Source organism: Aminobacter sp. MET-1, from assembly GCF_026521175.1.
In the GTDB taxonomy this organism is placed as follows: Bacteria; Pseudomonadota; Alphaproteobacteria; order Rhizobiales; family Rhizobiaceae; genus Aminobacter.
Genome location: NZ_JAMSHL010000007.1, coordinates 115100 through 170132 on the forward strand (window position 1 = coordinate 115100; position 55033 = coordinate 170132).

Annotated in this window: 61 protein-coding genes (2 of these 61 cut by a window edge); 16 read left to right on the plus strand and 45 right to left on the minus strand. The window is 64.1% G+C overall.

Annotation, left to right across the window (positions count from 1 at the left end; translation table 11 throughout):
• Positions 1-438: the 3' portion of a GNAT family N-acetyltransferase gene (locus tag NDO48_RS12400; protein ID WP_267321550.1), read on the plus strand. It extends 129 nt beyond the left edge of the window; the window shows 438 of its 567 coding nt (coding positions 130-567); the start codon falls outside the window, past its left edge; it ends in the stop codon at positions 436-438.
• 16 nt (positions 439-454) lie between these two features.
• On the opposite strand, the gene NDO48_RS12405 is transcribed toward NDO48_RS12400, so the two are convergent.
• From NDO48_RS12405 to flhA, 8 genes are all read right to left on the minus strand, one after another.
• Entirely contained in the window at positions 455-922 is a 468-nt protein-coding gene (locus NDO48_RS12405; RefSeq protein ID WP_267321551.1) for a hypothetical protein, read from the minus strand.
• A 684-nt stretch (positions 923-1606) separates the two neighbouring features.
• Positions 1607-1891 (minus strand): SCP2 sterol-binding domain-containing protein, encoded by a 285-nt coding sequence (locus tag NDO48_RS12410; RefSeq protein WP_018429297.1) that lies wholly within the window; start codon positions 1889-1891, stop codon positions 1607-1609.
• Positions 1892-2179: 288 nt separating this feature from the next.
• Positions 2180-2731, minus strand: coding sequence for a hypothetical protein (locus NDO48_RS12415; protein ID WP_040456924.1), 552 nt, complete (start codon positions 2729-2731; stop codon positions 2180-2182).
• Complete coding sequence (locus tag NDO48_RS12420; protein WP_018429295.1) at positions 2728-3141, minus strand: hypothetical protein; 414 nt, start codon at positions 3139-3141, stop codon at positions 2728-2730. The genes NDO48_RS12415 and NDO48_RS12420 overlap by 4 nt, the downstream gene beginning before the upstream one ends.
• A gap of 3 nt (positions 3142-3144) precedes the next feature.
• Positions 3145-3699, minus strand: coding sequence for a rod-binding protein (locus NDO48_RS12425; protein WP_267321552.1), 555 nt, complete (start codon positions 3697-3699; stop codon positions 3145-3147).
• 170 nt (positions 3700-3869) lie between these two features.
• Positions 3870-4250 (minus strand): hypothetical protein, encoded by a 381-nt coding sequence (locus tag NDO48_RS12430; protein ID WP_018429293.1) that lies wholly within the window; start codon positions 4248-4250, stop codon positions 3870-3872.
• Between the two features lie 2 nt (positions 4251-4252).
• Positions 4253-5005: a flagellar biosynthetic protein FliR gene (gene fliR / locus NDO48_RS12435; protein ID WP_018429292.1), complete on the minus strand. Its 753-nt coding sequence runs from the start codon at positions 5003-5005 to the stop codon at positions 4253-4255.
• Complete coding sequence (gene flhA, locus NDO48_RS12440) at positions 5002-7092, minus strand: flagellar biosynthesis protein FlhA (RefSeq protein WP_018429291.1); 2091 nt, start codon at positions 7090-7092, stop codon at positions 5002-5004. Before flhA ends, fliR begins: the two co-directional genes overlap by 4 nt.
• A gap of 258 nt (positions 7093-7350) precedes the next feature.
• On the opposite strand from flhA, the gene NDO48_RS12445 reads away from it, so the two are divergent.
• Together NDO48_RS12445 and NDO48_RS12450 are read left to right on the plus strand one after the other, a co-directional pair.
• Positions 7351-8139: a DUF899 domain-containing protein gene (locus NDO48_RS12445; RefSeq protein ID WP_026227468.1), complete on the plus strand. Its 789-nt coding sequence runs from the start codon at positions 7351-7353 to the stop codon at positions 8137-8139.
• On the plus strand, positions 8136-8411 hold the full coding sequence (locus NDO48_RS12450; RefSeq protein WP_018429289.1) for a hypothetical protein: 276 nt from the start codon (positions 8136-8138) through the stop codon (positions 8409-8411). Before NDO48_RS12445 ends, NDO48_RS12450 begins: the two co-directional genes overlap by 4 nt.
• Before the next feature lie 15 nt (positions 8412-8426).
• Here NDO48_RS12450 and NDO48_RS12455 read toward each other — a convergent pair whose 3' ends face one another.
• From NDO48_RS12455 to NDO48_RS12615, 33 genes are all read right to left on the minus strand, one after another.
• On the minus strand, positions 8427-10067 hold the full coding sequence (locus NDO48_RS12455) for an MFS transporter (RefSeq protein ID WP_018429288.1): 1641 nt from the start codon (positions 10065-10067) through the stop codon (positions 8427-8429).
• 164 nt (positions 10068-10231) lie between these two features.
• Positions 10232-10498, minus strand: a complete 267-nt coding sequence (gene fliQ / locus NDO48_RS12460) for a flagellar biosynthesis protein FliQ (protein WP_020565944.1) — start codon at positions 10496-10498, stop codon at positions 10232-10234.
• Entirely contained in the window at positions 10495-10920 is a 426-nt protein-coding gene (gene flgD / locus NDO48_RS12465; RefSeq protein ID WP_018429286.1) for a flagellar hook assembly protein FlgD, read from the minus strand. The genes fliQ and flgD overlap by 4 nt, the downstream gene beginning before the upstream one ends.
• Positions 10920-11357, minus strand: coding sequence for a flagellar biosynthesis repressor FlbT (gene flbT / locus NDO48_RS12470; RefSeq protein ID WP_018429285.1), 438 nt, complete (start codon positions 11355-11357; stop codon positions 10920-10922). The genes flgD and flbT overlap by 1 nt, the downstream gene beginning before the upstream one ends.
• Positions 11354-11701 carry a flagellar biosynthesis regulator FlaF gene (flaF, locus tag NDO48_RS12475; RefSeq protein WP_018429284.1) on the minus strand — a complete coding sequence of 116 codons (348 nt, stop codon included), beginning with the start codon at positions 11699-11701 and terminating at the stop codon, positions 11354-11356. The genes flbT and flaF overlap by 4 nt, the downstream gene beginning before the upstream one ends.
• A gap of 22 nt (positions 11702-11723) precedes the next feature.
• Positions 11724-12776 carry a flagellar hook-associated family protein gene (locus NDO48_RS12480; RefSeq protein ID WP_018429283.1) on the minus strand — a complete coding sequence of 351 codons (1053 nt, stop codon included), beginning with the start codon at positions 12774-12776 and terminating at the stop codon, positions 11724-11726.
• Between the two features lie 3 nt (positions 12777-12779).
• Positions 12780-14234, minus strand: coding sequence for a flagellar hook-associated protein FlgK (gene flgK, locus NDO48_RS12485; protein WP_018429282.1), 1455 nt, complete (start codon positions 14232-14234; stop codon positions 12780-12782).
• Positions 14235-14313: 79 nt separating this feature from the next.
• On the minus strand, positions 14314-15567 hold the full coding sequence (locus NDO48_RS12490; protein WP_026227467.1) for a flagellar hook protein FlgE: 1254 nt from the start codon (positions 15565-15567) through the stop codon (positions 14314-14316).
• Positions 15568-15631: 64 nt separating this feature from the next.
• Positions 15632-16300: a response regulator transcription factor gene (locus NDO48_RS12495; RefSeq protein WP_018429280.1), complete on the minus strand. Its 669-nt coding sequence runs from the start codon at positions 16298-16300 to the stop codon at positions 15632-15634.
• Between the two features lie 216 nt (positions 16301-16516).
• Positions 16517-17065 (minus strand): transglycosylase SLT domain-containing protein, encoded by a 549-nt coding sequence (locus NDO48_RS12500; protein ID WP_018429279.1) that lies wholly within the window; start codon positions 17063-17065, stop codon positions 16517-16519.
• The gene (locus tag NDO48_RS12505; RefSeq protein WP_267321553.1) at positions 17037-18338 is read right to left on the minus strand and encodes a flagellar hook-length control protein FliK; all 1302 of its coding nucleotides are present in this window, start codon (positions 18336-18338) and stop codon (positions 17037-17039) included. The genes NDO48_RS12500 and NDO48_RS12505 overlap by 29 nt, the downstream gene beginning before the upstream one ends.
• Positions 18335-19783, minus strand: coding sequence for a chemotaxis protein MotC (locus tag NDO48_RS12510; RefSeq protein WP_267321554.1), 1449 nt, complete (start codon positions 19781-19783; stop codon positions 18335-18337). Before NDO48_RS12510 ends, NDO48_RS12505 begins: the two co-directional genes overlap by 4 nt.
• Positions 19780-21126: a MotB family protein gene (locus NDO48_RS12515; protein WP_267321555.1), complete on the minus strand. Its 1347-nt coding sequence runs from the start codon at positions 21124-21126 to the stop codon at positions 19780-19782. Before NDO48_RS12515 ends, NDO48_RS12510 begins: the two co-directional genes overlap by 4 nt.
• Positions 21123-21743 carry a hypothetical protein gene (locus NDO48_RS12520; protein ID WP_026227466.1) on the minus strand — a complete coding sequence of 207 codons (621 nt, stop codon included), beginning with the start codon at positions 21741-21743 and terminating at the stop codon, positions 21123-21125. The genes NDO48_RS12515 and NDO48_RS12520 overlap by 4 nt, the downstream gene beginning before the upstream one ends.
• Complete coding sequence (fliF, locus tag NDO48_RS12525; protein WP_018429274.1) at positions 21743-23389, minus strand: flagellar basal-body MS-ring/collar protein FliF; 1647 nt, start codon at positions 23387-23389, stop codon at positions 21743-21745. The genes NDO48_RS12520 and fliF overlap by 1 nt, the downstream gene beginning before the upstream one ends.
• Positions 23390-23510: 121 nt before the next feature.
• Positions 23511-24383 carry a flagellin gene (locus NDO48_RS12530; RefSeq protein WP_018429273.1) on the minus strand — a complete coding sequence of 291 codons (873 nt, stop codon included), beginning with the start codon at positions 24381-24383 and terminating at the stop codon, positions 23511-23513.
• Positions 24384-24755: 372 nt separating this feature from the next.
• Positions 24756-25538 (minus strand): flagellin, encoded by a 783-nt coding sequence (locus NDO48_RS12535; protein WP_026227465.1) that lies wholly within the window; start codon positions 25536-25538, stop codon positions 24756-24758.
• Positions 25539-26001: 463 nt separating this feature from the next.
• Entirely contained in the window at positions 26002-26787 is a 786-nt protein-coding gene (locus NDO48_RS12540; RefSeq protein WP_267321556.1) for a flagellin, read from the minus strand.
• A gap of 395 nt (positions 26788-27182) precedes the next feature.
• Positions 27183-27965: a flagellin gene (locus tag NDO48_RS12545; RefSeq protein ID WP_267321557.1), complete on the minus strand. Its 783-nt coding sequence runs from the start codon at positions 27963-27965 to the stop codon at positions 27183-27185.
• Between the two features lie 265 nt (positions 27966-28230).
• Positions 28231-28962, minus strand: a complete 732-nt coding sequence (gene fliP / locus NDO48_RS12550; protein WP_018429269.1) for a flagellar type III secretion system pore protein FliP — start codon at positions 28960-28962, stop codon at positions 28231-28233.
• Positions 28959-29459, minus strand: coding sequence for a flagellar basal body-associated FliL family protein (locus tag NDO48_RS12555; RefSeq protein WP_267321558.1), 501 nt, complete (start codon positions 29457-29459; stop codon positions 28959-28961). The genes fliP and NDO48_RS12555 overlap by 4 nt, the downstream gene beginning before the upstream one ends.
• An 8-nt stretch (positions 29460-29467) precedes the next feature.
• Positions 29468-30172, minus strand: coding sequence for a flagellar basal body L-ring protein FlgH (gene flgH / locus NDO48_RS12560; RefSeq protein WP_018429267.1), 705 nt, complete (start codon positions 30170-30172; stop codon positions 29468-29470).
• A complete protein-coding gene (locus NDO48_RS12565; protein WP_018429266.1) occupies positions 30169-30765 on the minus strand; it encodes a MotE family protein in 597 nt (198 codons plus the stop codon). The genes flgH and NDO48_RS12565 overlap by 4 nt, the downstream gene beginning before the upstream one ends.
• Positions 30766-30768: 3 nt before the next feature.
• A complete protein-coding gene (locus NDO48_RS12570; RefSeq protein WP_267321559.1) occupies positions 30769-32025 on the minus strand; it encodes a flagellar basal body P-ring protein FlgI in 1257 nt (418 codons plus the stop codon).
• A complete protein-coding gene (gene flgA, locus NDO48_RS12575; RefSeq protein WP_040456922.1) occupies positions 32022-32495 on the minus strand; it encodes a flagellar basal body P-ring formation chaperone FlgA in 474 nt (157 codons plus the stop codon). The genes NDO48_RS12570 and flgA overlap by 4 nt, the downstream gene beginning before the upstream one ends.
• A 5-nt stretch (positions 32496-32500) precedes the next feature.
• Positions 32501-33289: a flagellar basal-body rod protein FlgG gene (gene flgG, locus NDO48_RS12580; RefSeq protein WP_018429263.1), complete on the minus strand. Its 789-nt coding sequence runs from the start codon at positions 33287-33289 to the stop codon at positions 32501-32503.
• A gap of 11 nt (positions 33290-33300) precedes the next feature.
• Positions 33301-33609 carry a flagellar hook-basal body complex protein FliE gene (locus tag NDO48_RS12585; protein WP_018429262.1) on the minus strand — a complete coding sequence of 103 codons (309 nt, stop codon included), beginning with the start codon at positions 33607-33609 and terminating at the stop codon, positions 33301-33303.
• The gene (flgC, locus tag NDO48_RS12590) at positions 33609-34025 is read right to left on the minus strand and encodes a flagellar basal body rod protein FlgC (RefSeq protein WP_018429261.1); all 417 of its coding nucleotides are present in this window, start codon (positions 34023-34025) and stop codon (positions 33609-33611) included. Before flgC ends, NDO48_RS12585 begins: the two co-directional genes overlap by 1 nt.
• A gap of 5 nt (positions 34026-34030) precedes the next feature.
• Positions 34031-34411 carry a flagellar basal body rod protein FlgB gene (flgB, locus tag NDO48_RS12595; protein ID WP_018429260.1) on the minus strand — a complete coding sequence of 127 codons (381 nt, stop codon included), beginning with the start codon at positions 34409-34411 and terminating at the stop codon, positions 34031-34033.
• Positions 34412-34493: 82 nt separating this feature from the next.
• Positions 34494-35123, minus strand: a complete 630-nt coding sequence (locus NDO48_RS12600; protein WP_018429259.1) for a hypothetical protein — start codon at positions 35121-35123, stop codon at positions 34494-34496.
• On the minus strand, positions 35107-36465 hold the full coding sequence (gene fliI / locus NDO48_RS12605; protein WP_267321609.1) for a flagellar protein export ATPase FliI: 1359 nt from the start codon (positions 36463-36465) through the stop codon (positions 35107-35109). The genes NDO48_RS12600 and fliI overlap by 17 nt, the downstream gene beginning before the upstream one ends.
• 50 nt (positions 36466-36515) lie before the next feature.
• Positions 36516-37238, minus strand: a complete 723-nt coding sequence (gene flgF, locus NDO48_RS12610; protein ID WP_267321560.1) for a flagellar basal-body rod protein FlgF — start codon at positions 37236-37238, stop codon at positions 36516-36518.
• Positions 37239-37245: 7 nt separating this feature from the next.
• Positions 37246-38367, minus strand: a complete 1122-nt coding sequence (locus NDO48_RS12615; RefSeq protein WP_026227461.1) for a DUF1217 domain-containing protein — start codon at positions 38365-38367, stop codon at positions 37246-37248.
• Positions 38368-38518: 151 nt separating this feature from the next.
• Between NDO48_RS12615 and motA the strand changes: the two genes are divergently transcribed.
• The 6 genes from motA to NDO48_RS12645 are packed head-to-tail and all read left to right on the plus strand — an operon-like array spanning position 38519 to position 43409.
• Positions 38519-39394, plus strand: a complete 876-nt coding sequence (gene motA / locus NDO48_RS12620; RefSeq protein WP_026227460.1) for a flagellar motor stator protein MotA — start codon at positions 38519-38521, stop codon at positions 39392-39394.
• A 36-nt stretch (positions 39395-39430) separates the two neighbouring features.
• Entirely contained in the window at positions 39431-40363 is a 933-nt protein-coding gene (locus NDO48_RS12625) for a FliM/FliN family flagellar motor switch protein (protein ID WP_018429254.1), read from the plus strand.
• A gap of 54 nt (positions 40364-40417) precedes the next feature.
• Positions 40418-40816 (plus strand): flagellar motor switch protein FliN, encoded by a 399-nt coding sequence (gene fliN, locus NDO48_RS12630; protein WP_018429253.1) that lies wholly within the window; start codon positions 40418-40420, stop codon positions 40814-40816.
• 44 nt (positions 40817-40860) lie between these two features.
• Complete coding sequence (locus tag NDO48_RS12635; protein WP_018429252.1) at positions 40861-41871, plus strand: flagellar motor switch protein FliG; 1011 nt, start codon at positions 40861-40863, stop codon at positions 41869-41871.
• Positions 41872-41892: 21 nt separating this feature from the next.
• Positions 41893-42972, plus strand: coding sequence for a flagellar biosynthesis protein FlhB (flhB, locus tag NDO48_RS12640; protein ID WP_267321561.1), 1080 nt, complete (start codon positions 41893-41895; stop codon positions 42970-42972).
• The gene (locus NDO48_RS12645; RefSeq protein ID WP_026227459.1) at positions 42969-43409 is read left to right on the plus strand and encodes a hypothetical protein; all 441 of its coding nucleotides are present in this window, start codon (positions 42969-42971) and stop codon (positions 43407-43409) included. The genes flhB and NDO48_RS12645 overlap by 4 nt, the downstream gene beginning before the upstream one ends.
• 72 nt (positions 43410-43481) lie before the next feature.
• Here NDO48_RS12645 and NDO48_RS12650 read toward each other — a convergent pair whose 3' ends face one another.
• Positions 43482-44234: a helix-turn-helix transcriptional regulator gene (locus NDO48_RS12650; RefSeq protein ID WP_267321562.1), complete on the minus strand. Its 753-nt coding sequence runs from the start codon at positions 44232-44234 to the stop codon at positions 43482-43484.
• On the minus strand, positions 44231-44932 hold the full coding sequence (locus NDO48_RS12655) for a helix-turn-helix transcriptional regulator (protein ID WP_018429248.1): 702 nt from the start codon (positions 44930-44932) through the stop codon (positions 44231-44233). The genes NDO48_RS12650 and NDO48_RS12655 overlap by 4 nt, the downstream gene beginning before the upstream one ends.
• Positions 44933-45324: 392 nt before the next feature.
• On the opposite strand from NDO48_RS12655, the gene NDO48_RS12660 reads away from it, so the two are divergent.
• Entirely contained in the window at positions 45325-46509 is a 1185-nt protein-coding gene (locus NDO48_RS12660) for a TMEM43 family protein (RefSeq protein ID WP_267321563.1), read from the plus strand.
• A gap of 108 nt (positions 46510-46617) precedes the next feature.
• On the opposite strand, the gene NDO48_RS12665 is transcribed toward NDO48_RS12660, so the two are convergent.
• Positions 46618-47649 (minus strand): histone deacetylase family protein, encoded by a 1032-nt coding sequence (locus NDO48_RS12665; protein ID WP_267321564.1) that lies wholly within the window; start codon positions 47647-47649, stop codon positions 46618-46620.
• A complete protein-coding gene (locus tag NDO48_RS12670; protein WP_267321565.1) occupies positions 47646-48320 on the minus strand; it encodes a TetR/AcrR family transcriptional regulator in 675 nt (224 codons plus the stop codon). The genes NDO48_RS12665 and NDO48_RS12670 overlap by 4 nt, the downstream gene beginning before the upstream one ends.
• Positions 48321-48582: 262 nt before the next feature.
• Here NDO48_RS12670 and NDO48_RS12675 point away from each other — a divergent pair, with 262 nt between their 5' ends.
• The 6 genes from NDO48_RS12675 to NDO48_RS12700 form a co-directional block, all read left to right on the plus strand.
• Positions 48583-50259: an amidohydrolase gene (locus NDO48_RS12675; RefSeq protein ID WP_026227458.1), complete on the plus strand. Its 1677-nt coding sequence runs from the start codon at positions 48583-48585 to the stop codon at positions 50257-50259.
• A gap of 126 nt (positions 50260-50385) precedes the next feature.
• Positions 50386-51480, plus strand: coding sequence for an ABC transporter ATP-binding protein (locus NDO48_RS12680; protein WP_026227457.1), 1095 nt, complete (start codon positions 50386-50388; stop codon positions 51478-51480).
• Between the two features lie 3 nt (positions 51481-51483).
• Positions 51484-52404: an ABC transporter permease gene (locus NDO48_RS12685; protein WP_267321566.1), complete on the plus strand. Its 921-nt coding sequence runs from the start codon at positions 51484-51486 to the stop codon at positions 52402-52404.
• Positions 52397-53197, plus strand: a complete 801-nt coding sequence (locus NDO48_RS12690) for an ABC transporter permease (RefSeq protein ID WP_267321567.1) — start codon at positions 52397-52399, stop codon at positions 53195-53197. The genes NDO48_RS12685 and NDO48_RS12690 overlap by 8 nt, the downstream gene beginning before the upstream one ends.
• A gap of 17 nt (positions 53198-53214) precedes the next feature.
• Positions 53215-54249, plus strand: coding sequence for an extracellular solute-binding protein (locus NDO48_RS12695; protein ID WP_018429240.1), 1035 nt, complete (start codon positions 53215-53217; stop codon positions 54247-54249).
• A 115-nt stretch (positions 54250-54364) separates the two neighbouring features.
• Positions 54365-55033, plus strand: the 5' portion of a protein-coding gene (locus NDO48_RS12700; RefSeq protein ID WP_018429239.1) for an extracellular solute-binding protein. The gene runs 354 nt beyond the window's last position; 669 of the gene's 1023 nt are visible here — the first part of the coding sequence; its start codon is at positions 54365-54367; the stop codon falls past the right edge of the window.

Here is a 55033-nt window from a genome sequence, read left to right on the forward strand (position 1 = left end):
GAGAAGCTGCGGCGTGGCCGTCGACCGTCCGAGGGCCTTGCCTTCGTCGCACGCGTCGAGGCGGGTGCCGTGATCGGCACCGTGCGCCTGTGGGACGTGCGCCTGGGCGAGGGCGGTAAGGCGGCGCTGCTGCTCGGCCCGCTGGCGGTCGATCCCATGGTCAAGAGCGCCGGCATCGGCTCGGCCTTGATGCGCCATGCGGTTGCCGAGGCCGCGCGGCTTGGCCATCATGCAGTGCTGCTGGTCGGCGATGCGCCCTATTATGCCCGCTTCGGCTTCACCGCCGACAAGACCGGCTCGCTCGCGATGCCGGGGCCCTACGAGCGCGAGCGCTTCCTGGCGCTCGAACTCATCGCAGGGACGCTCGACGATGCGAGAGGCGTCCTCAAGGCGGCCGGTCGCAAGGTCAAATCCGAGCGGACCCGCCTCGCTGCCTGAGCGGCAGCGCTAACCTCTATTCCAGGATCGGCTGCGCGTCGGAACGTCCGCCGCGCGGCCTTGGCCTGTCGATGCAGTCGGGCGAAGGTGTCGTCGCCGGGCCGCCGCGACAATCCAGCGGTTCGGGAAAGGTCGGGCGCGAGGGGCGGGGTTCGCTGCGCGGGTAGTCGATGCAGTCGGGCGATGGCGTTGTTGCCGGACCGCCCCGGCAATCTATCGGACCGGGATAGGTAGGGCGTGAAGGGCGAGGCTCGCCGCGCGGCCATTTGCGCGGAGGATCGCGCCAGTCGCGCGGGTGGTTGCGTGGATAGTCGCGCCAGTCGCGCGGTGAATCCCATGGTCTCGGCGTATGCCTTGGTCCGTCCCAGCCGCGCGGGCTGTGCCGCGGCCCGTCCCAGTCGCGAGGGCCGTAGCGGTCTTCGACGCAGCCGGCCAGCAAGGCCGCGCATGTCATCGCCGCGGCCACCATTGTCTTGCGCTTCATCGTCATCTTCCAGATCGGTCCCTTCAGGCCAAGGTCTGGCGCAATTTGATTGCGGGTGCATTGCGACGGATCGGTGGAAGCAATAGGCCCGGACGCCAGGTCACTGGTTGGATGCGCCGCTGCCGGGTGCAGATGGTGCTGGAACTCTCAGCGCCGAAGCGGCATCGCTTGCCCAGTGGTTCCTCGGGGCCGGTGGAAAGCAGGTCGGTCCGGGAGCCCGGTTGGGGGCCTTGGCACAGTCCTGCGAGCCGGCGACCGGCTGGTCCGCATTGCCGAGACGGATCTGGGGCTGAGCAGCCTCTTCATCTTCGGACCGCCCGATCCAGCTGGCGCAACCGCTTGATGCGGTGATTGAGATCAGCAGTGTCGCAAGCAGCACACGGCGACGGCCTGTTCCACGGCAAAGGCCGGTGGAGCGCTCATTCGCCATGTTCGATGAATGTGAAAGGCATTTCCCGTTCATATGCGTCTCCGGCTCAACTCTGTCGAGCGGGGAGTGGACGCAAACGGTTATGCGGACATTACAGCGTTGCTGCCGGTGTCGGGAAATTCCGGCATGACCCTGATGTCAGGCCGAAGCGTGGCCGGTATGGCCTCAGCAGCTTCGGGGTGCTGCCGGGCAGGCGTTCTTATCTGCTGCCCCGCGGACAGGTGTCGCGGGGCAGGGATCCAGGCGGATGCCTGTCAGCCGAGCAGCTTGCTCAGGCCCATGGCGACAGTCATGTCGCCCTCGACCTTGATCTTGCCGGTCATGAACGCCATCGTCGGGTTCAGGTCGCCCGAAATCAGCGACTCGAGATTGTCGAGCGACAGCTTGATGGTGCAGTCGGCCGGGCCGTCAGTGGTCGACAGCGTGCCGCCGTCGATGACGATGACGCCGTCGGAACCGGTGTCGAACTTGACCGAGCGGTCGAAGCCCGAGCTTTCCACCTTCGACTTGATCTGGTCTGCGACTGCCTGAATGCTCATGGAACTCTCCTGATTTCCTGAAATGGCGCTCGCGCGCCTTGCGGCGCGGCGCGTCCGCGAAACGCTCTATCTCCTGAGGCAATTCCTGACGGAAAGGCGTTTTGCGCCTTTTTCCCGCAATTGCTTCACCTCCCCGGACAAACCCGGACAGGCCGGCCGCGTCACAGGACTGGATAAACCTATAGCGTTCGATTGACGTTTACGTCAACGTAGTTTTGACGATGAAAGCATCGACCCGTCCTCGACACAGCTGTCGAGGACGGGTCGCAAAAAAAGGCCGACTTGATATCAGTGGGCAGGTGCGGGGGCTGCTTCGCCGTGGCCCGACGGTGCTGCCGCTTCGGCGGACTTGGCGGCCTCCGCGGCTGCAGAGCGCTTGCGCACTGCGTTGTCGCGAACGTCGTCGGGGGTCAGGAAATCGATCTGCTCGACCAGCACTTCCTGCACCATCTTGTCGCCAATGCGCTGGTTGATGCTGTCGCGTATGCCATTGCGGAAAGCGTCGAGATCGATCTTGTCGTACTGGGTGAAGTCGATCTGCGGGTTGCCGTAGAGATAGCTGTAGACTTGGTCGGTCAGGAGCGATGCCACCGGAATGGACATCTTGGCGACCTGCTTGGGCTCGACCGTGTAGACGAGCCGCGTCAGGAAATATCCCTCGACGCGCTCGCCCTTCAGAAGCGGCACCGAAATCACGTCGGTCTTGACGTAGTCGAGGCCGCCCAGCATCGGCTTCTTGTCCTCGGCCGGGGGCAGGCTGGCTGCCGCCTGGAAGGAATAGAAGACCGCGCCGAGCGTCGCGGCGACGATCCAGAGCGCCGCAACGATGAATTTGATCACCGCGCCCACCCGAATTCATTGGCCGAGTAGGTACCGTCAGCTTCGGAACGCTGGATGGCGTCCTTGAGCAGGCCGGCGACTTCGCTTACGGCACTGAGATGGGCGAGGATGGCGCGTTCGTTGGCCACCAGCTTGTCGCGCAGGCGTTCGACGCCGGTCCTCAGCTCGATCGGGAATTCGCCCTCGACGACGCCCTTGGTGGCGCGGGTGAGCTCATAGAGATAGCGGCTCTTGCGTGCGTTGGACGCCTTGATGTCGAAGCGCACGTCGGTGCGGATCGCAGCGGTCTCTTCCTCGACGGCATCTTCGATGCGGCTGAGGATGACGCTGATGTTGCCGGGCCGGACCGCCGCTTCGGCGACGTCGGTGTTTGCAGGCATGCTTGCCCTGTAGTCGGCGAAATCCGTCATTTGTTACCCTCTACGATCTGTGTCAGTTGCGGAGCCGGCCTCGCCGCCTCCGAGCGACTGGACCATCTTCCGTTGCATTTCCTGGAGCATGGCGGTCGTCTGGCTCGCCTGCTGATCGAGCGCGGTCTGGTCGGGACCACCGGTCACGACGCCGACGGAAACCGCCTTGTCGTTCTTCATATAGTGGTCACGCATGAGCGACCTGGCGATGCCGATGCCACCGGCGTCGGCGGTGGCATTGGCCATCTGCTCGGCCATCATCGACTTCCACATGTCGCCAGCCATGCCCTTGCCGTAAACACTCTCGGTGTTCTTCGGCATCATGTTCTCGATGAAGGTCTGAAGCACCATCGCTTCGAAACGCTTCATGCCGGCATCAGGAGCTGCCTTGTCCGGCTGGCGCGAGGCGCCCGCGCCGAAAGCCGCCTCGCCGAGCGAGAAGGCGCCAGCGACGTTGTTGGTACGGTTGACCAAAGCGGCGCGCGCGGCCTGGACGCCCGACGGCTCTACGGCCTTGGCAACGTCCAGAACAATGTCGCTTGGGGGGGAGATGGCCAAAGCTGGCTCGCCTTTCCGGTTTCGTTACTGTTGATTGTGGAGGGTCAAGCTTGCCGCAACCTTACTTGCCGTCACCACGGCGACGTGGGGCTATCCATGTGCGCAGGGGACGCCGTAAGGCGTTGAAACCGTGAACAATCTCTTCCGAAAACCGGTTCCGATCCTCGGGGTCATTCGCTCGACTTTCTCTCGATGATTTCAAGGCGTTCGCGGTCGGCGCTGTCGCGTTCGTCCTGGCGGCGGACGTCGCGATAGGCACGTTCGACCATGTTGGTGCGGGCGGTCGCTGTGGCGACCTTGCCGGCCTCGTGGCTCGCCAGGCCGAGATTGATCTGCTTGCGGGCAAGCGCTGCCGAAATGCGCCGATGATAGAGATCGGGGAACAGCTCGGCCATGTCCTGGGCGTTGCCGAAGCTTTCGGTCAACGCCTGGGCTTCGGCCTCGGCCGCCACCGCCTGGGCGACATAGCCGGCGTGGCGCGTCTCATGCAGTGCCTTCAGCTGTTCCTGCACCACCACCAGCTTCTTCAGCCTGTCCTTGCGCGAGGTCATGGCTATCTCCCCAGGGTGATGTCGCCGAAGCCGTCGGCGAACAGGCTGAGCATGGTGCCGATGCCGAAATAGACCAGGATCAGGCCGCCGGTGACGACGAAGGGCAGCGAGATGAAGTAGACCGGGATCTGCGGCGTCAGCTTGTTGACGAAGCCGATCGTCAGGTTGATCAGGATGGCATAGGCGATGAACGGACTGCCGAGCCTGAGCACCACCATGAAGCTTTCCGACAGCGTGTCGGTGACGTCGACGAGGGCCGCCTGCGGATTGAAGAACAGGTTGATCGGGGCGACCTTGTAGGAGGCGACGAGCGCCCGGATGATCTCGTGGTGGAAATTGAGGGTGAACAGCAGCAGCAGCGCCGCGATCGAGATGATCGAGGCGAGCGGTCCTTGCGGCTCGTTTTCCTCGATGGCGTGGCCACCGACGCTGTTGAAGCCGATCAGCATGGCGACGCCGTTTCCCATGAACATCAGCGCCAGGATGTAGAGCCTGGCCATCAGGCCGATCAGCCCGCCGATCAGGAGCTCGGAAGCGATCATCGGCATCAGGATGCCGGGACGGGCGTCGACGAAGGGAAAGATCTGGTCCCACAGATGCACCAAAAGGCCGCCGGTCGCGGCAACCGCGACGAACAGCCTGATGTGGGTGGGCACGCGCACGCTCGACAGGCCGGGCATCAGCATGAAGCAGGCGCCGATGCGGCAGAAGGCGAGGAAGGCCGCAAGGACGAGCCCTTGCGCTGACGCATTCATGAGATGGTTCCGAGCACGCGCAGTTCGACGCCCTTGGCGATCTCGACATGGCTGAGCACCGGAAGGGTGGGGAACAGGCGCTCGATGATCATGCGGACGTAAGGACGCGCGTCGGGCGCGGTGACGAGGACGAAGCGTTCGCCCGCCTCGAGATGGGTGCGGATCGCCTTCGAGGCGTCCTGGCCAAACTCCTCGAGCTGGCGCGGGTCGATGTCGAACTCGCGCACCTCGCCCTTGGCGTCGCGCTTGAGGCTCTGGTGGAAGGCGAGGTCCCAGCGGTTGCCGAGACGCAGCACCTTGAGCGCGCCGCCTTCGCTGAGGTCGCCGCAGATCTGCTGGGCCATGCGGATGCGGACATGTTCGACGATCTGCTCGGTGCGGCGCACATGCGGCGAGATTTCGGCGATCGCCTCGATGATGAGGTGGAGGTTGCGGATCGAGACGCGCTCGGCGAGCAGCAGCTTGAGCACCGCCTGGAGCCCCGGATAGGTGATGTGCGATGAGCAGATCTCGTCGGCGAGCTTGCGGTATTCGGGATCCTGGCGCTCGAGCAGCGCCTTCATGTCCTTGTAGGACAACAGCTGCGGCAGGTTGTTGCGGATCACCTCGGACAGGTGAGTGAGCAGCACCGACATGTTGTCGGCGAAGGTGAACTGTTCGCGCTTGAGATCCTCGGAGAAGGAGTCGAGCACCGAGAACGCGCGCATGCCGAAAGCCGGCTCGCGCACTTCCTCGCCCGGAATGTCGGGCAAGTCGCGTGAACCGAGCAGCACCATGATCTCGCCGACGCGCATCTGGTATTCGGCGACGACGGTGCCGTGGATCTTGATCTGATAGCTCTTGGGCGGGATCGAGAAGTCGTCGGTAAGGCGCACCTCCGGCACGACGAAGCCGTATTGGGTGGCGAACTTCTTGCGCATCTTGGCCATGCGGAAGGCGAGTTCCTGGTGGGTGGCGAGCAGGCGCGTCGACAGCTGCTTGCCGATCAGGAGCTCGATCTCGGCGGTGGCGAGCGATGCCTTCACCGAATTCTTCTCTTCCTCGACTTTCTCGGCCTCGACCATCTGCTTTTCGGCCTCGGCCTCGGCCAGGCGGCGCTTGTGCTGCATCGGGATGACGTAGGCCAGTGCCGCCATGCAACCGGCGAGCGTGATGAAGGGAAACATCGGCAGGCCGGGCATCAGGGCCAGCATGACCAGCAGGAAGGCCGCGACATACAGGGCGCGGGGATAGGCGCCGAGCTGACCGAACACAGCCTGGTCGGCCGAGCCGCGGGTGCCGCCCTTGGAGACGAGCAGGCCGGCGGCGAGCGAGACGATGAGGGCCGGGATCTGGGTGACGAGACCGTCGCCGACCGACAGCTTGATGAACACGTCAGCGGCTTCGCCCATGCCCATGTCGTGACGGAAGTAGCCGATGGCGATGCCGCCGACGATGTTGATGGCGGTGATCATCAGGCCGGCGATGGCGTCGCCGCGGACGAATTTCGAGGCACCGTCCATGGAGCCGAAGAAGGAGCTTTCCTCCTCGAGTTCGCGGCGGCGCAGCTGCGCCGTCTTGTCGTCGATCATGCCGGCCGACAGGTCGGCGTCGATCGACATCTGCTTGCCGGGGATGGCGTCGAGGGTGAAGCGCGCGCCGACTTCGGCGATACGCGTCGCACCCTTGGTGATGACGATGAAGTTCACCACGATGAGGATCAGGAAGACGATCAGACCGATGACGAAGTCGCCGGACATCACCAGGTTGGAGAAACCCGAGATGACGTAGCCGGCGGCGTGGGTGCCCTCGTTGCCGTGCGACAGGATCATGCGCGTGGTGGCGATGTTGAGCGACAGGCGCAGCATCGTCGCGATCAGCAGGACAGTCGGGAACGACGAGAAGTCGAGTGGTCGCTGGATCCACAGCGCCACCATCAGGATCAGGACCGAGATGGCGATGGAGAAGGCGAGGCCGATATCGATCAGGAAGGCCGGGATTGGCAGGAACAGCACCGCCAGGATGACGATGATGCCAAGGGCGAAGAAGACGTCGCGACCGCTCTTGGTCGCGCTGCCAGTGCCCGAGATGGTTTCGCTGATCGCCATGCTTTACCCGATCGAATCCTGCCGCGAGCCAATGCCACGGCTGGCTGACCTTATTGCGTCAAGCTTGCGCGAGGGTGGGAGGCCGGGAGGTGGCTGTTGGCTTGGCGCCAAACCTCACCGCCACGCTCGTTTTCGCGCCGGGAGAATGCCGTCACACTTGTTACTCTCCGCTGCCGATTTCCGGTGCCAAGGTTGGCCAGCATCCAACAGCGGCGGCACGCGAGGCGGAAAGCTGCGCAACCAGGGAGTTTCAGAACCATGAGCACATCAGGGAACGGCCAGAATGGCGCACGAAGCGGGATGGCCAAGCCGTCAATCGTGTCGCGCGAGGCATGGGAAGACGCGCGCAAGCAGTTGCTGGTGAAGGAAAAGCTGCATACCCGCGCGGGCGATGCGCTTGCCGCCGAGCGCCGGCGGATGCCGTGGATGGCTGTCGAGAAAAACTACACCTTCGAAGCGCCGGGCGGAAAGGTCAGCCTGCTCGACCTTTTCGCCGGCCGGCGCCAGCTGATCGTCTACCGCGCCTTCTACGAACCCGGCGTCTATGGCTGGCCCGACCATGCCTGCCGTGGCTGCTCGATGGTGGCCGACCAGATCGCCCATGTCGCCCACCTGAATGCCCGCGACACCACGCTGGTCCTGGCCTCGCGCGCGCCGCAGGCCGACATTGCGGGGCTCAAGGCACGCATGGGCTGGAAGATGCCGTGGGTGACGATCACCGACGGCTTCGACGCGGATTTCGGCGTCGACGAGTGGCACGGCACCAACGTCTTCTACCGCGATGAGGACGGCCGGATATTCCGCACCTACTTCCTCAACAACCGTGGCGACGAACAGATGGGCGGGACCTGGAGCTATCTCGACGTCACCCCGCTCGGGCGGCAGGAGCTGTGGGAGGACTCGCCCGAAGGTTATCCGCAGACGCCGACCTACAAATGGTGGAACTGGCACGACAGCTATGTCGCCGATGCGGCGCCCGACCAGAGATGGGTCGAGATTTCGGATGCCGGAGAGGCGGCCTTTCGCGAGCAGAGCGCCAAGTCATGAGCCGGGCTTGCTGCGACAGGTTCGGCGAGCAGCCGGCCAGCAAGGACGTCGCCCCTCTCGGGGCGGCGGACTGGCTGGCGCTGGCGGCGTCGCCGGTTTTCGCCGCGATGGCGCTGGTGAGCGCTGTGATGGACGGTGGTCCGGCCGGGATGATCTGCTCTTCCGGGATGTCGCCGATCGGCGGCATGGCCGCGATGTACCTGCTGATGAGCGTCTTCCACGTGACCCCTTGGCTGCGGCTGATTTCCGCGCGCAGCCAAAGGTCGGCATGAAGCGGTTGCCGTCCCTCAATGCAGGTCGATGGGCCCCTTGGGGGTGACGAGGGTCGCTGCAAGGCTGGTCGGGCGTTCGATGGTGCGGCGGACGCGTGGCGGCTGGGCGCCGCTGTGGAGCGCCCGCAGCGTGTCGCCGATCTCGGCGTCGGCATGAGTGGCGCGATGATTGTGCCGGACATATTCGAGCCAGGTCGGGGTGTGGTAGGTCTCGATCCAGATTTCCGGATTTTCCAGGTCGCGTGACAATGTCCAGTGGCGAGCGCCGTCGCGGCGACGGACGCGGCGGCGCTCGGCCATCGCCTGCAGGAAGGCCGGAACATCCTCTTCGCGGATGATGAACTCGATAGTGATGGTGACGGGGCCGCTGCGCGGCTGGACGTCAAGCGCCAGATGCGGCTCGCGGAAGCGGTTGAGCGGGTCGAGATTGAGTACGGTGTGCTCGGGCAGCGGCAGGAGGAAGCCGATGGCCGCACCGATGAGCATGGTCAGGCCGGCAATGACCAGCGCCGTCGATGCACCATGGCCGTCGGCGATGACACCCCAGACCCAGGCGCCGAAGGCCATGCCGCCGAAGGTCGCCATCTGGTAGATCGACAGCGCCCGGCCGACGACCCAGCGTGGCGTCGACATCTGTACCGAGATGTTGAAATGCGACAGCGCCAGAACCCAGCAGGCGCCGCCGATGAGCAGGCCGGCGCTGGTGAGCCAGGCATAGGTGCTCCAGGCGGCGATCCAGCTCGACAAGGCGAAGCCGAGGAAGGCGGAGCGCACGATCGCCTCGCTGCTCATGCTGCGACGGATGCGGCCGCTGATGAGCGCGCCGCCGACGGCGCCGATGCCGAAGGCGCCGAGCATGATGCCGTAGGTCAGTGGCCCGCCGGCGACGAGGTCGCGGGCAACGAGCGGCAGCAGCGCCTGGATGGCGACGGCTGTGAAGCCGAAGGTGAAGCTCCGCAGCAGCACCTTGCCGATGTTCGGCGACATGATGACATAGCGCAGCCCGGCGCCCATCGCCTGGCCGAGGGTTTCGCGCGGCAGCGTGCTCTTGGGGTACTGCGGACGCCAGCGGAACAGGACGAAGATGAGGGCGAAGTAGCTCAGCGTGTTGACGGCGAAGGCCGCCGCCGCACCGGCCGTTGCGACGATGATGCCGCCGATGGCCGGGCCGACGCTGCGCGTCATGTTGAAGCCCATCGAGTTGAGTGCCACCGCCGCCGGCATGACCGGGCGGGGCACCATGTCGCCGACGGATGCCTGCCAGGAGGGGTTGTTGAGGGCGGTGCCGCAGCCGATGAGGAAGGTGAAGCCGAGCAGCAGCCACGGGGTGATCAGGCCGAGATAGGCAACCAAGGTCAGCAGCGCCGAAACGGCAAGCATGAAGCACTGGGCCGTCAGCATGACGCGGCGCCGGTCGTAGCTGTCGGCGAGCGCTCCTGAGACGAGCGAAAACATCATGATCGGCAAGGTGATCGATGCCTGGACCAGCGCCACCATGTCGGAGGAGCTGGAAATCGAGGTCATCAGCCAGGCAGCACCCACCGACTGGATGAGGCCGCCGAAATTCGAGGCGAGGCTTGCAAACCAGACCGAGCGGAAGATGCCGTGCTTGAATGGCTCGAGGGCCGAACCCTGCTCGATCTTGTGGTCGTCCATGCGCCGCGGCCGGTGGAGCCGGCTGTCCTGGTGAATCGTCTGCGGCGACTAGACCACGATCAGGGGACGGGGTGAACCCATTTGTCGGGCGCCGGTATGGGCCAGCTTCGGCGCGGCGGCGGGCCAGAGCCGAATGCTGGCGAAACGAGACAAGTCGCGACGGGTCAGAAGCCCGTCTGGATGCGCTCGAAGATGACGTTGGTGAATGAGGAGATCTGGGCGCCGATGAAGGGACCGGTCACGGCCGTCACCAAAAGGATGGCGACGATCTTGGGCACGAAGGTCAGCGTGATTTCCTGGATCTGGGTCAGCGCCTGGATGAGGGCGATGCCGACGCCGATCAGCATCGCGGCGGCCACCGCAGGGCCGGACGCGGTCAGCACCGTCCAGATGGCATACTGGACCAGATCGAGGGCATCGGCCTCGTTCACGCCGGCGTGTCCTTGATGGTGACGCCGGGATTGATGACGATCTGCTTGCCGTCCTTGAGCACGGCGACGATGCCGTCCTTGTAAAGCTTGACCTCGGCGACCACGCCAGTCGTCTTGCCGTCGGGCGACGTCACGGTCTTGCCAATGATGGCGTCGGCCTGGGCGAGGGCGGAACCCTGCAGGATCTGGTCGAGGCGCGAGTTCATCTGCACCGACTGCTCGACCTGGGAGAAGGTGGCGAGCTGGGCGACATACTCGGTCGAGTCCATCGGCTTGGTCGGGTCCTGGTTCTTCATCTGCGCGACGAGCAGTTTGAGGAACGAGTTGTAGTCGACCTGGTTCTTGGTCGCGGCCGTCTTGGTGTCCGTGGCGGTCTTGGTGTTGGTGCCGACAGGAAGGGTGGTGGTGTAGTCGATGGCCATCAGAAGGTGCCTCCGGCGATGGCGCGTGACGGCTCCGGCTGGTCATTGCCCGCCATGACGCGCTTTTCGATTGGGTAGAGCGAACGGATGGTCTTGAGCGCCTCGTAGACGTGGTCTTCGGCGACGAGGCGGTCGACCTGCTTGAGGTTCGCGAGGATCTCGGGATCCTCGAAGGTGGCGAGCAGCAGCGGCAGCGAGCGTCGGAACATTTCGCGCGCATCTGCAGCGCCGATCGGATCCATCAGCATGATCTGCAAGATGAAGTAGAGCTGGCGCAGCGGCGTCGAGGCCTGCTCGGGCTGGATGACGTGGCTTTCGAGCAGGAACTGCACGTCGTTGAGCAATTCGAGCGAGACCTTGCGGTCGGCCCGGATGACTGCGCCGTTCAGGTAGATCTTCTCGTTGGCCTTCAAGGAAATCTTCAGCGTGTTTTTCATTGGATGCCGTCGCGAATGATCTGCGAAACCTCGATCAGGCCTTCGAAACTTTCAGTGCGGCCCTGGCGCAGGTCTTCGGCCTCGCGCAGGATCCACAGGCCGATCGAGATGAGGTTGGCGCGCAGCTCCTTGGGGAGCGCATTGTCGGGATTGCCCAGATCGTCGAGCAGCGAGGTCCAGACGCGGTTGGTGAAGTTGAGCGCCTCGATGGCGTCCATGGAATTGACGCCGCCGGCACTTGCCCGGGTCAGCAGATCGATCGAGCGGCTGAGCAACTGGCGTTCGCGGTCCTTCGCATCGGCGACGGAGTCGGTCTGAATATCGGCATAGGAAAATTGATACATATGCGTCCCGTTTGATTGCCGTTCAGAGGAATTTCATGAGGCTCAGTTGCTGGATGCGGGCGGTGATAGCGTAGGACTTCTCGATCTGGGAGAGAAGGTCCGTAACGCGGGTCGATGCCTTGTAGGGATCAACGCCCTCGGTGTTCAGGATGTGCCTTTCAAACAGGTCAATCTGCGTCTTGATGCGGTCGGTGGCGTTGGTGATCCGCTGCTCGATGATGCCGGTCTGCGCCTCGAGCTGGCCGATGTCGGAGATGGCAACGCCGATCGTCTGCACGCCCTTGGTCACCAGCGCCTTGCGGGCCGCGTCGCTGACATTGCTGCCCAGCAGGTCGCTCAGCACGGCAGCCGTCATGGCGATCTTGCGCAGGCCCTGGTTGTTGGCGCTGATCGAGCTCTCCGAGGTCTCATTGAGCGTGATGCGGCTGGTGATGCCCTGGTCGGTGGCGTTCGACCATGGGCTGCCGGGGGCCGACCAGCCGGCGCCGAGGAATGTCGGCTCGACGACCGTCGTCATGAAGCTGTCCATCTGGGCAGCCGTGATGCCCTGGGCGGCAGGGTCATTCTGGGAGAAGCCGAAGAAGCCGGCAAATGCCGCGTCGAAGGCTACCTTGGTCGGCGAGCCGGCGCTGAAGTCGTTGATCGGCTTGACGTCGGTGTTGGTGCCGGCGAACAGATATTCGCCGTTCAGGCTCGTGTTGAGCACCGAGGTCAGCGTGTCGAGCGTGCTGCGCGCGCTCTTCTGGGTGAGCGCGTAGGCGGCATCGCCCGACGATGAACTGGTGAGGCTCGACAGGAAGGACTGAGCGGCGTCGCCGATCTGGTTCAGGCCCTTTTGGGTGGCCGACAGCCGCGACGTGATCAGCCCGTTGGAATCGACGATCCCCGACAGACGCTCGAGGTCGCGGTTGAGGGTGACCGACTGGGCGGTGCGCGCGCCGAGCGCCAGACCGCGGTCGGCGACGAAGCCCGATGTCGCTTCCTTCTGCGCCTTGGTCAGCTCGGCCTGCTGGCGCAGGATCGAATAGCGCAGGGCGTTGGAAACTGCGGAGGAGGAGACAAAGGTGGTTTTCATCGACTACCTCACCGCCGCGAGCAGCGACTGTAGCATCTCGTCGACCGCCTTTATGAGGCGCGCCGAGGCCTGGTAGGCGTGCTCGAGATCGAGCAGCAGCGACATCTCGACGTCGACATTGACAGATGTTTCGTTGGACAGCGCCTCGCCGGTGCGGACCGCGAGCGCTTCCTTGGTTTCGGTCGCCGTTGCCGCCTGCTTGCGCATGCCTTCGAACCAGCCGATCGAGTTGGTGGTGAAGGAGCTCAGGCTGGAGGTCGCGGTGATGCCGGCCGCCGGATCGAAGGCCATGTTTTCGTCGATGCGATTGCCATAGGCGATCAGCAGGTCGGCGTAGGAAGCGTTGTTGGCCGGGTTCTTGTCGTAGGCCGCGCCGTTCATGCCGCCGTCGCGCAGCAGCGTCGGGTCGCCGCCGACGAGCGGATCGGCGGCCGGGTTCAGGCGGATCGAGCGGGCGAGGCCGTTGATCAGCGTGCCTGCCGGAGGCACGCCGGGACCGCCGGACCAGGTGAACAGGCCAGCCTGGTCGGCCAGAGCAGGCGCCGTCTCGCGGAAGGCGGTGATGAGGCCGCGCGCCGTTTCATCCAGCTGGGACTGCATGGTGTTTGCGACGCTGTCGCGCAGCTGGACAAGGCCGGCGAGTTTGCCCGCGGCATCGGTGTTGGCGCCGGTGCCTGCCTTGAGCGGCACGCCGTCGATGAAGATCTTGTTGCCGGGGACGCCGGCGGCATAGCCGGACGAGGGCTGGAAGCTGACGGTGCGCGGTTCGGTCTCGAACAGCGTGACGCCGTCGGCCGTGGTGAGCACCATGTCGTTGTCGCCGCGCTTCATGATCGAGACGGGCACGATCTCGGCGATCTTCTTCAGGATGGCGTCGCGCTGATCGAGCGCGTCGTTGACGTCGCGTCCGGAGCGTGTGCCCTGAATGATCGTCTTGTTGGCTATTTCGAAGTCACCCAGCAGCCGGTTCAGGTCGTCGACTGCGGTGGCAATCTCGCCGTCGGCTTGGGTTCGGATGCTCTGGATGGCCTCGCTGCCGTCGTTGAGCGTGCGCACGACCTGGCGGGCGGCGTCGATTGCTGCGACGCCGAGGTTCTTGTTGGAGGGCGCTGCCGAATAGAGCTGGAGCGCTTCCTGGAACTTGCCGAGCGCGGTGGCCGGCGAGTTCGCATTGTCCGAGCCGTTGACGTCGAGCGCGAGCTTCTGCAGACCCTCGAAAAGAGTGCTCTGCCCGGAGAAGGAAGCGAGCGACGACAGGTTCTGCCGGAACAGAAGCTCGTTGGTCGCCCGCTGGATCTCGACGACGCGAGCTCCGGGAGCAATGCTGCTAAGCATCGCCGTGCGGCGTGCGTAGTCTGGGTTCTGCGCTTCCTGGACGTTGCGGGAAACGGTGCTGGTCTGGCGCGACGTGTTCTGAAGCGCAGATTGGGCGATGCTAAGTGCAGACGTCAGGGACATGCGCAGTCTTTCGCGGGTTAGGTCGTGAACTCAGAAACCTGGGTGAGAAGGTGTGAGACCACGACCTGCTCCGTCAGTTCTATCTCTTCAGGTTGACGAGGATATCCATGAGGTCCGCTCCGGTTTGGAAGACCTTGGAATTGGCGGTGTAGTTGCGCTGCGACTCGATCATGTCGGTGAGCTCGGTCGCGATATCGACGTTCGAGTTCTCGACGGCGCCGGAGACGATCTTGCCGTTCTTGCCCTCGGTTGGCCAGCCGATCATGATGCCGCCTGACTCCGCGCTTTGTGCGAAGACGTTGCCCGAGATGACGGACAGCTTGTCGGCGCTCGGTACGTTGGCCATCGGGATCGAGAAGATCGCCTTCATCGAGCCGTCGGCATATTGCGCGTAGACGGTGCCGTCCTTGTCGATGTCGATGCTTTCGATCTTGCTGGGCGGGCTGCCGTCGAGCTGGGCCTTGGTGACGTTGTAGGCGGAGTCGCCCTGGGTCATGCCCGACATGTCGATGGTCAGCGCCGAGCCACCCGGAACGGTCAGCGTCAGGTTGGCCGGAGTGGTGGTCAATTGGCCGGAGCCATTGAAATTGAGGGTCTGGGTTGCCAGTGCGGGGCCGCTGTAGGGGAACCCGCCGCCAGCGGCAGCCTGCGCCTGGTTGTAGGCCGCCACTTCCCACTGTCCTGTCGCCGTCTTGGAGACGTAGACATCGATGATGACCTTGCCGCCGAGATTGTCATAGGCGATCAGCGACGACTTGTTCGTGTAAGTGGCGCCGGCGGCGTTGGTCGAAGGCAGGTTGGCGGCCGGCACGATCGCGGCATCGCTCGGGAAGTTCGCGGCGAACTTGCCGGTGGTGCTCGGCGTCCAGCTGATGGCGGTGTCGTCGATCTGGATCGGCTGGAGGCTGTTCTGGTCGACCGGCGCCGCAGGACGCGGACCCTGGCTCAGGTCCCAGCCCTTGAGGCGGTAACCGGCGGTGTTGACGAGGTAGCCGTCCTTGTCCGGCACGAAGGCGCCGGCGCGCGTCAGGAACGAGGTGCCGCTCGGGTCTTCGACCACGAAGAAGCCGTCGCCATCGATGGCAAGGTCGGTCACCGAGGTTGTGTACTGGAGCGCACCCTGCTTGCTGATGGAGTTGACCACCGTGGTGGTAACGCCGCCGGAGTTATAGCTGCCGGCGGTGCTGGGCAGGACCAGCGAAGAAAATTCCGTCGAAGCACGCTTGTAACCGGTCGTGCTCGAATTCGCGATGTTGTCGGCGACTGTCGAGAGCCGGTTTGCCTGGGAGTTCATCCCCGACACGCCAGTCCGCATCATTCCATAGAGGCTCATCGAAGGTCTCCCCAAATCTCATGCCACGCATGGAAGCTACGCGGCATGTCTTGCGCGAAGCTGATCAGACGATCAGGCGGTAGCCAAGGAAACGCTTGGAATCGATCGGATCGTGGCCGAGGCGCTCGCGCAGCTTCTTGCGAAGCTTGCTGATGTGGCTCTCGACGACGTTTTCTTCGACTTCTTCGTCGAAGACGCCGTAGATGGCGTTGAAGACTTGCGTTTTAGTGACGCGGCGGCCGCTGTTGGACGCCAGATATTCGAGGATACGGCGCTCGCGGCGCGGCAGCGGCATCGGTTCGCCGTCGATCTCGGGATCGCGGCCGTCCATGAAGATGCGCATGGCGCCAATCTCGGTGAAGCCGGTGTCCTCCTGGGCACGCCGGCGGATCGCCGTGATGCGCGCCAGGATCTCGCGGATGTGGACCGGTTTGCGGATGACGTCGTCGACGCCGGACTCGAAAAGCTTGAGCGTGTTTTCGAGATTGTTCTGCTCGCTGAGCGCAATGACCGGCGCCTTGGAGCGGTCGCGCAGCTGGCGAGGGGAGATGGAACCCTCATGGCAGTCGCCGATGAGGAACGCGCGGACAGAGCGCAGGTCCTCTTCAGGCGCGCTCGTAACCCATTCGCCGAATTCGCTCGAACGGAAGCCGGCGCAAGCCACGCCTTCCCGGTCAAAAAGTGAGTTATATCCCTTGGTGACGAGCTCGCGCTCGTCGACAACTACTATCATCGGCCCCGCCTCCGAATCGAAAAGTTAATGCCCCGTTAACCAATCGGTATCGGGTGCAACGGGCTGTAACCAATCGTGAGATTTTGCCTGTAGTTTTTGGGGAGTCTGGAATCGCATGGGTTGAACCGATTGCACGACATGCGTGCAATCGTTGCCAAATTCCAGGAGACGGGAATGTCGCGGCTGACTGCCGGTTTCAGAACGCCGAAAAGACGCTCATGGGTTGCAGAAGGTTCGGGCGTTGTCGGTCCAGCGGCCGAAGCCGGTGGCGACCATGTTGGCGATGACGCGACAGACATATCGCTTCTGTGCGGGGTCGTTGTTGGGACCGGCGTGATAGCGGGCGACGGCCATGGACCAGGACTCGTGGCGGCCGTGCAGGCTGACCAGAAAGCGCGCCGCATAGTCGACATTGCGCCTGGGGTCGAGCATGTCGCTGACACTGCGGAATTCGTTGCCGTGATAGCGATGGTTGATCTGCATGCAGCCGAGGTCGATCAGCGTCTTGCCTTCGGCCCGGGCGGCCTCGAAGGCGGCGATCGCTTCAGCCTGGCTGCGCGGAAAGACCGCTTTTCCCTCAATATTCAAGGCGTTGGGCTGCAGGCTGCCCTTCTTGCCTGTCTCGGTCAGGCCGACCGCATAAAGGATGCCGACCGGCACGCCGTAGCGATCGGCGGCCCTGACGATCTCAGGCTCGCACGGGTTGGCGGCGGCCGAAGCATCGACGGCAGCGGCGCTAGATGTAGCGGCTGCCGCCAGGACCATCAGTGCGAGCCGACGAGATGTTGCGTGTACTGCCTTCATCATTTGTCGCCCCTCCTGTCGTTCTGCCGTTGCCTGATTGCCTGCCTTCGCTACCCGTTCCTCCCGATTGGAAGGCTTGCTGGTCGCGGCCTCCGGAGCCTGGCGAAAGCGCACCGCCATCCGTGCGCGCCTGGCTGTTCGATGCTGCCTGAGGTTGCTGGATGGTGACGCGGTCGACGTCGAAACCCAGGCCGCGCAGGGCGCTGTTGATGGCGTCACGATCGGTCGACAGGCGATTGTAGGCTTCAGCGTTCTCGACCTGGATTTCAACCGACAGTTGATCTCCCGACAGGTGCAGGCTTGCCGTCACCATGCCAAGTTCGACGGGGCGCAGCTGGATCTTCAAAACCTGCGTTCCAGGCGTGCTTGAACTGTTGGCCTGCAGCTGCTGAACGGCCGATACGGCGGCCGTTTGACGCGGCGCTCCCGACGCGATCGCGAGCGCAAGGGCGCCTGCCGTCGAGCCGGTGGATGGGGTCGCGGGCGCGGGGATCATCTGCTCGGAAATGACGGTGACGCGATTGGTTGCCGCCGCCTGTTCGGGCTGCCGCACAGGCGTGGGCCGAGCCGGCTTGTCGGCTGGCGCCGCAGCTTCGCCGGTCGCATCGCCAGCCGGTTTTGCCTGCGCTGCCGCTTCCCCTGTGGTCGCCGCGTCAGTTGCGCCCGCCAGTGCCGGCGGAAGTGCGGAGCCGCCATTCGGGCGCGCCGCCGACTTGCCTGATGCGAATGGCTGGCCTTCGGCCAGAGCGGCATCGGTGCCTTCGGTCGGGACAGCGGCATCGCCTGCTTCGCCCGAAGTCGATTGTGCGCCGCCGGAGGTTGCCGGCTGGCTGGCCGCCTTGCGCAACTCGCTCAATGCAAGCACCAGCGGCATGGCAGCTTCGACGTTCTGATCGTTGGCGGCTGGCTCCTTGGCGACGGGGGCGGGCAGGGTTGTTTCCGCGTCTTCGATCTTTGCGTCGTCCTTGGCCGCGACGTCGCGCTCGACGGTGCCTTCGACGTCGCCGGCATCCTTGGCGGCAAGCCGCTCGGCAAATTTCTGCCAGCGCTTCTCGTGCTGTGCGCCGCCATCGACACGCGGTTCCTTGGCGGCGCGTTCGCCACCCTTCTTCGGGTCGAGCAAGGCCTGGCCGAAATCGGCCTGCTCGTCGCCACCCTGCAGGGAGGAACGATCGTTGGCGAAAGCCTGCCTGGTGGGCGTGCTCACAATCGCCGAACCGATGCCGTCGGTCATTTGGGGGAGGCTCCTAGTAGTTCGTCAATGGCTTCGAGCGTGCGTCGCGCTTCGATGATCTTGGGATCTTCAGGCTCGGCGGCCGGCTGCTGTGGCGTCGGGTGCGATGCCGTCTGCTGGGGGGACGACGACGGGGCATGCTGCTCCGGCGCCGGGGCTGCCGCTGTTGCGGGCGCAGGCACTGGAACCGGCGAGGGCACCACCTCGCGGACCGTCGTTCTTGCCGGCGCAGCGGTCGGGGCTTGTGCCGGTGTCGATGCCGCTGGAGCCGGCGTGGCCGGCGCTGGCGCAGCCGCGTCCGGGATCATGGGGTCGCTTGGCCCCGGCTGCGTATCGAGAGGGGCCGGGGGCAGGTTGGCGATGTCGACCGGCTTCTGCGCCTGTTCGACAGGCGTCGGCACGGCAGAGGTGACTTCGGAAGCGATGGCTTCGACGGCTTCGAGAAGTGCGCGGTCGCCCTTGGAAAGCTTGCTGCGGTCGATGCTGCCGAGCTTGTCGAGCATGTCGCCAGACGTGCCCGAGGTGACGCCGGACAGACCGGAATAGAGCTGGGCGCGCGGGTCGTTGTCGTTGCGCTGGCCGTCGCGGCCTTGCTCGGCCTTGCGGGCGGCGAAGGTGGACAGTTCGGCAAGACCGTCGATGGCGGCGCGGCGGGCGATGCGTAGGTAGACGACCTTCTCCTGCTCGGCGTCCATCATGGCGGTGACTTCGGCGAGCGCGTCGAGATTGATCTGACCATTCAGGGCGACCACACCGGTCACGAAGGCGTCGGCGAACTGGCTGGCATAGGGCGAGCGCAGATAGTTGCGTACATATTGCAGCGAGTTGTGAAGGAAGCGGCCGCCGTCGCCGATGCGCGGCGCAAGCGCCACCGAGCGGCGCAAGGCGGCTTCCTCGACAAGTGTGCCGGGGCTCATCAGCCGCGCCTGGTCAAACAGCTTGACCGCCTGCTCGGGTTGGTCGGCGACGCTGACGGACCCCTTGACCAGCGCCAGGAACGCGCCGAGCTCGGAGGTCTCGGTCAGCGGGTTGATGGATGCGAGGGCGTCGATCGTGCCCTTGGGCTTGCCGCGGAGATAATCGATGACGCCCTGGGCCATCTGCTTGTCGGCGTCCTCGAGCGTGAGGCGCGAGACGACCTGCTCGATGGTCAGCGGGTTGCCGCCGCTCATGGCGTAGATGAGCAGGGCGCGGAAATTCTTGGGATCCTTGAACGACGCGGGATCGGCGGTGCGCATGCGCTCGTCGGTCATTTCGAGCAGGCGACGCTGCATTGGCAGCGATGCCTGGTCGCCCGCGGCGATACGATCCTGGACCAGCTGCAGGCAGCGGACCATCTGGTAAGGTTCCAGCCCCGGCGCCTCGCTGGCGCGCGCATGGTCGGGCGCTGTCGCCGCGATGAGGGCGATCAGGCCGGCACCAGCGAAGGTCGCCGCGAGCCTCATTCAGGCTTCTCCAGCAGGATTTCGATGCGGCGGTTGACTGGCGAGAACGGCTCGGACGGATCCTTGAGCTTGCGATCGGCGAAACCACCGACCTCGACGACACGCTTTTCGTCCAGGCCAGCACGTACCAGCATATAATAGGCGGAGTGCGCACGGGCGGTGGACAGACGCCAGTTGTCGTAGCTGGCGTTGCGGAAGGGGCGGGCGTCAGTGTGGCCGTTGATCGAGACGTTGCCTGGATGAGTGGCAATGGTCTTGGCGATCTTTTCCATCGCCAGGATCAGTTCGCGGCGCGGCACGGCGGAGCCGATCTCGAACATGCCAAAGTCGAGCTGCTCGGTGACCGAGATGACCACGCCCTTGTCGGTGGCGACGACCGAGAGGCCGTCGGGCAGGTTCTGGCCCTGCTTGATCGCCGCGGCAAGTTCCTGGCGGATGGCGTCTGCGTCCTGGACCGTTTCCTTGGTGGGGGCTGGCTCCTTGGGCTGCTCGGCCATTGCCTCAGCCTCGGCCTTCTCGCTCTTGGGAGCGTCGCCGGATTTCGTCGCGTCGTTCGGCTTCGTCGCTTCGGCAGGCTTGACTGCGTCTCGCGGCAGCGGGGGCGTTGCCGCGTCGGCGGCCGAAGCCTGCTCGGTCGTCGGCTGCTCTTCGACATGCTTGATCGGAGCGGAAGGCGTGGACCGCGCGGTCGGCTCGCCGGGCTTGGCCGGTTCGCCCTCGATGGCCGCGCGCTCGGCACTGGCTTCGGCCGCGGGGGTTGCCACCTGCTCGGTCCAGAAATCGGGTGCGAACGGATCGCGATAGGCTTCGCCACCGGTGGCGCCGCTCGACGGGCCAGACAGTTGCGCGCCGCCGTCGCCGCGCTCGGAGATGTTGGCCTTGGCGCCGGTCTCCTGCGCGATCTCGGCCAGCACGGCGTAGGGATCGGCGAAGAGGTGGTCGTCGGATTTCTTGGCCGCGTCGGCGGTGTCGATCGAGTTCTTCTCGGTCGAGGGGCCGGCACTGCTGCGTCCGTCGGTGCCTGCCTTGGCTTCGGGCTGCTGAGGATCCTCGGCGGTCAGGCCGACGGAGTTGGGACCGTCGCCCATTTCCTCAAGACCTTTGCGGCTCGCCTGGCGGTCGACCAGTTTGACCGGGTTGAAGTAGCTCGCAACCGCTGCCTTGGTCTGCTCGTTGGCGGCGCTGATCAGCCACATGACGAGGAAGAAGCACATCATCGCCGTCATGAAGTCGGCGAAGGCGATCTTCCAGGCGCCGCCATGGTGGCCGTCGTCGTGGTCGGCATGACGCCTGACGATGATGATCTGCTGGTGATGGGGATCGCTGTTGTCGGCGGCGCTCATGGCAAGGTCTCGGAAAGGGCCGAAGACCATTCGCCAAGGCGGGTCTCGAACAGATTGTCGTCGATCGACACACTCAGATCGAAGCCAGTGGCTTCGGTGAAGTCGACATTGCCCGCCCGTTCCCCCAAGGCGGTCGCCAAGGCGTCGAACATGAATTGCGGACCACTGACGCGAATGCGTACCGCTTCACGGTCTTCCATGGCCGACAGCACTGCGGCTGCGAGGGCGTCGATGGAGCGCTTGCGAATGTCGTCGCTGACAAGACCGGCGATGATGCGGGCGGCAGCATCGGTGGCAAGATGAACGACACGCGCCTCCATGTCCCGCAGACCAGCGGCCATGGCCGTGCCGGTCTCGGTGCCCATATGGATGCCAAACGCGCTCAACTCGGCCGCATGCTGCTGGCGCTCGGCTTCGAGGGCTGCCTCATGTTCGGCCACGAGGCGGGCAGTGAGCGCCTCTTCGGCCTCGGTGACTGCGATCGCAATCAGTGTGGGAAGGTCGGGTTCGGGCACCGCCTGCGGGTAGGTCGGGGCGGGGAAAGGCTTGTCGTCATCCGCACGCGACGCATGCGGCGCGAAGTCGGTCAGCCGTTCGAACAGTGCTGCGATCGACATCAGGCGGCGACCTCCTGGCCGGCCCATTTGCGCAGGATCAGTGCGGTACGCTCTTCATTGATGTCGACCATGCGAGCGAGGCGGTCCTGGGGGGCGGGACGCAGCTTGTTGCGCAGATCGTCCATGGCATGTGACCGCTGGTCGGACAGGGCGACAGGCTCCTCCTCAAAGGAAGCCATTCCTTCGGCGTTGGGCAGCGCCCGCTGCATCTCCTCGAAGCTCGGGCCGGCAAAGGTCGGCAGGGCCGGGGCACCGGACTGGGTGAGCGCGGCCGCCATCGGGCGCAGGCCGAAGAAGGCGATGAGGAAGACGACGACGATGAAGGCAGCGGCGTTGATCAGCGTTCCGGTGTGCTGACCGATCGAATCGAGGACGCCGGGGCTTGCGACCTGCACTCCATCGAGGCCGTCGATGAACTCGACCGCCGAGACGTTGATGATGTCGCCGCGCTTTTCGTCGAGGCCGGTGGCGGAAGCGACCATCTTCTGGATATCGGCGACGCGGGCGGCAATCGCCTCCGGGGTGGCGTTCTGGCCGAGGATGGCGGCGAGGCGCTGCTGGTTGACGACGACGGCGATCGACATCTTGGTCACCGAATAGCCGTTCGAGACCGTGGCGATGCGCTTGGAGTTCATCTCGTAGTTGGTGATTTCTTCCTTGCGGTCGCTGGCCGACGTCGACTGCGGGCCGTCGGTAGCAGCCGCGCCGGCGTCGGGCAGGTTCTGCTCGACGGTTGCGGGCGTCGCCGACTGCTTCTGGTTGGAGTTCTCGTTGGCGCGGACGACCTGGACCGAACGCTCGACGCGCGATTCGGGATCGAAGATGGTCTCTTCGGTCTGGCGCGTGTCGGTGTTGACATCGGCCTTCACGCTGGCGCGGAAATTGTCGGGGCCGAGATAGGCTGTAAGCGCGCGGCGGATGTTGTCTTCGATCTGGGTTTCGACGGTGCGCTCGACGCCGATGGAGCGGGCGGCGCTGGAATTGGCGGGATCATCGCCCGAGGCGAGCAGGTTGCCCGAAGCGTCGAGCACGGTGACGCGCTCGGAATCGAGGCCGGGAACTGCCGCGGCGACGAGGTGACGGATGGACATCGCCGCCTTGTCGGCGTCGGCGCTGGAGGCGCGGATCACGACGGATGCGGAGGGCTTCTGCTCGTCGCGGCGGAAGTTGGCGCGCTCGGACATGACGATGTGAACGCGGGCGGACTTGATGCCCTGGATGGACTGGATCGTGCGGGCGATCTCGCCTTCCAGTGCGCGGACGCGGGTGACCTGCTGCATGAAAGAGGTGAGGCCGAGCGAACCGACATTGTCGAACAGCTCGTAACCGGCGTTGGAACTGGTGGGCAGGCCCTTTTCGGCGAGCAGCATGCGCGCCTTGGCGGTGCTGCCGGCAGGAACCAGGACCGTCGTGCCGTCGGAGGCGACGTCGAAGCCGATGCCGGCTTCGCCAAGCACCATGCCGATCTGGTTCACGTCGGAGCGTTCGAGCCCGACATAGAGCGTCTCGTAGGCCGGACGATTGAGATAGATGGAGGCAACGCCGACCACGGCGATGACGAGCGCCGCGATGCCGCCGAGGATCGCCAGCTTGCGCGGGCCGAAACTCTGCAGATTGGCGACGATGGTCCTGAGCTGTTCGGGCACGTGCGTAGGTTCCCCGCAATATCTTCCGCAGAGACCCTAGACGTCGAAGCTTGTGCAAAAATGGAAAGGGCCGCGCCCGAGGCGCGGCCCTTTTCGATAATCTGCCGGCTGCGTGGCCAGGTCAGCCCTTGAACAGGGCCAGGATCGCCTGCGAGTTGGAATTGGCGATGGAGAGCGCCTGGATACCGAGCTGCTGCTGGACCTGGAGTGCCTGCAGGCGGGTCGATTCCTTGTTCATGTCAGCGTCGACGAGCTGGCCGACACCGCGGTCGATGGAATCCATCAGCTTGGAGACAAAATCTTTCTGCAGGTCGATATGCGACTTCGCGGCGCCGAGCTCGGATGCCGCCAGGGTGAACCCCGTCAGCGCCGTTTCGATGTCGGCGAGGAAGCCGTCGATGTCAGCATCGGTGCCGTTGGTTTCGACGTTGATCGCCATGATGTCGGCGGTGATCGGCCTGGCGGTGCCGTTGGCGGCAAAGAGGGTGATGTTCGAGATGTCGATCGAGATCTTGCCCAGGGAGACGGTGCCGTTGGCGGCGCGGTTGTAAGAAGAGACGATTTCGACCGGACCAGGATCATCGGTGGCCAGCATGTTGGAGCCGGCATAGCTGGCGCCGATCGCAGCGCTCTTCAGGTGGCCCAGCAGCGGCGCGATTTCGCCCTGGACCTGCTTGCGCGTGTCCAGTCCCTGGCCACGCGCGGTGATCAGCTTCTGCTTGATATTGTCGATGACGCCGATGATGTCCTTCAGTGCGGTGTAGGCCGTGTCAACCTTGCCGGCGCCGAGACCGAGCGCGTCCTGCACCGACGAGTTTGCGCCGTTGTCGGAGCGCATCGTCGTGGCGATGGACCAATATGCGGCGTTGTCGGAAGCCTCGGCCACGCGAAAGCCGGTCGAGATGCGCCCCTGGGCAACCTGGAGCGCCTTGTTGGTGGAGCTCAGGCTCTGCAGCGCAGTCATCGCTGATGCGTTGGTCATGATGCTGGACATCGGATAAGGCCCCCACTGTCGTTTCGCGCCACCTTCGGTAGCGCTTCCGCTGCATACGCGGCTGGTTAACCATAGCTAAACAAGTATGGTTAATAGCTGATTAATGGCGCTTGATCAGAGCCTGCCGGCGCTGTCGGTGACGCGGCGGAATGATCTGCCCGGAAGCTTGCGCGGGGCTATCCGCGAATGTGCCAGATGGACGTTCAGACGTAGAAATATGCCATTTTATTCAGCCGGTTACGTAATTCGACCCGCCTGAGTGGAAGCCCCGGTGCGCAATGCAATCTGCTGCTTGCATTAGACAAAACGAAACCGGGCCGTACCTTGCGGTACGACCCGGCGTCCTTGTTGCCGAGATGGCTCGGATCGATCTTAGTTGCGGAACAGCGACAGCAGCGACTGCGAGCTCGAATTGGCGATCGAAAGCGCCTGGATGCCGAGCTGCTGCTGGGTCTGGAGGGCGGCGAGACGTGCCGACTCCTTGTTCATGTCGGCGTCGACCAGCTGGCCGATACCGCGGTCGATCGAGTCGATCAGCTTGCTGGTGAATGACATCTGCGAGTCGACGCGGGTCTTGGCGGCGCCGATGGTGGCGGCATTCGACTTCATCGCCGTCAGGGCGGTTTCAGTCAGTGCCGCGTCGGTGGCAGCCGTCAGGGCGGCCTCGAGGTCGTAGGCGGCGACGGTCATCGTCGTCGGAGCGGCGCCCGGCTGGTAGCCGGTCACGATGTTGGCGGCCGTGCCACCTGTTTCGAGCATGTTGACGCCCTGGAAATTGGCGTTCTGGGCGATCGAAACGACCTGGGCCTTCAGCTGGGTGATTTCAGCGTCGATGGCGGCGGTGTCGGTGCCGGGCGTTGCGCGGGCAACGTACTTCTTGACGATTTCCTTGGTCTTCTCGATGGCCTCTTCCAGAGCGGAGGAAGCGGTGTCGAGGACAGCGGCGCCGAGACCGAGAGCATCCTGAACGGCGCTCAGAGCGCCCGTCTGGGTGCGCATCGAGGTCGCGATCGACCAGTAGGCGGCGTTGTCCGAGGCGGTCGAAACGCGCTGGCCGGTGGCGATGCGATTTTGAGTGGTGGCCAGATTCTTGTTGGTGCTCGACAGCGTCTGGAGAGCCGTCATTGCAGACGCGTTGGTGAGAAGGCTGGTCATGAGCCCTGTTCCTTGTATTCAGTTTTTTTCGAGGAACATGCCGGCGAACAGCCGGCTCAGGCGAAGCGGCATCATACCTATGGCCAACTGTCTGGGCCAACTCGCGCTGTATCGCGATCTAACCGCGGACTTCCTGCCAAAGGGCTAAAAATCATGGTTAATCAACTCTAAATAGCTGATTTTTTTAACCTTAATGCGAATTTGCGGGACCTTCCAACGCCTGATCGTGACTTGTTTTGGCACGGAAGCTCAAGCGCCGCAGTCGACAGTCTGCCAACCGGCGTTTGCAAGTTCCTTCGACGGGCACGACGAGCAGGATCCCCGATGCGGCGCCGCTGTCGGCGACAGCCCCATAACGAAACCGGGCCGTACCTTGCGGTACGACCCGGTCTGCGATCCTTGTGCCTGAGACGGCCGGGATCGATATCGATGCGGGCGCGGCGAGCCGCGCCCGTCCGATCTATTAGCCGCGGAACAGCGACAGGAGCGACTGCGAGCTCGAGTTGGCGATCGAGAGCGCCTGGATGCCGAGCTGCTGCTGGGTCTGGAGGGCGGCGAGACGTGCCGACTCCTTGTTCATGTCGGCGTCGACCAGCTGGCCGATGCCGCGGTCGATCGAGTCGATCAGCTTGCTGGTGAACGACTTCTGCGAGTCGACGCGGGTCTTGGCAGCGCCGATGGTGGAAGCGGCCGTCTTCATAGCGGTCAGCGCCGTGTCCACAGCCGTTGCGGTGGTGGCGCCGGTCAGGGCAGCTTCCAGGTCGTAGGCGGCGACGGTCATCGTCGTCGGAGCGGCGCCCGGCTGGTAGCCGGTCACGATGTTGGCGGCCGAACCGCCGGTGCTCTTGAGCATGTTGACGCCCTGGAAGTCGGCGTTCTGGGCGATCGAAACGACCTGGGCCTTCAGCTGGGTGATTTCAGCGTCGATGGCGGCGGTGTCGGTGCCGGGCGTTGCACGGGCAACGTACTTGTTGACGATTTCCTGGGTCTTGCTGATGGCCTCTTCCAGAGCGGAGGAAGCGGTGTCGAGAATGGCGGCGCCGAGGCCGAGAGCATCCTGAACGGCGCTGAGAGCGCCCGTCTGGGTGCGCATCGAGGTCGCGATCGACCAGTAGGCGGCGTTGTCCGAAGCGGTGGCAACGCGCTGGCCCGTGGCGATACGGCCCTGCGTGACAGCCAGGTTCTTGTTGGTGCTCGACAGCGTCTGGAGAGCCGTCATTGCGGACGCGTTGGTGAGAAGGCTGGTCATGAGCCTTGTTCCTTGTACTCGAAACTTTTTGAGGAACATGCCGGCAAACAGCCGGCTCAGGCGAAGCGGCATCATGCCTATGGCCATCTGTTTGGGCCAACTCGCGCTGTATTGGAAATCTAGCCGGGAACTCTCTGCCAAAGGCCTAAGCAACGTGGTTAAATAACTCTAAATCAATGATTTTTCTAATTTTTATTCAAACTGCCTGGAGTTTTGGGGCGGGCGGCAGCTCATCTGCGGGACTGCTTTTCGACCGGTGTCGATGTCGCTGCCGGCAAGCATCAAAACGAAAACCGGGCCGTACCTTGCGATACGACCCGGTCTGCGATCCTTGTGCCTGAGACGGCCCGGATCGGTATCGATGCGGGCGCGGCGAGCCGCGCGCGTCCGATCTATTAGCCGCGGAACAGCGACAGCAGCGACTGCGAGCTCGAGTTGGCGATCGAGAGCGCCTGGATGCCGAGCTGCTGCTGGGTCTGGAGGGCGGCGAGACGTGCCGACTCCTTGTTCATGTCGGCGTCGACCAGCTGGCCAACACCGCGGTCGATCGAGTCGATCAGCTTGCTGGTGAACGACTTCTGCGAGTCGACGCGGGTCTTGGCCGCACCGATGGTGGCCGCAGCCGTCTGCATGGCCTTGAGGGCGGTGTCGACGGTGGTTGCGTCGGTGGCAGCCGTCAGGGCGGCTTCGAGGTCGTAGGCAGCAACCGACATGGTCGTCGGAGCGGCGCCCGGCTGGTAGCCGGTCACGATCGCAGCAGCCGTGCCACCGGTCTCCAGCATGTTGACGCCCTGGAAGTCGGCATTCTTGGCGATCGAAACGACCTGGGCCTTCAGCTGGGTGATTTCAGCGTCGATGGCGGCGGTGTCGGTGCCAGGCGTTGCACGGGCAACGTACTTGTTGACGATTTCCTTGGTCTTATCGATGGCCTCTTCCAGAGCGGAGGAAGCGGTGTCGAGGATGGCGGCGCCGAGGCCGAGAGCATCCTGAACGGCGCTCAGAGCGCCCGTCTGGGTGCGCATCGAGGTCGCGATCGACCAGTAGGCGGCGTTGTCCGAAGCGGTGGCAACGCGCTGGCCGGTGGCGATACGGCCCTGCGTGACGCCCAGGTTCTTGTTGGTGCTCGACAGCGTCTGGAGAGCGGTCATTGCAGACGCGTTGGTGAGAAGGCTGGTCATGAGCCCTGTTCCTTGTATTCGAATTTTTTGAGGAACATGCCGGCAATCAGCCGGCTCAGGCGAAGCGGCATCATGCCTATGGCCAACTGTTCCGGCCAACTCGCGCTGTATCGCGATCTAACCGGGCACTTCCTGCCAAACGTCTAAGCAATGTAGTTAATCAACCGTAAATAGCTGATTTTTCTCAGTTTTATGCAAAATGGCCGAAGCTTGCGCTCCGGCCATTCGTTGCATTTCCGAAGTAGGCGACGCGCTTTCCGGGTCGCTACGTGAAGGATCGCACGAGGGAACCCACCAGCAGGTTCCAGCCGTCGATGAGCACGAAGAACAGGATCTTGAAGGGCAGCGACACCACTGTCGGCGGCAGCATCATCATGCCCATGGCCATCGTGATGGTGGCGACGATGAGGTCGATGACGAGGAACGGCAGCACGATCAGGAAGCCGATCTCGAAGCCGCGGCGGATTTCGGAGATCATGAAGGCGGGAACGAGGATGCGCAGGTCGACCTTGTCTTCCGAGACGGTCTGGCCGCGCTCGCGGGCGAGGTCGGCGAACAGGTTGAAATCCTTGTCGCGGACATTGTGCATCATGAAGGTGCGGAACGGATCGGAGATGCGCTCGACGGCCTCGGTCTGGGTGATCTGGTTGTCCATCAGCGGCTTGACGCCGTTGTTCCACGCCTGGTCGAACGTCGGCGCCATGACGTAGAAGGTCATGAACAGCGACAGCGAGATCAGGATCAGGTTGGCGGGCGTCGACTGCAGGCCGATACCGGTGCGCAGGATCGAGAAGGCGATGACGAAGCGGGTGAAGCTCGTCACCATGATCAGCAGGCCCGGCGCCACCGACAGCACGGTGAGCAGGCCGAACATCTGGATGATATAGCCGACGGTGGCGCCATCGGGGTTGCCGAGGGCGTTGAGGTTCAACTGCTGGGCACCGGCGGGCAGGATGCCTGCGGCGAGGATGGCAACGGTGGCCAGGAACTTTTTCATTCGAACAGCAACGTTCTGATCAGCACTTCCTTGACATGGCCGTCGCTGCGGATGGCGGCGCGTTCGTCGAGGTCGGTCTTGAGATGACGGAAAGCGCTGGCGCCCTGGACCTGGTGGATCCGGAGCGTGCGCACATAGGCGAGCAGGTCCTGGTGGACCCGCTCGGTGAGTTCGGCCGGCTGCGGCGCGTCGAGCACGAGCGACACCTCGAGGCGTATCCACATGGTGTCGGGTGCGGCCAGATTGGAGGTGATCGGCGCAAGCTGGACCAGCGTGCCGGCTGCGGCGGGATCTTCTGGAGCCGCAGCGCCTTCCTTGCCGCCATGCGGCTTGGCCTTTGCCTCGGTCTTTTCGACCGGCTTGGCTTCGCCGTAGAGATACCCGCCCGCCATCCAGCCCATGCCGATGGCGGCCGCCGTCATCAGCAGCAGAGCGCCGAGCTGGACGACCATCGACGGGCCGGACTTCTGGGTGATGGGCAGTTCGATCACTGACATGGGCGGACCTAGAAGGGGAGGACCTGGTCGAGGACCTGCTGGCCGTAGGGCGGCTGCTGGACCTCGGTGATGCGGCCGCGGCCGCCATAGGAGATGCGAGCTTCGGCGATGCGCTCGTAAGGAATGGTGTTGTTCGGGCCGATGTCGGACGGACGGACGATGCCTGCGATGGTCAGCACGCGCAGCTCGGCGTTGACGCGGACTTCCTGCGAGCCGCGGATCATCATGTTGCCGTTGGGCAGGACATCGGTGACGACGGCTGCCACCAGAAGGTCGAGCTTTTCGGAGCGCGAGGTCGCGCCGTCGCCCGAATAGATCGACTTCGAACCGGCATTGCCGTCCAGCTTGCCGCCGGTTCCGACGCCGTCCCATTCCGCATTGAGGCCACCACCGATGGTGCGGTTGCTGGTGCGGTTGCGCTCGGACTCGTTCTTGAAGCGCGCCCGGTCGTCGATCGAGATCTTGACGGTCAGGATGTCGCCCGGCTGGAGGGCGCGCGGGTCGGTGAACATGCGGCTCTGCTTGTCCTGCCACAGCGAGAACCGCTTGGTCGGGGTCGCGGGCGCCTCGGGATAGCGGTACATCGACGAGCTGCCGTCTTCGATGCCCGAACCGACGGCGGACATGGTCGGCTCCTTGCCGACCTCCTTGAGGTTGGCAGCGCAGCCGGAGAGGCCGGCGAGCATGGCGACGAGGAGGACTTTTCTGGTCATGAAGGATCTTCCCGGCGGGCGGCGCTCGCCATGATACGGGTCAGCTCGGCGGCCGACTTCTTTTCCATTTCGTTGAGAATGACGCTGGCCTTGCGGGCGTCGAGCTTCATTAGAATGGCAGACGCCAGCTCGACGTCGAGTGCGGCAAGCCGCTCGGCGGCGGCGTCGGGCTTCATCTTGGCGTAGATCTGGACGACGCCTTCCTCGGCGCGGGCGAGGAACAGTTCGCGGCGCTTGAGCCAGGTCTCGTATTCGGTCTTGCGTTCCTCGAGCAGCGCGATGCGCTTGTCGACCTCGGCCTGGAGCTTCTTCAGCTCCTCGGCCTGAAGTGCGTAGCGGCGGTCGCGTGCGGCGTCGGCGATGTTGGAGCAGAAGCGCTCTACTTCGCTCGGCTCCACCGTGGCCGGCTGGACGACGTTGGCCGTGGGCATCGGCCGCTCGATGAACTGGGCCGGCGCGCCCTGCTCCTGGGGCTGCGCGGGGGCAGTGGCCTCGGTACGGGCCGGGCCGACACCGACCACGAGCACGGCGAGTGCTGCGAGCGGGTAGACGCTGGAGCGGAACTTGGCGGAGAGCTCTTGGATCACGGCCATGCCTTACTGGACCACCAGGTCGGCTTGCAGCGCGCCGGCCGACTTGATGCCCTGGAGGATTGCAATGATGCCGTCCGGCTTGACGCCGAGGCGGTTAAGACCCGCGACCAGCGTTTGCAGGTCGGGGCCGTCGAGCATCGCGAGCTTGGAACCGGGGCGGGCGGCGTCGATGACGGTGAAGTCCTCGACCGCCGTCTGGCCGCGCGAGAACGGCTCGGGCTGGACGACACGCGGCTGCTCGGTGATGCGGACGGTGAGCGTGCCGTGGCTGATGGCGACCCTCGAGATCTTGACCTCGTTGCCGATGACGATGGTGCCGGTGCGTTCGTCGACGACGACGCGGGCAGGGCTGTCGGACAACACCAGCAGGTTTTCCAGCTCGGCATAGAAGCGGGCTGTGGAGATACCCTCCGGCTTGCGGATGACGATGGTGCGCGAATCCTGCTCGCCGGCGACGCGCTTGTTGAAGCGGTGGCGGGCGTAGTCGTTGATGGCGTCGGCGACGCGGACTGCGGTCGAGAAATCCGGGTTGAACAGCTGAAGCGTCAGCATGTTCTCTTCGGCGAAGCGTGCGGTGACCTCGCGCTCGACGATGGCGCCGTTGGGCACGCGGCCGGCGGTCGGGATGCCCTGGGTGACCTTTTCGGCAGCACCCTGCGCGTTGAAGCCGCCGACGAGCACCGAACCCTGGGCGACCGCGTAGATGTCGCCGTTCGGCGCCTTGAGCGGGGTCATGACCAGCGTGCCGCCGGCGAGCGAGGTGGCGTCGCCAAGCGACGAAACGTTGACGTCGATGCGCGCACCGGCCTGCACGAAGGCGGGCAGGTTGGCGGTGACGATGACGGCGGCGACATTCTTGACGCGGGCGCGGCCGTCCTCGGAGGCGATGCCGAGATTTTCGAGCATGGCGCGGATCGACTGTTCGGTGAAAGGCGCGTTGCGCAGGCTGTCGCCCGAACCGTTGAGGCCGATGACGAGGCCGTAGCCGACGAGCTGGTTGTCGCGCGATTCCTGCAGCGAGGCGATGTCCTTGATGCGAACATTGACCAGATGCGTGCCGATGCCGCCATTGAGCGACGTCAGCCGGTTGCCGCTGTCGCCGAATTTGCCGGTGTCGAAGGAGTCTTCGCCAGCATTGCCGCCGGCGGCCTGGCCGGCGCGTGCGTTGAACTGCGCTGCCGGCACACCGTCGGGGCCGTCGGCATAAGCTGTCTGGAGGCCGAGGACGGCGACTGCCGCGAGCACTAACCTGCGCATCATGTCGCACCCACGTGGATGGAACCGTCGGCCATGACGGTGCCGGTCAGGATCTTGCCGCTGTCGATGTTGCGCACCTTGACGACGTCGCCGGCAGCACCGGGCTCCAGGGTGACGCCCGAGGCCGAGATCATCAGCGCTCCGGCGGCGAAGACGACTTGGACGGCCGCGCCGCGCTCGACCAGCCACGCTTCGCGCAGGGCGTTGACGGGAACATACCGGCCCGGCAGCAGCGTGCGCTTGGCAACGCGGCCGTCGAGCTCGGCGGGAAGGGTCGCCACGCCATCGGGGCGCACCTTGCCCGGCCTGAGGGCAACTTCCTTGAGTGAGGAAAGCGCAATCGCCTCGCCGGGATAGATGACGCGGTTGGGAACGAGCACCACCTCCTGCTCGGCAGCCATCGCTGCGCCGCCAAGCATGGCGAACGCAAGAAGTGCCGCACGAATCCTGGGTAGGGCGTTGCCTCGCCGCATGATGCTCACCTGATGTTCTTGGAGACGACAGCGGCCATTTCGTCGGCCGCCTGGATGACCTTCGAGTTCATCTCGTAGGCACGCTGCGCCGAGATCAGCTCGGTGATTTCCTTGACGGGGTCGACGTTGGAGTTTTCCAGGTAGCCCTGCTTGACGGTGGCGAAGCCTGGATCGCCGGGCGCGCCGACATTGGCGGCGCCCGACGCTTCGGTTTCTGCGAACAGGTTGTCGCCGAGCGGCGCCAGGCCGGCCTCGTTGGCGAAATTGGCGAGCTGGAGCTGGCCGATCGGCTGGAGCGCGGTCTGGCCGGCAACGCGGGCGAAGACTTCGCCGGTGTTGTTGACGATGACTTCCAGCGCGTTCTGCGGCACCGTGATCGCCGGGATGACGTTGTAGCCGTCGATGGTGACGAGCTGGCCGGTGGCGCTTGTGTTGAAGGAGCCGGCGCGGGTGTAGAGGGTCTGGCCCTCTGGTCCCTCGATCTCGAACCAGCCGCGGCCGGTCAGCGCCAGGTCGTATTCGTTGCCGGTGTTGGTCAGTCCGCCCTGGATGTGGACGTTGCGGACGGCCGCCGTCTTGACGCCGAGGCCGATGCTGACGCCCTCGGGCACGATGGCCGAGTTGGCGCGGTTGGGAACGCCCTGCATGCGGTCGACCTGGTAGAGCAGGTCGGAGAATTCGGCGCGAGCGCGCTTGTAGCCTGTCGTGTTGATGTTCGCGATGTTGTTCGCGATCACCTCGAGGTTGGTCTGCTGGGCGTTCATGCCCGTGGCGGCAATGGCAAGCGCTTTCATCGCGGCGGTCCTCAGATGCCCATACGGCTGACTTCGAGATAAGCCGTGACGATCTTGTCACGGATGGCGATTGCCGCCTGAAGAGCCTGTTCGGCGCTCATGACGGCGTCGACCACCTCGCGGGTGTTGGTCTGGCCCTGGATGCCGGCTGCCGACAGCTGTTCGGCCTTGCGCATGGTGGCGGCCGTCTGCGCGGCGACGTCGGCAAGAGCGGCGGAGAAGGAGGTGCCAACTGCGCCGGTCGCGGCCGGTGCGATTTCGGGAAGGCCGGTCGGCTTGGTCAGGACCTGTTGGCCGAGCGGGCTGATGCTGCCGATCATTACTGGCTCCTCATAAGATCAATGGTCATGGAAATGAGATCGCGCGCCTGCTTAACGACCTGCAGGTTGGCTTCGTAGGACCGGTTGGCCTCGTTCATGTCGGCCATTTCGATCAGAACGTTGACGTTCGGCATCTTGACGTAGCCATTGGCGTCGGCCGCCTCGTTGCCCGGCTGGAACTCCAGCGGGAAGGCCGACTGGTCGTTGCCGATATTGGCGATCTCGACGGTCGAGCCACCGGTGGCGCGATCGAGCTCGGCGGCAAAGCTGATGGTCTTGCGGCGATAGGGATCGGCGCCCGGCGTGTTGCCGGTCGACTGGGCATTGGCCAGGTTTTCGGAGACGACGCGGAGGCGTTCGGACTGGGCGCCGAGGCCGGAGCCGGCGACCTTGAGGGCTGCGACAAGCGGATCCATCGGCGTCAGGCCTTGCTGCTCAGCATGATCATGCGGTGGAAGGCCTTGACGATGGCCGTGTTGAGCTCGAAGGAGCGGCGGACTTCGCCGGCCTTCATCAGCTCATCTTCGAGCGCCACCGTGTTCTGGGACGGCAGCACCGCATGCTTGGGCTCTTCCTGCTTGACCGCGTAGCCCGCTTCGGTGGCGCCGCCGGTGAGGTGGCCCGTCTGCGTTGCGGTCATGGCGACGCGCGAACGGTCGAGCACTTTCTCGAACGGTTCGACGTCGTGCGTCCGGTATCCGGGCGTGTTGGCGTTGGCTATGTTGCCGGCGATGGTCGTCTGGCGCACCGAGAGCCAGCGCGCCTGCTGGCTGGCCAGATCGAACAGGTTGACGGGGTCCATGGAAATCTCCGATCAGATTTCCAAACACTATTGCGCCAGTCTTGCGCGGGCCTTGCGAGGCCCGGCAAGCTTCGGGGCGCGGTCAGCGGGTGACCTGGAGGACCTCTTCGCGCGAGGTGACGAGCACCCACTTGCCCTTGCGCTGTTCGATCGAGGCGACCTTGCTGGAATCGGGCAGGACCGATCCGCGCTGGACGACCCACACGCCGGCGTCGTCCTCGATCATGGCGCGGCCGTTGGCAACATGGACCAGCTTGAAGCTGATCTTGGGGCCGGGGAAGGGCTGGTCGGCAATCTGGGCGCTGCTGCTGCCATCTTCGGTGGCGGGCTTCAGCGAGCCGGTGGCGAAGAGATCCAGCTTCATCGGCGGAATTTCCTCGGGCGTGATCGGCGCGCCGACGCGCTCGACCTGCTGGCCCATGGCCAGCGGCACGGACTGTTCGCTGTCGCCCTTGCCGCTGAACTTCATCGCGCGGATGCCGAACTTGTCCTGGTTGAAGAAGATGTACCAGGGAAACAGCGCACAGGTGGTGCCCAGCGCGATGCCAAGGCAGGCGATGATGAAGTCGCTCCTGTGATCGCGCTTCTTGCGGCGCGGCTCGATGGTCAGCGGCGGGCGCTGCAGCCCGACGCGCTGGAGCAGCGTGCGGGGCCTGTCCTGCGCGCCGATGATGTCGAGCAGTTCGCGCTCGGGATCACTCCGCCTGAACATTGGGTCTTTCCTTGGCTCTCAGATGGCCGGCGAGGTCGGAGAAGGGATCGTGCGAAGGGCCGTCGGCGGGCGACTGGGCCAAGGCTTCGTAGATCACCGGCACCTGTCGCACGGCGAGGTCTAGTTCGGGGTCGGCGCCGGGCTGGTAGGCGCCGAGCAGGCGGATGTCGCGGGTGTCCTCGAAGCGCGAAATCATGGCCTTGAGCTTGCTGACCAGAAGTCGCTGGTCAGGGCTCCAGGCTTTTGAAGCGAGACGCGAGATCGACGACAGCGGATTGACCGGCGGATAGCGGCCCTGCTCGGCGATGGAGCGGTCGAGCACGACGTGGCCGTCGAGGATACCGCGCACGGAGTCGGCGACGGGATCGTTGTGGTCGTCGCCATCGACAAGCACCGAGATGATGGCGGTGATCGATCCCTTGCCTTCCATGCCGGGGCCGGCGCGTTCGAGCAGCTTCGGCAGTTCGGTGAAGACGGACGCCGGATAGCCCCGCGCCACCGGCGGTTCACCGGCGCCGATCGCCACCTCGCGCAGGGCATGAGCGAAGCGGGTGATGGAATCGAGCACGAGCAGCACACGGTCGCCCTGGTCGCGGAAATGCTCGGCGACGCGCATTGCCGTGTCGGGCGCGCGCCGGCGCATCATGGCGCTTTCGTCCGACGTGGCGACGACGGCGACCGTCTTGGCCATGCTGGCCGCACCGATCGTGTCTTCAAGGAATTCGCGCACCTCGCGGCCACGTTCGCCGATAAGCGCGACGACGACCGTGTCGAAGGCATCGGCGCCGGCAAGCATGGCAAGCATCGTCGATTTGCCGACGCCCGAGCCGGCGAAGACACCCATGCGCTGGCCGAAGCAGAGCGGGGTGAAGATGTCGATGACGCGCACGCCGGTCATGAAGCCGGTTTCGACGCGCTGGCGCGCCAGCGCTGCCGGCGGCGCGGCCTCGGACGTCTGGGTGATGGAGGCGCGGATGAGGGGCGGCCCGTTGTCGATGGGCCGAGCCATGGCGTCGATGGCACGGCCGCGCCAGCTCGGGTGAGGGGTGATGACGATCGGGCCACGGGTGAAGATGGGGTCGCCGACGCCGACCTCGCCGCTGCTTTCATAAGGGGCGACGAGCACTTCGTCGCGACCGATCTGCACGATCTCGCCACGGCGGCTGCGGCCATGGCCGCGATGCTCGACGATGTCGCCGAGGCGGGCAATGGCTGACAGGCCGCCGACCTTGTAGTGGGTCGGGGCGATTTCGGTTACGCGGCCGCCGCGCCGCACCAGTGTGCGGTCGTCGGCAAAACGGCGCTGGATGCGCTCGAGCGCCTCCAGCCGGTCGTCGTGCATTGTCTCTGCTTCCGTACGGATGGCGTGCGGGGTGGTGCTCACTTAACGGCCTATTTCGAGCCGAGCGTCTTGATTGCGTCGGAGAAGGAGCTTTCCGTCTGGCGCATCAGGGCGGCGGTGTTCTCGAAGGCGCGCTGCACCATGATGAGCTTGGTCATTTCCTTGACCGGATTGACGTTGGACTCCTCGACGAAGCCCTGCACCATGCCGGCTTCCATACGGTCCACGACCGGTTCCGGCGTGGTCGGCGCGACGACGCCGGAATTGCCGTAGCGGATGAAATCCGGACCCGGGTTGAATTCGTAGAGGCCGATGGCACCAACCAGGCGGCCGTCCTGGCGCAGCGTACCGTCGGCGCCCGCCTGCGGCGGACCGGCACGCGGGTCGAGCTGGATCGGGGAGCCGCCGGCGTCGAGCACCGGGTGGCCTTCATGGGTGATGAGCTGGCCTTCCGCCGTCATCGAAAACCGGCCGTCGCGGGTCATGACGATTCCAGCCGGCGTGTCGATGCCGAACCAGGCCTGGCCTCTGATGGCGAAGTCGAATGGGTTGCCCGTCTGGGTCATCGCGCCGTGTTCGGTCGACAAATAGGTGTTGCCGGGCGAGGTGAACGACACCGACTTGGAGCCGAGGCCGGAGACGACATCCTCGAACTTCACTCCAGTGGCGCGGAAGCCGACGGTGGAGGCGTTGGCGACGTTGTCGGCAATGGTGTTCAGGCGCTTTTCCAGCGCTACCTGCGCCGATAGCGCGACATAGAGACCGTTCTGCATGATCGGTTCAGAACCTCAGCTTCTGCATGGCAAAGAGGAGGTCGGTCGAGACCCCGTATGTGTTGGGCATTCCGAAAAGGATGCCGGTCGATTGCGCGGTAGGCGAACTCGGGTTCTCGAGTTCCCAAAGGCTGGTGAAGCGCTTCAGGAACTGGTCGAGCTTCTTGGGATCGGAGAGATCGCTGACCTTCATCTTCTGTTCGAAAAACTTGACCTGCCGGTCGATGTCGGCATTGGCGAAGGATGCGGGCAGGCCGAGCGCGGTGCGCATCACCTTGCCCATCGCCGGATCGGCGAGCACTTCGTAGAAATTCTTGATGCCTGGCGCCTTGCGCTGGAAATAGAGGGCCAGGCGGACGCCTTCGTTGTCCTTGCCGGCGTCTTCCTCGAGCTTCTGCCGGAAGAACTTCTCGGTCGCGGGTTTCTGCGAGGCGTTGATGGTGGTGGTATCGGCGCCAAGGGCCTCGAAATTATATGTCGAGGCAAACGCTGCGAAGCGCTTGTCGACCATCTGGTTGGCGTAGCTCTTGGGATCGCGGACGCCGCCATCCAGAACCTTGGCCATCATCTCCTTGTTGGGGATGGAGGAACTGAGACCGAAGGCCTTCATGGCGAAGGTATAGAGGCGGTCGTCGGCGAGCAGATCCTTTGAAGACTTCACCTTGACGATGTTGTCGAGGTAGTACTTGACCTCGGCCTTGGTCGCATCGGAGGTCGGATCGCCACCGCCCAGCTTGACGGCTGCGAGGTATTTGTCGACCGCACCCTTCTGGGTCTGGTTGTAGGTGGTGGCGTTGGCGCCGAGTTCGGCGAAGTTGAAGCTCTTGACGAATTCGGCGTAGCGCTTGTCGGTCAGCTTGTTGGCGAAGGCGCCCGGTTTGGCGATGCCTTCATTCAACACCTTCTTCATGAAGGCCTTGGCGTAGGCCATGTCCTCGAGGCCGTGGGCCTTCATCGCATATCGGAAAAGCCGATCGTCCTTCAGAAGCTCGTCGACGCTTTTCACCTTGACGATGTTCTTGAGGTAATACTCGGTCTCGCGCTCGACCGTCGGCTGGTTTTCGACACGGTCGATTGCCTTGCCGATGTTCTTCGCGATCAGCATGTAGCTTGTGTAAGTATTGAGCACGGCAAGGCCCTTCCGTCGCAGGATAGTCGGGACAGGCTATGCGCAAATGCTTGCGCGAGGCTGAATCATTTCGCGACAAGGCTTCAAGCCTCACACAAGGCACGGCCGCTATCTCTGAGTGCATATTGCTTTCAATGCGGAAGGACCTGCCGTGGGCATTCTTATCGGACTCGTCGTGACGCTGGGCTGTGTGCTCGGCGGTTTCATGGCGATGGGCGGCCATCTCGAGGTCCTTATCCAGCCTTGGGAACTCGTCATCATCGGCGGTGCAGCACTCGGTACCTTCCTGGTCGCCAACCCGATGTCGGCGGTCAAGGATACCGGCAGGGGCATCATGGAGGCCTTCAAGCAGGCGGTGCCGAAAGAGCAGAACTACCTTGAGACGCTGGGCGTGCTGCACTCCCTGATGCGCGAGCTGCGCACCAAGACGCGCACGGAGGTCGAAGCCCATATCGACAACCCCGACGACTCGGTGATCTTCCAGGCCTTCCCGACAGTGCTGAAGAACTACGACCTGACGCATTTCATCTGCGACTACTGCCGCATCATCATCATCGGCAACGCCCGCTCGCACGAGGTCGAGGCGCTGATGGACGAAGAAATCCAGACCATCCGCGCCGACAAGCTGAAGCCCTATCACGCGCTGACCGCCGTTGGTGACGGCCTGCCCGCACTCGGCATCGTCGCCGCCGTGCTCGGCGTGGTCAAGGCGATGGGCGCGCTCGACCAGTCGCCGGAAATCCTCGGCGGCCTGATCGGCGCTGCGCTCGTCGGCACCTTCCTCGGCATCTTCCTTTCCTATGCCGTGGTCGGTCCGATCGCCACCAAGGTGAAGACGGTGCGCGAGAAGAACAACCGCCTCTACATCATCGTCAAGCAGACCCTGATTGCCTACATGAACGGCTCGCTGCCGCAGGTGGCGATCGAGTTCGGCCGCAAGACGATTTCCTCCTACGACCGTCCGTCCATTGACGCGGTCGAACAGAGCACCTTGAATACCGGCATTATCGAGAAGAAGGCGGCCTGATCCCATGCGGGACGCTGACAAAGGGCAACTGCAATCATGAACACCACCGCAAGCCCGGCGGAACCGCGCGACGTCGTCATCGAGCGCATGCTCGGCGATACGGGCGAGCCTGCCAAGGTGCATTCGGCCGCCCGCCGCCTGGCGGAGCGCTCGGCGCCGCTGATTGCAAAATACCTGACCGACGTGTTGCCCGAGCAGGTCTTCGTCGAGGTGGTCGAGGTCAAGCTCGGCCGCATGGCCGATGCCAAGGCCGGCAAGAACAACCAGGCCATGGCCGTGGCGCTGACGCAGAGCTCGCCCGATGGTCTGGTAATGACGCTCGACCCTCAGGCGATTGCGATCCTGGTCCACCTCCTTTTCGGCGGCGAACCCAGCCGCGAAGTGGCGCCGATCGACCGCGAGCTCTCGGCCATCGAGATGGGCGTGGTGAACCTCGTGTTCCAGGATGTCGCCAAGGCGATGAACGCGCAGGGCCCGGACGGCGGCGTCGGCGTGAAGTTGCCGGTGGCCGAGCCGATGAGCGGCACGACCATGAAGAAGCACGTGTTCCGTGACGGGCCCTCGGCACGCATCACGCTGTCGGTGGCGACCGCAGTGTCGCGCGGCACGCTGACCTTGACGCTTCCGCAGCGCGTGCTGATCGAGGACAAGCGCGGCAAGGCCGAAAAGGAAGCGGCGATGCCGACCACCGAATGGCGGTCGCGCTTCTCCGATGAGCTGATGCGCTCGGCCGTCCGTCTCGAGGCCTCGATGCCGCTCGGTCGCATGACGCTCGGCGAACTGACCGGGCTCGAGGTCGGCCAGGTCATCGAACTGCCGGAAAACACCCAATCCAACGCCGTCATCGCGGCGCGCGGCAAGACGCTGTTCGCCTGCGAGTTCGGCAAGCTCGGGCAGAACTACACCGTCCGCATCAAGCGTCCGTTCGATTCGACGGAAGAAACCATTGAAGGGATCGTCGCAGGCTGATCGCGGCCGCTACGCAGCGGCCGACAGCGCGACCGATAGAACTGGAGAAGACCGATGACCAAGGCGCAGGCAAAGCCCGAGATCGACAAGCCGGAAGTCGTGACCGAAGACGACGATCAGCTCAACCGCGCCATCGAAGAGCTGCGCGGCGTGCTGAGCGAAGAAGAGAAGCGCCCCGGTCCGGGCCGCGGCGCTCCTGCCGGCAACAATGTCATCCTCGACATCCCGGTCGAAGTGCAGATCGTGCTGGGCAGCACCGAGATGCCGGTGTCGGACCTGATGACCCTGCAGAAGGGTTCGACGGTCGCGCTTGACCGCCGTATTGGCGAACCTGTCGATGTTGTGGTCAACGGTCGCCGTATCGCGCGCGGGGAAATAACCGTGCTAGAAAGCGATCCGTCCCGCTTCGGCATCCGACTCACCGAGATCGTTGCCGCGACCAAGAGTGCCTGAGGTTTCGTGAAAGTGCTTTCCCATCCTACCCGAAAGGCTTCCGCATGAGCCCGCTGTCGACGCTGACGCGGCCGCAGAAGGCCGCGGCCATATTGGTGGCGATGGGCAAGCCTTCTGCCAGCCGTCTGCTCAAGTTCTTCAAGCAGGAGGAGCTGAAGGCGCTGATCGAGGGCGCACGGCTTTTGCGCACCATCCCGCAGGCCGATCTCGAAAGGATCGTCGCCGAATTCGAGGCCGAGTTCACCGAGGGTGCCGGCCTGCTCGATTCGGCCGACAAGATGGACACGATCCTCAACGAATCGCTGTCCGAAGAAGAGATGAATGCGCTGATGGGCCGGGGCGAGCCCGTGGTGAAGAAAGACAATTCGCCACCCGTCTGGCCGCAGCTTGAGAAGCTGGAGGCAGCGCAGGTGTCGGCCTTCCTCGTCAACGAGCACCCGCAGACCTCGGCGATGATCCTCGCCAATCTCGCGCCGAGCTATGCCGCCAGCGTCGTGCTGACGATGGACAAGCCGATGCGCAGCGAGATCATCAAGCGCATGATGGAAATGGCGACCGTTCCGGAAGCGGCGGTCAGGATGGTCGAGAGCCAGATTCGCACCAACGTGCTTTCGGGAGGCGCGCAGAAGGACAATTCTGCCGGCCAGACGCGCGTTGCCAGCCTGCTCAACGAGCTCGACAAATCGCAGCTCGAAGAGGTGATGACCGATCTGCAGGAAGTCGGCATGAACGACCTCGACGCGATCCGCGCTCGCCTGTTCTCGTTCGACGACATCCCGATGATGACGCAGAAGGCGCGCGTGTCGCTGTTCGACGGATTGTCGAGCGAGCTCATCACGCTGGCGCTGCGCGGTACGCAGCTGACGGTGGCCGAAGCCGTGCTGTCGTCGATCGGCGCGCGTACCCGGCGCCTGATCGAATCCGAGCTGAGCCAGGGGTCGGAGGGTGTGCTGCCCGCCGATATCCTGAACGCACGCAAGTCCATTGCCTCGACCGCGCTTCGCATGTCGAACGAGGGACTGCTCGAGCTACCACAGGCGCAGAACGCGGCCTGATCGGGCGAGCGTCGTTGAGCCATGTCTGAAAACGACGACAAAGACTCAAAAACAGAAGAAGCCACAGAGAAGAAGATCCGCGACACGATCGAGAAGGGCAAACTGCCCGTCTCGAAGGAAGCCGCGATTTTCACCTCGTTCCTGGCTATCCTGGTCTACGCCGTGTTTTTTGCCAGCAGCTCGGTGGCCGAGCTTGGCGTCTTTCTGTCCAATTTTCTTGAAAAGCCGGAATCCTGGCCGCTCGGCACGGAGCGTGACGTCATCGAGCTGTACCAGGCGGTGATCATGGAGATCGGCCGTGCCGTTACAAGCCTGTTGATCATGCTTGTCGTCGCCGGTCTCGCCGCCTCCATCCTGCAGAACGTTCCGCAGTTTGTCGGCGAACGCATCCGGCCGCAGCTGTCGCGCATATCTCTGACCAAGGGCTGGAGCCGCATGTTCGGCGTGCAGGGCCTGGTCGAGTTCTTGAAGTCGGTGGCCAAGCTCAGTCTCGTCGTGCTTGTGCTGATTTTCGTGCTGTCCAACGACCACCGACGGCTGTTGGCCGGCATGATCACCAATCCGGTCGCCTTTGCCAGCGTCATCCGCAGCATTGCGGTCGACATCCTGGTTGTCATCGTCTTCGTCATGGGCGCGATCACGGTGGCCGACTTCGTCTGGTCGCGGTTCCATTGGCGCCAGGAACAGCGCATGACCAAGCAGGAGGTCAAGGACGAGATGAAGCAGGCGGAAGGCGACCCGATCATCAAGTCGCGCCTGCGCTCCATCGCCCGCGACCGGGCCCGCCAGCGCATGATAACGGCAGTGCCGCAGGCGACCCTCGTTATTGCCAACCCGACCCACTTCGCCATCGCGCTGCGCTATGTGCGAGAGGAGAATGCCGCCCCTGTGGTGCTTGCCAAGGGACAGGACCTGGTGGCGCTCAAGATACGCGAAATCGCCGAGGCAAATGGAATTCCAGTCTTCGAAGACGTGGCGCTCGCCCGCTCCATGTACAAGCAAGTTTCAGTAGATAGTGTGATCCCACCTCAGTTCTACCAGGCGGTCGCCGAGCTCGTGCGCATCGTTTATGGAAATAAGGCTCAACGCAGGACACCATGAATCTTCAGCCACATGCTACGTCCCGGGAAATGATTGTTGCCACCGCCATCCAGCCTGTGGTGCGTGAGCTCAGGCTTGTCGACATCGCAGACTACATAGCCTTCATCCGCATGGAGCATTTCGCCAGCGTCGCCGACCTGGTGGATTCGGCGGCGGAGCTCTTTTTCATGCCGGGCGCCCTGCGCATGGGACTTGGCGGGGAGGCACATGTCTGCTGGACCGGCAGCCCCAGGATCGTGCTCGACCTGGAGCTTCGGCCCGAAGGTGCGGTCGTCTATTTCCAGCTGTCGATGACGGCCGACCATGCCTCGGTCGAGGTTCACTATGTGTCGTTCGAAAAGCCTGACGCAGAGCCGGAGAAGAACACCGAATATCTCGCCGCAGCGATCGAGCAGGCGATGATCCGGCGCACGGTGCCGCGGGCGGAGGCGGCCTGAGCCGCAACGCGCAAAGGCGCACGCCCTGAAGGCGTGTGCCGCGTGACGGTCAACGTTTCAGAAAAGAAGAAATCAGTCGATCAGGCCGAGGCGCAGTGCCTTGGCAACCGCATGCATGCGGTTGACGGCGTTGAGCTTCTGGGTCGTCTGGGTGAGGTACTGGTTGGCGGTGTGGACCGACAGCTTCAGTTCCTTGGCGATTTCCTCGCTGGTGTAGCCGCGCGAGGTGAGCTTCAGGCATTCGATCTCGCGGCGCGACATCGAGGGCATGGCGGCGGCGCGGCCGCGCGCCAGACCGGCAATCGAATTGAACAGCTGGAAGCAGCGGCCGTGCAGGTCGTGAAGCGCAGCTGAACTGGGCGCCAGCTGGGCGCCGGCAAAGACGAAAAGGCCGGCCTGGCCACAATCGCTGTAGACCGGGAAGGCGATGCCGCGTCCGCCTCCGGCGGTAGGCTCCAGGCGGTTGGTCCAGACGAGGCCCGCAAAGGCCTCGGCTTCCGCCTCGTCGGCCCACCAGCACGGTGCGGTCGAATGCCTGACCTGGCGCAGCAACTGCTCGCCGATGCCGTCGTCGAGAAGACGGGTCGAGGCCGAGGCGACGAGATGATCGGAATCGAAGCATGGCACCAGGCGGCCGCTCTCGGCCGCCGAGCCCACCGTGCAGAACGCGAAGTCCTGTGCGCCGAGTTCGATGGCGATCCAGCGGCAGCGCCTGATGGCATCCGCCAGCGCGATTGCCCGCGAGGCGTTGCCGCCGGCGCGGGATGGAACGTCCTGCGCGACTTCGGGCGCAGTGGACGTCTGTCTTGCGTGCGCCCGGGTCAAATGATGCCGCTCCTGATCGCGGTCGCAATCGCCATGGCGCGATTGCTGGCCGACAGTTTCTGGATTGCGTGAGTGATGTAGCTGTTGACGGTGTTGGAGGAGACGCCAAGGATCAGCGCCACGTCCTCCGTCGTCTTGCCTTCGGAAACCCAGAACAGGCACTCGCGCTCGCGGTCGGAGAGCGGATCCTGAAGCGAGGCGGAGGCGAGGATGCCCTGCGCCTGCGACAGCGCATAGCAGCATTCGAGCTGGGCGCGCGGCATGGCCGTGGCATCGATCTGGCCGGCCTCGGCGGCTGAGAACAGGACGAACAGCCGCTGGCGTCCGACTTGCAGGCGCAGCGCGAAGATTTCGGAATGACCGAGCACCTCCAGCAGGCGGGCTTCCTCGCCGCCGAGCAGCGCCGGCGCCTGGGAGGCGACGAGGCTTTGCGGGCGGACGCCCGGAGCGCTGGCGTATGGGCTCTGCGCCAGCCCGGCGATCAGCGCGTGGCCGGCCATCTGGATGGCGTCGTAGATCCAGTTGGAGGCGATGATCTGAAGATTGTCACGGTCTTGGTCGTGCGAGATGGCGACCAGCATGTAGCCGTCGGCGCCGATTTCGTCGGTAAGGCCCATGAAGAAGGCGGTCAGATCGCTGCGCGAAGCGAGCCTTGCTGCGACGGTCGTCTGTGCGGTGCGGGCTGCGAGGGCGGTCATGCGAGTACTTGGCCGAATCCATTGGAGGCCGGAAAAGGCCGCTGCCCGGTCCGGTCGAAAACGCTTCACTTGAGACGAAAAACGCCACGCAGATGCCTGACAGCATCCATCGGCCGAATCCGTACGGGTCGCGCGAAACCTGACGCGCTCTCAACCGAGGAAAGCCCCGGCATTTCAGAGAGTTGGTGGTTCGCCGCGCCCCCCGTGGACCGGCTGATTCGGGTTCAATTTAACCCCTCGCGAATCGCTCCGCAAACAGAATTGACAAAAAGTTAATTCAGAGTCCTTCCGCAGACTCGGAAGGCCGGAAATGCTGGAATCGCAGGGCGCGAAAACCATTGATCGGCTGGTGCAAACGGCTTAACCCTGCCCGCATTTGGGTGGGGATTTCAATGAGCGATCAATTTCGAGAGGTGACTTCGGTTTCCTGGTTCGGCCGGATCAAGAACGCGCTGATCGGCGTGCTGGTCGGGCTGCTGCTGGTCGTGGCGATGGTGGTGGTTCTGTTCTGGAACGAGGGCAGGGCGGTGACCACGGCGCGCTCGCTGGCCGAAGGGGCGAGTGCGGTGGTGTCGGTCGCGGCCGATGCGGTCGACCACGCCAATGACGGCAAGCTGATCCATGTCGGCGGAGCGCTTGCTACATCGGAAGGCCTCGAAGACGAGGATTTCGGCATCGCGGCCAAGGGCGTGCGCCTGGTGCGCGAGGTCGAGATGTACCAGTGGGTCGAAAGCTCGAAATCGGAGTCGACCACTAAGCTGGGCGGCGGCGAGGAGACGGTCACCACCTATAGCTATGCCAAGGAGTGGCGCGACCGTCCTGTCTCGTCCTCGGAATTCAAGCAGCCTTCCGGGCATGAAAACCCGTCAATGGAATTCGAGGGGCGCTCATTCCAGGTTTCCGAGGCGAAGCTCGGCGCCTTCACCCTTGGCGAGCCGGTACTCGACCTCATGGGCAATGCCGACAAGCTGTCGATCTCCCCGACGCAGAAGGCCGCAATCGAGAGTGTTTTTGCGGGGTCTCAGCGCGTCGGCATCAGCGACGGGCAGATTTTCCTCGGGGCCAACCCGACTGCGCCTGGCGTCGGCGACTATCGCATCGGCTATCGTCTGGTTCCTCTGGGCGAGGTCAGCGTCATCGGGCGTCAGGAAGGGACGGGCGTTGTGGCCTACCAGACGGAAGCGGGCGACGAGCTGCTGATGGTCGACAGCGGCAGGGTACCGGCCGAAAAGATGTTTGCCGAGGCCGTGACGGCAAACAAGATCATCACCTGGCTGTTGCGTGCCGGGTGCCTGCTGTTTCTGGTGTTCGGCTTCAGCCTGCTGCTCGGACCGCTCGGTGTCCTGGCCGATGTCATCCCGTTCGTCGGCTCTATCGTGCGCATGGGCACCGGCCTCATCGCTTTCGTCCTGGCACTTCTGGTGGGAACGTCGACGATCGCCGTCGCCTGGTTCTGGTATCGGCCGCTGCTGGCGCTCGGCATCCTGGCGGCGGGACTTGCGGTGGCTTACCTGCTGACGAAGATCGGGCGTAGGAAAGCAGCAGCTCCGGCTGCTGCAGGGCCCGTTTCGGCATAGTGACTTGAGAATGGCTGGGGCAGCAATTGGTGCTGCCCCTCATCCGCCCCTGAATTTGCCGAAGGGCTGGGACCTTCTCCCCGCTGGCGGGGAGAAGGGACTTGACGGCTAGCGTCCCTCGAAGCCGGTGAGCACGCCGACGGCGTTGATGCCGATCTCGTCCACGGCATAGCCGCCTTCCATGACGAACAGTGTCGGCAGGCCGAGCTTGGCGATGCGGGCGCCGATCTTCGGATAGTCGGCGCTCGTCAGCTTGAACTGGCTGATCGGATCCTTCTCGAAAGTGTCGACGCCGAGCGAGACGACAACGACGTCGGGCGCATAGGCGGTAAGTTTCTGGCAGGCATCCTCGAGCGCCTCGTTCCACTTTTCCCACGAGGTGCCGAAGGGCATCGGGTAGTTGAGGTTGAAGCCTTCTCCTTCGCCCGCGCCGCGTTCGTCGGCATGGCCGAGGAAGAACGGATATTCGGTCATCGGGTCGCCGTGCAGGTTGATGACCTGGATGTCGGCGCGCGAATAGAAGATCTCCTGGGTGCCGTTGCCGTGGTGGTAGTCGACGTCGAGGACGGCGACGCGCTTGGCGCCCTGGTCGCGGAACCATTGAGCTGCGACTGCTGCGTTGTTGATGAAGCAGTAGCCGCCCATGAAGGCAGCGCCGGCATGGTGCCCCGGCGGACGGCAGAGCGCGAAAGCTGCGCGTTCGCCTGCCTTGACGAACTGGGCAGCGGTCAGCGCCACGTCATAAGACGACTTGATCGCTTCCCAGGTGCCCTCGACGAAGGTGGCGCCGCCATCGAATGAATAATAGCCGAGCAGCGCCTCGATGCCCTTTGGCCTGACATCGCCGCGCAGGCCGCGCGTCGGCCAGGCGAATGGGATGGCCGAGCCGGACTTGCCGGCGGCCTGCCATTGCGGCCAGACGGTCGGCAGGAAGTCGATGTAGTCGGCGGTGTGTACGCGCTTGGCGGCGGCGAGATCATGCACCTGGGGTGCCACGATCGAGCCGAGCTTCTCGCTCTCGACGCGCTTCCTGATGATCTCGGCCCGCGAGGGCTTCTCGAAGCCGGGCACGATGGCGCCGGCGACAAGCTCCATCTGGTCGCGGTGACCGGCGTGGAGCGGCGAAAAGACTGTCTTCATGAAAATCCTTCCTGGTTCTGGTTGAGGTCGAGATAGGGGGCGACGAGGGCAAGCCACATGGTCTTGACGTCGTCCTGGATGAGATCGAATGCCTTGCGGTCGCGCTTGAGGCCGACGAGGCGGCAGACGTGGCCGACTTCCATCATCACCACGCCGAGTCGACTGGCGATGTCGCCCTCGAGGTTCGGGTTCACATGCTGCAGCCAGGCGGCATAGAGCGCGATGATCTGCTCGTCATATTCGTTCTGGATGGGCCTGAGGTCGGGATTGCCAGTAATCGCCTCGATGACCGGCATCAGGCTGGCATTGTCGAGATAGAGCCTGGAGGTGTCGACGAAGAGCTTGTCCACCTCCTTCTGGAACTCGTCCTGATTGGACGGTCGGGGAGCCTCGATGCGCTTGGCGATGACCTTGGGGAAGGCGCCGAGCCAGCGCCGGGCGAGGTCGAGAAGAATGGCTTCCTTGTTGGGGTAGTATTGATAGACGGAGCCGACGGACAGCCCGGCATGCTGGGCAATGGCAAGCGTGGTCGGCGTCTTGGTTCCCTGTTCCCTCGTCAAGACGAGGGCGGCATCGAGAATCCTGTCGACAACTTTGCTCGACCGTTCCTGTCGCGGCTGCTTGCGCGGACTGAGCGCCGCGCTGGCCTTCTTGGTCAGACTGCGATTCACGGGCAGAACTTCTCGCTCCCTGCTTGTTGCCAACATACACGAGAGACGTCCTCCACAACGCATCCCCGGGGAAACCCGCATATTGACAAACGCGAATAATTAGTCGCATTTTTTCTTGGCGCTGTCTTTAGGGAAACAAGGGGAATTCCTTGAAGTAGCGGATCGGTCTCAGGCTTTCCGTCTGGCTGCTCATTTCCTCGGGAATGGCGGGCAATCGGCGCAAGTTTGAATGGTCACTGTCAGTCAAGTGCGCGGAGTCGCGATGTCTGTCCAAACGGTTCGCAATGCCGACCTGATCGTCATCAACGGCCGCGTGCTGACCATGGACACGACCCGGCCGACGGCAGAAGCGGTGGCCGTCACGGATGGCCTGATTGCAGCTGTCGGCGACCTCTCTACGATAGAAGCTTTGCGTGGGCCCGATACAAGGGTGATCGACGCGCGCGGCGGCTCGGTGGTTCCGGGCTTCATCGAAGCACACATGCATCTCTTCTCCGGCGCTGCCGAACTGGCGCATCTGCAGCTCGCAGGCGTTCACGGCTTCGAGGCCCTGCGCGAGGCCGTGCAGGCCTATGCCGCTTCGCGCCCGAACCAGCGCATGCTGGTTGGCCAGGGCGCCGACTACACCATTCTCGGCAGCGAACGCGTGACGCGGCATCACCTCGACGCCATCCTGCCCGACAGGGCTTTCCTGATGGCGGCCCCCGACCACCACACCTACTGGGCCAATACCCGGGCGCTGGAGATGGCCGACGTGCTGCATGGGCGGGAGCTTACGCCCGGCAACGAGATCGTCATGGGCATCGACGGTCTGGCCGAGGGCGAGCTGCGCGAGAACGAGGCGTTCAACCCGGTGCTGAAGCTTGCGGGGGAGGAGCGGGTGCGGCTCGGCCTGTCGACCGGTGGCGAGCCCAACCCTATGCCCGATGCCGACGAGCGCGAAGGCGACCGCGCCATCATGCGACGGGGTCTCGACTGGTGCGCGCGCCACGGCATCACCTCCATCCAGAACATGGACGGCAACTACTACCAGCTCGAACTGCTGTCGGAGGTCGAGGCTGAAGGTGACCTGATCTGCCGCGTGCAGGTGCCGTTCCATTACAAGAACTTCATGACACCAGACATGCTGGACAAGGCGTCCGACATGGCCGAGCGCTACGACAGCGACTGGCTGTCGTCGGGTCTGGTCAAGCTGTTCTATGACGGCGTGCTGGACTCGTGGACGGCGGTCATGATCGAGCCCTATGCCGACCGGCCGGGTTGGGTCGGCGAGCCGCTGTTTTCGCCCGAGGAGTTCAAGCGCTTCGCTGTCGAGGTCGACCGGCGCGGCCTGCAGATCGCCGTGCATTCGATTGGCGACGGTGCGACACGCGCCGTGCTGGACGGTTATGAGGCGGCACAGGAGGCCAACGGCAAGCGCGACAGCCGCCACCGCGTCGAACATGTCGAACTGACCACCGCACGCGACATCCAGCGTTTCGTCGATCTCGGCGTCATCGCCTCGATGCAGCCTCCGCACCCGCCCGGCGGCATGAGCTTCCCGCTGGAGCCGACCGTGTCGCGCATCGGCCGCGAACGCTGGCCCTATGCCTATCCGACCCGCACGCTGATCGATGCCGGTGCACATGTGGTGTTTGCTTCCGACTGGCCGGTGGCGCCTATCGACCCGATCCAGGGCATGCAGGCGGCCATGCTGCGCAAGCCATGGGCTGACGACATGCCCGACCAGAGCGTTTCGCTGCACCAGGCGCTGGCAGGCTACACCGTCGAGGGCGCTTATGCCGAGTTCATGGAAGACAGGAAGGGCACGATCAAGCCGGGCTATTTCGGCGATCTGGTCGTGCTGTCGGCCGACTTGGAGGCGACCGATCCGGCCGCGCTGCACGAGGTGCGGCCCGTGACCACCATCTGCGGAGGGCGGGTGACCTACCAGGCGTGAGCCGCATGGCGAGCGTCTGGCGAAATGATTGAGTGCTGTTGTTGCCAAGCCATTTGGCCTGTGGTGACAATCGGTCAGGGAAAAAAGTTCCACTGTGAAGGTGGACGAAAACAATGGGGCGTTTGAGTGCCGGACACACCGGGTAAGAATGCGATCGAGGTTCGTGGGGTTCGAAAGGTGTTCGGGACGGGAGAGGCGCAGGTCGCGGCGCTGGACACCGTTTCGGTTTCGATCCGGGAAAACGAGTTCTTCACGCTGCTTGGACCTTCCGGCTGCGGCAAGACCACACTTCTGAGGCTGATTGCCGGTTTTGACTTCCCGTCGGAGGGCGAGATCATGCTCTACGGCCAGGACATCGCGCCGCTGCCGCCGTTCAAGCGGCCGGTCAACACCGTATTCCAGTCCTACGCGCTGTTCCCGCACATGACGGTGGCCCAGAACATCGGCTTCGGGCTGGAGATGCTGGGCAAGCCGCGGGCCGAGATCGACGCCCGCGTCGCCGAGATGCTGAAGCTGGTGCGCATGGAAAAGCTCGCCAAGCGCCGCACCAGCCAGATTTCCGGCGGCCAGCAGCAGCGCGTGGCCTTGGCTCGCGCATTGGCGCCGCAGCCCAAGGTTCTGTTGCTCGACGAGCCGCTGTCGGCGCTCGACTACAAGCTGCGCAAGGAAATGCAGATCGAGCTCAAGCGTCTGCAGCATGAGACTGGCATCACCTTCATCTTCGTCACCCACGACCAGGAAGAAGCGCTGACCATGTCGGACCGCATCGCGGTGATGTCGGCCGGCAGGATCCTGCAGGTCGGCAGCCCCCGCGACATCTATGACCGGCCGGCCGAACGCTTCGTTGCCGATTTCATCGGCGAGACCAACTTCCTCGATGCCAAAATCGACAGTCTGGACGGCGCCAAGGCCAAGGTGACGCTCAAGTCGGGTGCGACGATAGCCGCGACCGTGGCCGAGGGCTTCAAGCCCGATGGTGACGCCACCGTCGTGATCCGGCCCGAACATGCCAAGGCCGTCAAGGGGCAGGGCGATATCTCGGGCATCGTCGAAACCGTCGTCTATTTCGGCACCGACACGCATGTGCACATCCGCCTCGACGACGGCGAGACGTTCACCGTGCGCCAGCAGAACGCGCGCGGCGCGGTGGCTGCCTTTGAACGCGGCGACCGCGTCGGCATCGTCATCGGCGACGATGCGGCCCAGATCCTCAGGGACTGAGCCATGGCGACCGCTGCTGAAATCGAAAAACAGGCAGAGCAACGCGAGATCCGCAATCGCTGGTTCCTGTCGGCGCCGGCGCTGCTGATCATCTTCCTGGCCGCCTCCGGTCCGCTGGTGATCGTGCTGATCTATTCGTTCCTGACGCCCGGGCCGTATGGCGACGTCGTCTGGAAATTCTCGACCGACGGCTGGATGTCGGTCTTCCTCGAACGCGACATTTTCGACGACACGCTGTCGTTTGCGAGCGCCCATATCACCATTTTCTGGCGCTCGCTGAAGCTGGCGCTGATGGCCACGGTGGCGACGCTGATCTTCGGCTTTCCCACCGCCTATTTCATCGCCACGCGTTCGGAGCGGACGCGCGACATCTGGCTGTTCTTGATCACCATTCCGTTCTGGACCAACCTGCTGATCCGTACCTTCGCGGTGCTGCAGGTGATCCGCAACGAAGGCATCATCAACACGGCGCTGATCAATCTCGGCGTCGTCAACCAGCCGATCCAGATGCTCTACACCGACTTCGCCATCATGGTGGGCATGGTCTATGTCTACCTGCCGCTGATGGTGCTGCCGCTTTATGCCAGCATGGAGAAGCTGGACTTCCGTCTGGTCGAGGCCGGCTACGACCTCTACGCCTCGCGCTGGCAGGTGCTGCGCCGGATCATCTTCCCGCTGGTCCGGCCTGGCGTGATCGCCGGTTCGATCCTGGTGTTCATCCCTGCCATCGGCGCCTATGTGACGCCGAGCGTGCTCGGCGGCGGCAAGAACATGATGTTTGCCAACCTGATCGAGCTGCAGTTCGGCCAGGGGCGCAACTGGCCGCTGGGGGCGGCCCTGTCGATCACGGTCATGGCCATCGTGATGGTGGCGCTGCTGGTCTATGTCCGCAACACCTCGGGTTCGGAGACGCGTCATGGCTAAGCGTTTCTCGATCCGCCACCAGACCGGCTTCACCGGCATAGCGGCTGCCTGCTTCGTGCTGCTCTATCTGCCGATCGCCGTGCTTGTGGCCTATGCCTTCAACGAGTCCACCTCGGTGTCGGAATGGGGCGGCTTCTCGCTGCGCTGGTTCGTCTCCGCCTGGAACAACGTCCAGGTGATCGATGCATCGGTGCGCTCGCTCAAGATTGCCGCTTCGGCGGCAATCATCGCCACCACCGTCGCCACCATGGCGGCACTGGCGACGACGCGGACGCAGACCTATCGCGGGCTCACCTTCAAATACGCCTTCATCAATCAGCCGCTGATGGTTCCCGAGATCGTCACGGGCGTTGCGCTCCTGATCTTCTTCTCGCAGATCAAGGTCGCCACCGGCTATTCGGGGCTGGGCTACCTGATCGCCGCGCACACGGCGTTCTGCATTCCCTTCGCCTATCTGCCGATCCGGGCGCGCCTCGAGAACATGGACCTGACGCTCGAACGCGCGGCCGCCGATCTCTACGCCACGCCCTGGAACGCGTTCCGCCGGGTGACGCTGCCGCTGCTCTGGCCGGGCATCATCGCCGGCCTGATGCTCGCTTTCGTCATCTCGCTCGACGACGTGGTCATCACCGAGTTCGTCAAGTCGGGCGGCCAGGACACCTTGCCAACCTACATGCTGGGGCAGATCCGCCGCGGCATCACGCCGGAGGTCAATGCGATATCGACCGTCTTCCTGCTCTTGTCGGTCGTCATCGTCACGCTGTTCTTCTTCTTGAGCAGGAAACGGGATTAATCAACGGGAGTGAAATGATGAACCTGAAATCCATGTCGATGGCCGCCGGCCTGGCGCTGCTGGCCTCGACCAGCCTCGCCTCCGCCGCCGGCGAGCTGAACATCTACAACTGGGGCAACTACATCAGCCCCGACATGATCAAGAAGTTCGAGAAGCAGTACGACGTCAAGGTAACTGTGACCGACTACGACTCGAACGACACGGCACTTGCCAAGGTGCGCCAGGGCGGTACCGGTTTCGACATCGCCATGCCGTCCCAGACCTTCATCCCCATCTGGATCAAGGAAGGCCTCATCCAGGAGACCGATCCGGGCAAGATGGAGAACGCGAAGAACATTGCGCCGGAATGGGCCAATCCCGACTTCGACCCCGGCCGCAAATATTCGGTGCCATGGGCCTGGGGTACGATCGGCGTCGTCGTCAACACCGACACCTACAAGGGACCGGCCGACAGCTGGGGCATCATCTTCAACACGCCGGAAGAGCTGAAGGGCAAGGTCAACGTCGTTCCCGAGATGAACGACGTGATGTTCGCCGCGATCAAGTATGTCGGCGGCCAGCAGTGCACCGAGGACAAGGAAATCCTCAAGAAGGTGCGCGATACGCTGGTGGCGGCCAAGCCGAACTGGATCGCCATGGAATACAACACCATCGAAAAGATGGGTGCCGGCGACTTCAAGGCGACCAGCGACTGGAACGGCTCGGCCCTGCGCCAGCGCCTGGCCAATCCGGCGATCCACTACAACTATCCCAAGGAGGGTTATGGTCTCTGGAGCGACAACATCGTCGTGCTGAAGGAAGCCAAGAACCTCGAAAACGCCAAGCTGTTCCAGAACTTCATGATGGATCCGGAAAACGCGGCGATGAACTCGGCCTTCCACCGCTATGCCAACGGCATTGCCGGCTCGGACAAGTTCATGCCGGCCGACATGAAGGACGCGCCTGAAGTGATCATTCCCGAGGCTGAAAAGTCGCGTGGCGAACTGCAGCGCCTGTGCTCGCCGGAAGTGCAGGCACTGTACACCAAGATCTGGACTGAACTGCAGAAGTAAGCGTTCGCCAGGAACCATCACAGCCGGACGCGCTCCGGCTGTGATGTGACTGTAGCCTGCCGCTGGCAGGGTGCTCACAGCCAACAAAAAAAGGAGACCCGCTGTGAAACCAATCATGTCCACTGCTGTTGCGGCGATCGCGCTGCTTGCGGCGACCGGCCTCGGCCGCGCCGAGGGCCAGCTCAACATCTACAACTGGGGCAACTACACCAACCCCGAAGTCATCAAGAAGTTCGAGGACAAGTACCAGGTCAAGGTGACGATCACCGACTACGACTCGAACGAGACCGCGCTCGCCAAGGTGCGCCAGGGTGGCAGCGGCTTCGACATCGTGGTGCCGTCGCAGACCCACCTGCCGATCTGGATCAACGAAGGCCTGCTGCTCGAGACCAATCCCGGCGGCATGGAGAACTTCAAGAACGTCGCGCCCGAATGGGCCAACCCCGAGTTCGACCCCGGCCGCAAATATTCGGTGCCGTGGGCCTGGGGTACGCTCGGCGTGGTCGTCAATACCAACACCTACAAGGGCGACATCAACACCTGGAAGATCCTCTTCGACACGCCCGACGAGCTGAAGGGCAAGGTCAACGTCGTTCCTGAAATGAAGGACGTGGTCACGGCCGCCGTCCACTATGTCGGCGGCGAGCAGTGCACGACCGACAAGGACGTGCTGAAGAAGGTGCGCGACCTCCTTGTTGCGGCCAAGCCGAACTGGGTGGCCATGGAATATGGCGCCGTCGACAAGATGAAGGCCGGCGACTTCCAGGCCTCGAGCACCTGGAAC

Bases quoted from the DNA above. Each gene is read 5' to 3' on its own strand.
- flgG (WP_018429263.1), bottom strand. From the start codon at position 33,289: ATGAAAGCGCTTGCCATTGCCGCCACGGGCATGAACGCCCAGCAGACC.
- NDO48_RS12695 (WP_018429240.1), top strand. From the start codon at position 53,215: ATGAACCTGAAATCCATGTCGATGGCCGCCGGCCTGGCGCTGCTGGCC.
- fliR (WP_018429292.1), bottom strand. From the start codon at position 5,005: ATGAATGCGTCAGCGCAAGGGCTCGTCCTTGCGGCCTTCCTCGCCTTC.
- NDO48_RS12685 (WP_267321566.1), top strand. From the start codon at position 51,484: ATGGCGACCGCTGCTGAAATCGAAAAACAGGCAGAGCAACGCGAGATC.
- NDO48_RS12420 (WP_018429295.1), bottom strand. From the start codon at position 3,141: ATGACGGATTTCGCCGACTACAGGGCAAGCATGCCTGCAAACACCGAC.
- NDO48_RS12535 (WP_026227465.1), bottom strand. From the start codon at position 25,538: ATGACCAGCCTTCTCACCAACGCGTCTGCAATGACGGCTCTCCAGACG.
- flgF (WP_267321560.1), bottom strand. From the start codon at position 37,238: ATGCAGAACGGTCTCTATGTCGCGCTATCGGCGCAGGTAGCGCTGGAA.
- NDO48_RS12625 (WP_018429254.1), top strand. From the start codon at position 39,431: ATGAACACCACCGCAAGCCCGGCGGAACCGCGCGACGTCGTCATCGAG.
- NDO48_RS12530 (WP_018429273.1), bottom strand. From the start codon at position 24,383: ATGTCCAGCATCATGACCAACGCATCAGCGATGACTGCGCTGCAGAGC.
- NDO48_RS12450 (WP_018429289.1), top strand. From the start codon at position 8,136: ATGAGCCGGGCTTGCTGCGACAGGTTCGGCGAGCAGCCGGCCAGCAAG.
- NDO48_RS12515 (WP_267321555.1), bottom strand. From the start codon at position 21,126: ATGAGCGCCGCCGACAACAGCGATCCCCATCACCAGCAGATCATCATC.
- flgK (WP_018429282.1), bottom strand. From the start codon at position 14,234: ATGTCCCTGACGTCTGCACTTAGCATCGCCCAATCTGCGCTTCAGAAC.
- NDO48_RS12675 (WP_026227458.1), top strand. From the start codon at position 48,583: ATGTCTGTCCAAACGGTTCGCAATGCCGACCTGATCGTCATCAACGGC.
- NDO48_RS12405 (WP_267321551.1), bottom strand. From the start codon at position 922: ATGAAGCGCAAGACAATGGTGGCCGCGGCGATGACATGCGCGGCCTTG.
- NDO48_RS12455 (WP_018429288.1), bottom strand. From the start codon at position 10,067: ATGGACGACCACAAGATCGAGCAGGGTTCGGCCCTCGAGCCATTCAAG.
- NDO48_RS12585 (WP_018429262.1), bottom strand. From the start codon at position 33,609: ATGATCGGCAGCATCAGCCCGCTCGGCCAACAGGTCCTGACCAAGCCG.
- NDO48_RS12510 (WP_267321554.1), bottom strand. From the start codon at position 19,783: ATGAGGCTCGCGGCGACCTTCGCTGGTGCCGGCCTGATCGCCCTCATC.
- NDO48_RS12665 (WP_267321564.1), bottom strand. From the start codon at position 47,649: ATGAAGACAGTCTTTTCGCCGCTCCACGCCGGTCACCGCGACCAGATG.
- NDO48_RS12690 (WP_267321567.1), top strand. From the start codon at position 52,397: ATGGCTAAGCGTTTCTCGATCCGCCACCAGACCGGCTTCACCGGCATA.
- flgD (WP_018429286.1), bottom strand. From the start codon at position 10,920: ATGGCCATCGACTACACCACCACCCTTCCTGTCGGCACCAACACCAAG.
- NDO48_RS12555 (WP_267321558.1), bottom strand. From the start codon at position 29,459: ATGTCAGTGATCGAACTGCCCATCACCCAGAAGTCCGGCCCGTCGATG.
- NDO48_RS12660 (WP_267321563.1), top strand. From the start codon at position 45,325: ATGAGCGATCAATTTCGAGAGGTGACTTCGGTTTCCTGGTTCGGCCGG.
- NDO48_RS12445 (WP_026227468.1), top strand. From the start codon at position 7,351: ATGAGCACATCAGGGAACGGCCAGAATGGCGCACGAAGCGGGATGGCC.
- NDO48_RS12565 (WP_018429266.1), bottom strand. From the start codon at position 30,765: ATGGCCGTGATCCAAGAGCTCTCCGCCAAGTTCCGCTCCAGCGTCTAC.
- NDO48_RS12600 (WP_018429259.1), bottom strand. From the start codon at position 35,123: ATGTTCAGGCGGAGTGATCCCGAGCGCGAACTGCTCGACATCATCGGC.
- NDO48_RS12655 (WP_018429248.1), bottom strand. From the start codon at position 44,932: ATGACCGCCCTCGCAGCCCGCACCGCACAGACGACCGTCGCAGCAAGG.
- flgB (WP_018429260.1), bottom strand. From the start codon at position 34,411: ATGGACCCCGTCAACCTGTTCGATCTGGCCAGCCAGCAGGCGCGCTGG.
- fliN (WP_018429253.1), top strand. From the start codon at position 40,418: ATGACCAAGGCGCAGGCAAAGCCCGAGATCGACAAGCCGGAAGTCGTG.
- NDO48_RS12480 (WP_018429283.1), bottom strand. From the start codon at position 12,776: ATGAAAACCACCTTTGTCTCCTCCTCCGCAGTTTCCAACGCCCTGCGC.
- NDO48_RS12500 (WP_018429279.1), bottom strand. From the start codon at position 17,065: ATGGTCCTGGCGGCAGCCGCTACATCTAGCGCCGCTGCCGTCGATGCT.
- NDO48_RS12495 (WP_018429280.1), bottom strand. From the start codon at position 16,300: ATGATAGTAGTTGTCGACGAGCGCGAGCTCGTCACCAAGGGATATAAC.
- NDO48_RS12545 (WP_267321557.1), bottom strand. From the start codon at position 27,965: ATGACCAGCCTTCTCACCAACGCGTCTGCAATGACCGCTCTCCAGACG.
- flhB (WP_267321561.1), top strand. From the start codon at position 41,893: ATGTCTGAAAACGACGACAAAGACTCAAAAACAGAAGAAGCCACAGAG.
- flaF (WP_018429284.1), bottom strand. From the start codon at position 11,701: ATGTATCAATTTTCCTATGCCGATATTCAGACCGACTCCGTCGCCGAT.
- fliP (WP_018429269.1), bottom strand. From the start codon at position 28,962: ATGAAAAAGTTCCTGGCCACCGTTGCCATCCTCGCCGCAGGCATCCTG.
- flbT (WP_018429285.1), bottom strand. From the start codon at position 11,357: ATGAAAAACACGCTGAAGATTTCCTTGAAGGCCAACGAGAAGATCTAC.
- flgC (WP_018429261.1), bottom strand. From the start codon at position 34,025: ATGGATCCGCTTGTCGCAGCCCTCAAGGTCGCCGGCTCCGGCCTCGGC.
- NDO48_RS12645 (WP_026227459.1), top strand. From the start codon at position 42,969: ATGAATCTTCAGCCACATGCTACGTCCCGGGAAATGATTGTTGCCACC.
- NDO48_RS12505 (WP_267321553.1), bottom strand. From the start codon at position 18,338: ATGACCGACGGCATCGGTTCGGCGATTGTGAGCACGCCCACCAGGCAG.
- flhA (WP_018429291.1), bottom strand. From the start codon at position 7,092: ATGGCGATCAGCGAAACCATCTCGGGCACTGGCAGCGCGACCAAGAGC.
- NDO48_RS12410 (WP_018429297.1), bottom strand. From the start codon at position 1,891: ATGAGCATTCAGGCAGTCGCAGACCAGATCAAGTCGAAGGTGGAAAGC.
- NDO48_RS12430 (WP_018429293.1), bottom strand. From the start codon at position 4,250: ATGACCTCGCGCAAGGACAGGCTGAAGAAGCTGGTGGTGGTGCAGGAA.
- fliI (WP_267321609.1), bottom strand. From the start codon at position 36,465: ATGCACGACGACCGGCTGGAGGCGCTCGAGCGCATCCAGCGCCGTTTT.
- NDO48_RS12570 (WP_267321559.1), bottom strand. From the start codon at position 32,025: ATGATGCGCAGGTTAGTGCTCGCGGCAGTCGCCGTCCTCGGCCTCCAG.
- NDO48_RS12540 (WP_267321556.1), bottom strand. From the start codon at position 26,787: ATGACCAGCCTTCTCACCAACGCGTCCGCAATGACGGCTCTCCAGACG.
- NDO48_RS12520 (WP_026227466.1), bottom strand. From the start codon at position 21,743: ATGTCGATCGCAGCACTGTTCGAACGGCTGACCGACTTCGCGCCGCAT.
- NDO48_RS12490 (WP_026227467.1), bottom strand. From the start codon at position 15,567: ATGAGCCTCTATGGAATGATGCGGACTGGCGTGTCGGGGATGAACTCC.
- flgA (WP_040456922.1), bottom strand. From the start codon at position 32,495: ATGCGGCGAGGCAACGCCCTACCCAGGATTCGTGCGGCACTTCTTGCG.
- NDO48_RS12635 (WP_018429252.1), top strand. From the start codon at position 40,861: ATGAGCCCGCTGTCGACGCTGACGCGGCCGCAGAAGGCCGCGGCCATA.
- flgH (WP_018429267.1), bottom strand. From the start codon at position 30,172: ATGACCAGAAAAGTCCTCCTCGTCGCCATGCTCGCCGGCCTCTCCGGC.